This window comes from Streptomyces sp. NPDC051677 (genome assembly GCF_044453465.1).
Classification (GTDB): domain Bacteria; phylum Actinomycetota; class Actinomycetes; order Streptomycetales; family Streptomycetaceae; genus Streptomyces.
In genome coordinates, this window is sequence record NZ_JBITCT010000035.1 from 57,672 (window position 1) to 115,342 (window position 57,671).

Here is a 57,671-nt window from a genome sequence, read left to right on the forward strand (position 1 = left end):
GACGAGCTGATCGTCGTCTCCGATCTTCCCCGCACTCCGGTGGGCAAAATCGACAAGAAGGCCCTGAAGGGTTTCTCCGACTGACCCCGGGACGGATGCGAGCAGCTGGGGGCGGGGCGTGACGGCGCTCCGCCCCCAGCTGTGTGACGGCGCCCGGCCGGGTGCTCGGGGGTGCACGAGGATTCATTTTTTCGGGCCGCATATGCAAAACGCATGGGCGTCAATGCGGAATGAACCTGTCCCGGCGTGATCTCCGACTGTTAATGTCTGAATTGCTTCTTGAGCGTCCGGATGCAGGGGTGATGTTGGACTGTTCGCGGTTATGAGAATTCTGTCGAATTAATTCCCGAGGGGGGTTTGTGAGGAATGGGTAATCCATTCGAGGACGACGGTCGGGAGTATCTGGCCCTGTGCAACGACGAGGAGCAGTACTCGCTCTGGCCGCAGGACATCGCCGTTCCCGACGGCTGGCGGGCGGTATACGGGCCGGCCGCCCGTGGAAAGGTCATCGACCACATCGACCGGGCCTGGACGGACATGCGGCCGAAGAGCCTGCGGGACGCGATGGCGGCGAACGACGGCGCGTGACGGAGAAACGGACAAAGGTACTTGGGGGACACCTGTGACGACACATGTGAAGAATCGGGTCAAGTTCGTCCGCTGGCCTGCGGAAAGCGATATGCGTGAACAATGCAAGGTGCGGGGGCATCTCTGTCTTTTGGTGGTCGAGCACGGCGCGGCTCCGCCGGAGCAGTTGAGCCTCTACGAGGACTGGGTGCGTCCCCCCATCGTCCAGGAAGATCTCCAGGCCCGGGTCCGCCAGTTGGCGGATCGGGCTGTTCTCAAGTCGAAGCCCGTGCTGGACCCGGCAGGCCTCCTCTACTTCAAGGACTCCTCCGTCACGCTCTCGCTGACGCAGTGCGAGATGCTGGCGCCGCTGGTGGCCCGGTACGGCCAGATCATCTACCGAACCGAACTGCGGGAAATCCTCGAACACTCCGGTTCCAGCTCGTCCAGTAACGCGCTCGACCTGCACGTGATGCGGTTGCGTCGCCGCCTGCAACTCGTGGGGCTCGCGGTACGCAACGTATGGGGACGCGGTTTCGTCCTCGAGCCCGTCTAGGCCCATGAGGCATCGGGCGGCGGGCCGCGTGTGGCCGCCTGCGGACGGCGGCCACCGCGACGGTCAGGACGTCGCGACGCTGAGACCGAGGTGCGCCTGACTGCGCAGCGCGCGCAGCTCGGCGAAGGGGAGGCTACATCGGCCGATCAGATAGTCGGCCCCCGATGTGCCGCCGGTTCCGGACTGGTTGCCCAGGACCTTCGTGATCAGGCCGATGTGACCCACCTGCCAGCGCCAGTATCCGTTGCCCAGGTGCAGCAGGGCTTCGATGATCCGGTAGTGGATGCCGGCCTCGATACCGCGCCGGGCGACGTCGGAAACGGTGTTCCCCGACCTCGCGACCCAGGCGGCGAACGATTCGTACAGCGGGCCGTCGTGCTCGGCGTTGCCGACCAGGTGGGCCAACCGCTGGAACTGTTCCGACTGCGCGCCACTCGCTGTTCCGAGCGCCTTGCGGAACATCGCGAAATCGCACAGAGGTAACCGGTCCAGGGCGGTCAGTTGGGCGTTGAGCACGTTGACAAGCTCCGCGGCACGCTGCAGGAGATCGACGATCCATTCCGCGTTGGACGTGTCATCGGTCGTCGTGAACGCATCGACGGCGGCTTCCACGTCGTCGATGATCTGCCTGAGCCACAGTTCGCTCGACTGGTGCGCGATGATGAAGAACTGCTCCGACAGCACAGTGGACTTGACGGCCGTGGATCCGGCAGCCCGGGGATTCTGCAGGGACAGCAGCGTATCCAGCTCGAGGTAGCTCTGATAGGTCAGTTCATCGGTCACTTTGATTTCCCTCTCTCCGTGACGAACTCGAGCGTTCGATGTGCGTATTCGGTCAGCACGGAAGATTCAACGCAGAAGTCGACGGTCGACTCGCGGAGTCGGACTGGACCGCTCGTTGCCCGGGACGTCCATACGACGGCTGCGCCGAACCGGTCGGACAGTTGGGCAGCGTTGCCAGGCCCTGCCTCATTATGGGGTGGCCGGTGACCTGGTGAGCTTTCGAGAAAGAGTTCTTTCACGGCTTCGTCGGCCGGCCCGGCTGCGTGCCATCGTCGACGAAGGTCAGCCGGCACGATGGCGGTCCCGGTGGGATTCCCACCCCGACAGTCGCCATGCTTGCCCACCAAGTTTCGTATTCATCACGTCGGACTCTGGGTCGGAGGCGGAGCGGAGTTGAAAACTGTTTCGGAGCTGTTCGAGTCCACGGTTGCCAAATCGGGTGATACTCCCTCGGTCATTTTCGGCGAAACCGTCGTCGACTATGCGGAGTTGAACGCGCGGGCGAACCGACTCGCCAGGCGGCTGATCGCGTCCGGCGTGGGGCCGGACTCCCTGGTCGCCGTCGCGGTGCCACGATCGACCCGGCTGATCGTCGCGGTGCTCGCCGTGCTGAAGGCCGGCGGCGCATACCTGCCGCTGGACCCGAGCTACCCGGCCGAACGGCTGGCGCACATGGTCGTGGACGCACAACCCGTTCTCCTGCTGCGGACGGAGAACGTCACCTCGCTCCATCTGGACGTGCCGGAGACGGTGCTCGACGACCCGGCCGTCGAAGCCGCGTGCGAGCAGGAGCGCGACGACAACGTCGCCCCGGACGAGCGGCTGGCGCCGCTGACCCCCGCCCACCTCATGTACGTCATCTACACCTCCGGTTCCACCGGCGTCCCCAAGGGCGTCGCGGTCAGCCACGCCGGCGTCGCCGACATGGTCTCGACCCAGGCGAGGCTGTACGGAGTCGGTTCAGGCGACCGCGTACTGCAGTGGGCGTCGTTCAGCTTCGACGCCTGGTTCTGGGACTTCGGGCTGGCGCTGCTGCACGGCGCGACCCTGGTGGTGGCCGAGCAGCACGCGTTGATGCCGGGGGAGTCGCTGCGCGACACCCTGCTGACGTACGACGTCGATCACGCCGTCCTGCCGCCGGTGGCACTGGGCATCACCGACAGCGAGGACCTGCTGGTCGGCGGCACGATCACCTCCACCGGCGACGTCTGCACCAGGTCCCTGGCCGAGGAGTGGTCCAAGGGCAGGCGCCTCTTCAACGCCTATGGCCCGACCGAGGTGACCGTCGGCGCGTCGATCGGCGGACCGGTCGACGGCGTCCAGGACGAGGTGACGATCGGGACGCCCTGGGACGGCGGCGCGGTGTACGTGCTCGACGATCGGCTCGAAGACCTCCGCGACGGCCGGGAAGGCGAACTGTTCCTCGCCGGCAGCGGAGTCGCCCGCGGCTACCTGAACCGGCCGGGCCTGACCGCCAGCCGCTTCGTCGCCGACCCGTACGGTCCGCCCGGCAGCAGAATGTACCGATCGGGCGACCGCGGAAGGCACGAGACCGACGGCGAGCTCTATTTCACCGGCCGGATCGACCATCAGGTGAAGGTCCGTGGATTCCGCATCGAACTCGGCGAGATAGAAGCCTGCCTGGAAAGCCACCCGGCGGTGGAGATCGTCGTCGCGGCCGTGGGCGGCGACGACGTCGCCACCGAGCACATCGTCGCCTACGTCAAGACCTCCGCACGACATGTCGTCTCCGAGGCGGAACTGCGCGCATACGCTCGCCGCGCACTTCCCGAGCACATGGTCCCCTCGACCATCGTCATGCTCGAGAAGTTCCCGACGCTGTTGAACGGCAAGCTCGACCGCAAGGCGCTCGCCGAGCGGGCAGCGCGCACCGCAGCCGACACCTCCGCTGTGACGCCCGCTGCCGCGTTCGACGCGGGCGACGCGGGCGATGCGGGCGATGCAGGTGACGCGAAGTCCTTCGAAAAGATTCTCTGCGACATGGTGATGCAGACGCTGAACATCAGAGAAGTGAATCCACAGGACAACTTCTTCGACGTGGGCGGCCACTCGGTGCTCGCCGCGAAACTGGTCAGCCGCATGCGCAAGGAACTCGGCGTGTCCGTGCCGATGCGCTCGATGTTCGAGGCCAAGACCCTGGCCGAGCTCGCGCAGGTCGTGGAGCAGGCCAAGCAGACCCAGCAGGCCTAGAAATGCAATGCACACAAGTCGATGCCTGGCCATTGGCTCGGACGAAGACGCTGCGGAGCCGATCGCGTGCAAGGGAGCTTGGAAATGTCATCGGAGAATGTTGACCGCGGCGCGGGCGCTGCCGTCGCCACCCTGGCCGGGATGGACCGGGACGCCCTGCGCCGCGTGGTGTCCGAGCTGCTGGGCATCGAACTCACCACGGAGGACGACGACAGCAACCTCTTCGAGCTGGGCCTGCAGTCACTCGAGATGATGCGACTGGCGAATCGACTCAGCCGGGCCGGGATTGAGATCAAGTTCGCGCAGCTCTCCGACGACCCCCGGCTGTCGGCCTGGTTCGACCTGCTCGACACCGACACCGACACCGAAACCGACACCGGCGCCGCCGCCCCCGCACTGCCGACGCCGCTTCCCGAGCCGGAGCACGACGACCGAGCGGATCGGCCCTTCGCGCTCACCGCGGTCCAACAGGCGTATCTCATAGGCCGCAGCGACGACCAGCCGCTCGGCGGCGTCAGCTGTCATGCCTACCTGGAGTTCGACGGGGCGCGGGTGGAGACGGCGCGTCTCGAGAGCGCCGTCCGAGCCCTGATCACCCGGCATCCCATGCTGCGCGTGTCGTTCGCCGACGACGCGACCCAGCACATCGTGCCCGAATCCCCCTGGCCGGGCGTCACCGTCCACGACCTCCGCGCTCTCGCGGGCGATGAGGCGACGCAGGCCGCACTGGCCCTTCGCGACCGGCTCTCGCACCGCCGCCTGGACGTCGACCGGGGCGAGGTCATCGACGTCCAGCTGACCCGGCTCCCCGACGGCACGGATCGGCTCCACTTCAACGTCGATCTCCTGGCCGCCGACCTCGCCAGCATTCGCGTGCTGCTCGCCGACCTGGCCGTCCTCTACGACAACCCCGACGGCCTCGACGACCTCGCCTACACCTTCGGCCGCTACCTCGCCGATCAGGAGCGGATGCGCGCTCCGGAACGCGAACAGGCCCGCGCGTACTGGCAGCAGCGGCTGCCGTCGCTGCCGGGAGGACCGAAGCTGCCGTTGGCCGTCGACCCCGAAGCGGTAGCCGTACCGAGGTTCGTCCGCCGCTCCTGTGGCCTCACGGCAGACGAGTGGCGCCTCATGGAGCGGCGGGCCGGCGAGGCGGGTCTGACGCCCTCGGCGGTGCTCGGCACGGCGTTCGCCATGATCCTGGCGCGGTGGAGCGGGGACGAGCATTTCCTGCTCAACCTGCCGCTGTTCGATCGCGACCTCGACGCACACCCGGACATCAACCGGATCGTGGCCGACTTCACGGGGCTGGTCCTGGTCGAGGTCGACCTGTCCGGCGACAGCTTCGCCGACTGCGCTCGCGCCCTGCAACGGCAGATGCACGAAGACATCGGCAACTCCGCCTACTCCGGCGTCGACGTGCTGCGCGACTTCATCCGCACCGACCTGGACGCGCCCCGCACGGCGCCGGTCGTCTTCGCCTGCGACCTGTCCGCACCGCTGGTCCCGGACCCGTTCGCGGACCGCTTCGGCGAGGCGACCTGGATGATCTCCCAGACTCCGCAGATCTGGCTGGACCACCAGGTCTATCGCACCCGCGACGGCGGTGTGCTGCTGGTGTGGGACGCCGTCGAGGAGCTCTTCCCGGCCGGTGTGCTGGACACGATGATGTCGGCCTACGAGGCGTTGGTCCGTGGCTTGCTTGCCGGCGAGTGGTACTCCACGCTGCCGCAGCTCCCGCTGCCCGCCGAGCAGCAGCAGCGGCGGGAGACGGTCAATGCGCAGACCCGCACGGTGACCGAGAACCTCCTGCACACAGCCTTCTTCGAGCGGGCCGGCGAACGCGCCGGGCAGCCCGCCCTGCTGTGGGGCGAGCAGGAGACCATGGCTCACGACGAGCTGGCGCGGGGCGCCCTGGCCGTCGCCGGCGCACTGACACAGCGCGGCGTCGGCCGCGGGTCGTACGTCGCCGTGATCGCCCCGAAGAGCGCGCAGCAGATCACAGCCGTGCTCGGAGTCCTCGCCGCCGGCGCCGCGTACGTCCCGATCGGCGTCGACCAGCCGGCCGAGCGACGGACCCGCATCCTCGAACTCAGCGGCGCCCACGTCGTTCTCGACGGCAGCGGGCTCCTGGAACCGTCCGATGTCGGTGACGCCGTGGACGTCCTGTCGATCGACACGGCGATGCTCGCGCCCCCCTTGAACGCACCGGCGCCCGCCGACCCCGACGACACCGCCTACGTGATCTTCACCTCGGGCTCGACCGGCCTGCCCAAGGGGGTCGAGGTCAGCCACCGGGCCGCGGTCAACACCGTCGAGGACGTCAACGAACGGTTCGGCATCGGGGCCGGCGACCGGGTGCTGGCGGTGTCCGCGCTGGACTTCGACCTCTCGGTGTGGGACGTCTTCGGATTCCTCGCGGTGGGCGGCTCGGCCGTCCTGGTGCCGGAGTCCGGCCGACGCGATGCCAACGAGTGGCTGGCGCTGTGCCGACGCCATGCGGTGACCGTCTGGAACACCGTCCCGGCCCTGCTCGACATGCTGCTGACCGCGGCCGACGCCGCAGCGCTCCCCGCCACGATGCGCCTGGCCCTGCTGTCCGGCGACTGGATCGGGCTCGACCTGCCGGGCCGACTGGCCCGCTCCTCCAGCGGCCGATGTCGGCTGATCGCACTCGGCGGCGCCACCGAGGCCGCCATCTGGTCGAACGCCTACGAGGTCGACGAGGTACCGGACGGCTGGCGCTCGATTCCCTACGGAAAACCGTTGCGCAACCAGAAGTTCCGCGTGGTGGACGGCCGTGGCCGGGACTGTCCCGACTGGGTGCCCGGCGAGCTCTGGATCGGCGGTGCGGGCGTCGCGCTCGGCTATCGCGGCGATCCCGAGCTGACCGCGACCCGCTTCCCCCGGCAGGACGGCGAGCGCTGGTACCGCACCGGCGACCTCGGAAGGTACTGGCCCGACGGCAACCTGGAGTTCCTCGGCCGCCTCGACCACCAGGTGAAGATCAACGGCTTCCGGGTCGAGCTGGGGGAGATCGAAGCCTGTCTGCAGGCGCACCCCACGGTGGCGCAGGCCGTGGCCGTGCCGTTCACCGAAGGGCGTCGGGAACTGGTCGCCGCCGTCGTCGAGCGCTCCTCGGCCCCGGACCGCGTCCAGGCGCACACGGATCGCACAGCCGGGCGCGGGCAGCACGAGAACGCCTTCCTGCCGCCCCCGACGCCCACCACCGACGGGCAGCCGCAGTCCGATCCCCAGCTGCTCGAGCACCGGCTGGTGGAGGTGCTCCTGGCCGACGTCGTCGCACCGCTGATCGGGCCCGACGCCGCCGAGGCGGGAAACACGTCGGTCTGCGCCGTGCAGCGCCCGGTCGTGGACGTCTGGCTGGAGTACCTCGCACGGCGCTCGGTGCTGACGGGCCGCGCCGGCGCGGGGTACGAGCACGGCCCCCGCTGGGGCGAGGCCACGGACGCGACATGGATCAAACAGGTGCGCGAAACCGCCCACGGGACGCGCCTGGAGACCGTCGCGACCGCACTGGAATGGGCCGGACCGCTCTACGCGGCCATCATGTCCGGCGACGCCGACGCCACCGCCCTCCTCGACGACCCGGTACTGGCGCCGGAGGCCCTCAACGACCTGATGCCCGGAACCGCCGATTGCCTCGGGGCCGTCGCGCACGACCTGCGGGCGCGAACCGGCGGCAGCGAACCGTCGGCCGTCGCGGAGTGGGACGTGGCCGGCGGCCGCGGCACCGCGAGGCTGCTCACGGAACTCGCCTCGGACACGGTCGAGTACACCCTGCTCGGTTCCTCGAAGCCGACGCTGGCCAAGGCCGAGACGCTGCTGCGCGAGCACGGGCACCAGACGCACACCGCGGTGCAGGGCGCCGCCGCGATCGCCGCACAACACGTCCACGTGTTCGACGCCGTCGTCGCGAACAACGTCCTGCACCGGATGCCGGACCCGGAGACGGCCGTCGCCACCATGGCACTGCTGCTCGCGCCGGGTGGCCGCCTCTACCTGCTCGAACGCGAACACCCGACGCCGCTCGCGCTGGTGACCGCACTGCCGTTGGAGGCACGCGCGGGCAGATTCGACGAGGGCAGGCCGGACTCCGCCTGGCTGTACGGCCGCGAGCGCTGGGCGGAAGCCTGCGCCGCAGCCGGACTGTGCGACGTGCGGGTACTGCGCACCGAGACCACCGGCGAAGTCCTGCTGGCCGCCGACCGGCGCGCGACGGCCCGCGGCGTCGACGCGGAGCAGTTGCGCCGATGGACGGCGGACCGGCTGCCCGAACACATGGTCCCCGCCCACCTCGCGGTGCTGCCCGCGCTGCCGCTCAGCGCCAACGGAAAGGTCGACCGGCGACAGATACGGACCGTGCTCGAAGAGTCCGTCGACCGGCCCCGCGACGCGGGCGATCCACCGCAGGGCGCCACCGAGACCTTCGTCGCCGAACGGTGGACGAAGCTGCTCGGGCTGGACGCGGTGGGCCGGGAGGAGAACTTCTTCCGGCTCGGCGGCGACAGCCTCCTCGCGACGCGCTTCGTCGCCGAGGTGCGTGAGGCGTGGGGCGTGGAACTGCCCATGCGCGAGGTCATGCGCACACCGACCGTCGCAGGCCTGAGCGTGCTGATCGACCGGCTCGGCTCCGCCGGCGGCGAGCGGCCGATCGAGAGCTGGGGCAACAGCGACGAGTGCGAAGAGGGTGCGGTGTGAACGCCAACGACCTGCTCGACGAGTTCCGACGCGCCGGCATCCGCCTGTGGCGTGAAGGACCACAGCTGCGCTTCCGCGCTCCCCGCGGGGCCATGACCGACGAACGCCTGGCGGAGTTGCGCCGCCGCAAGGCGGAGCTGCTGGCCGTCATGACCGACACGGCCGCGCACCCGCAGGCGTCGCCGCCCGGCGACGACCCGGTGTGGCAGGCCCGGCCCGAGGCGCGCGAGGAGCCCTTCCCGCTGACCGACATCCAGTCGGCCTACCTGTTCGGCCGCAACGCGGCCTTCGACTACGGCGGCGTCTCCTGCCACATCTACCTGGAGTTCGAGTACCCGGCAGATCTGGACCCCGGGCGGCTGCAACAGGCCTGGGACGGCCTGGTGCGACGCCACGACACCCTGCGGACGGTCATCTCCGAGGACGGCGCCCAGCGCGTCCTGCCCGTACTGCACGACACCGGCATCACGGTCGCCGACGTACGCGGAGCCTCCTGCGACACGGTCGAAAAGGCCATCGCCGTGGTGCGCGACGAGCTGTCCCACAAGGTGCACCCCGCCGGTGAGCGCCCCATGCACGAACTGCGCCTGACCCTGACCGCCGAGCGCAGCGTGCTGCACGTGTCGGTGGACTTCATGGCTCTGGACTGGCTCAGCATGCAGCAGGTGCTGTCCGAGCTGGACCGTCGCTACCAGCAGCCGGACTGTGAACTGCCCGCCGTGGACGCCACCTTCCGGGACTACGTCCTCGCCGAGCGCCGACTGCGGGACACCGAACGCCACGAGCGCGACCGCGCGTACTGGTGGAACCGCATCGACGAGCTGCCCGGGGCGCCGGCGTTGCCGCTGCGCGAGGACCACGATCCGGCGACGACCCCGCCGCGTTTCCGTCGTCTGACGGCGACGCTGGACCACCGCCTGTGGCAGTCGTTGAAGGCGCGCGCCGCCGAGCACGGCATCACACCGGCCAACGCGGTGCTGGCGGCCTACGCGGAGACGATCGGCCGGTGGAGCAGCACCGAACGATTCTGTCTCGGGCTGCCCGTGCTCAACCGGATGCCGTTGCATCCGCACGTGGACCGGCTGCTCGGCGACTTCACCTCGCTGAGCCTGCTCGCCGTCGACGCCGAAGGCAGGACGAGTCTCACCGAACGGGCCCGCGCACTGGGCGAGCGGATCTTCGACGACCTCGATCACCGGCTGTACAGCGGCGTGGAGGTGCTGCGCGAGCTCACCCGCCGCCGTGGACGGGAGGCGGCGGTGCTGCCGGTGGTGTTCACCGGCAGCATCGGCGTCGGCGGCGCCACGCAGTCGCCGGCGGGCCGCAACCCGCGGCCGGTGTACGGCATCAGCCAGACACCGCAGGTGTGGATCGACTGCCAGGTGGGCGACCAGTTCGGCGGCCTGGACATGAACTGGGACGTGCGGGAAGGAGTCTTCCCCGACGGCATGGTGGACGACATGTTCGCCGCGTTCGAGGGACTCCTGCGCCGGCTGGCCGGGCACGACGAGCCATGGGCGGCGGTGGACCCGCAGCCGCTGCCGGACCGGCAGCGCACCCTGCGGACCGCGGTGAACGCGACGGCGGCCCCCGCCCCCGACTGTCTGCTCCACGAGCCGCTCGTGGCCTACGCCCGCGCCTTCCCCGACCGGGTCGCGGTGATCGACCCCGCCGGGACGCTGACCTACGGGCAGTGGCTGGGCCGCGCCGCCGGGGTGGCCGGGCGACTGCGGGCCGCCGGATGCCGCCCCGGCGATTTCGTCGGCGTCCTGATCGACAAGTGCCGGGACCAGGCCGTAGGCGTGCTCGGTGTGCTCCTCGCGGGCGGCGTCTACGTTCCGGTCGACCTCGGCCAGCCCGTCAGCCGCCGGGACCGCATCCTCACCGACAGCGGCACCGCTTTCGCGGTCGTCGCCGACACCGTCGGCGCGCTGCCGCCCGGTGTCCGGGCGGTGGACGTGACCGGCGTGCAGCCGATCCCGGTGGCCGACGTTCCCGACGGCCCCCAGGTGACACCGGACCAGCTCGCCTATGTCATGCATACCTCGGGTTCGACGGGCGTGCCGAAGGGAGTGATGATCAGTCACCTCGCGGCGGCCAACACGGTCCACGACATCAACCAGCGCTTCGCCGTCGACGACTCCGACCGGGTCCTGGGCCTGGCGGCGCTGAGCTTCGACCTGTCCGTCTACGACCTGTTCGGCCCGCCCGCCGTCGGCGCCCCCCTGGTGCTGCCGGACCCCGCTCGCCGCGGCGACCCCTCGCACTGGGCCGCGATGGTGGCCGCCCACGGTGTGACCCTCTGGAACTCGGTCCCCGCCCAGCTCCAGATGCTGATGCACTACCTGGACGTCGAACCCGCCGAACTCGCCGACCTGCGGCTGGCGCTGCTGTCGGGGGACTGGATCCCGCTGTCGCTGCCCGGCCACGCCGGACGGCATCTGCCCGACACCGAACTGGTCAGTCTGGGCGGGGCGACCGAGGCGGCGATCTGGTCGATCCACCATCGCATCGAGACCGTCGAACCGCACTGGCGCAGCATCCCGTACGGAACTCCGCTGGCGAACCAGCGTTTTCACGTGCTCGACACCGCGCTGCGCGATCGGCCCGACCTGGTCGTCGGCGAGCTGTACATCGCGGGCATCGGCCTCGCGACGGGCTATCTCAACGACCCCGAGCGGACCGCGGAGCGTTTCCTCCAGCACCCGGAGACGGCCGAGCCGCTCTACCGCACCGGCGATCTCGGCCGCTACCTGCCCGACGGCGAGATCGAGTTCTTCGGCCGCGCCGATCAACAGGTCAAGATCCGCGGACACCGGATCGAGCTCGGCGAGATCGAGGCGGCGCTCGGCGAACACCCCATGGTGGGCACCTGCGTGGTGCTGGCCGCGGGCAGCGACGCGTTCGAGCGGGCGTTGATCGCCTTCGTGATACCGGGCCGACAGTCCGGATCCGTCGATCCCGCCGAGCTCATCGGATGGGTGGCCGAACGACTGCCGTCGCACATGGTTCCGGCACGGGTGCGGATCGTCGAGACGCTGCCGCTGACACCGAACGGAAAGGTCGACCGCAAGCGGCTGCTCGAGTCGGCGCCGACGGCCGGCGCCGCGCCGGGCGAGCCCACCGAGCCGCCGCGGCCGGGTGTCGAACGACAGCTCGCACAGCTGTGGGCCGAAGTCCTCGGCAGCGAGCCGCCCAGCCGCGACCTGGGATTCTTCGACGCCGGCGGCAACTCGCTGCTGGCGGCACAGTTCGTCGGGCAGGTACGCGAACGAATCCCCGAGGCCGCACAGGTCACCTTCGATGTGCTGCTGCGCGTGCTGCTGGACACGCCGACGGTCGCCGGCCTGGCGCAGTCGCTGCGGTCCGGCGCCGCGCCGGAGCAGGCCCCCGAAGCGATGACGACGACGGCCCGGCAGTCGCCCCTGATCCCCTTGACCCCCGTGGCAGGATCGGGGCGGGAACCGGTACGCCTGCTCGTGCACGACGGAACGGGAACCCTGGCGCCGCTCCAGGCGCTGATCGCCGGACTCGGCGCGGACGTACCGCTGTTGGGCCTTGCGGTACCCGACGGCGATCGCTGCCCCGCCCTTGCCGCGCCGGACCCCGTCGAGGAACTGGCCGCCGACTACGCGCGCGAAGTGCAGGCCGCCGGCCACGACGACGTCGAGATCATCGGCTACTGCCTCGGCGGCCCGATCGCCCTGGAACTCGCCCGAGCCCTGAGCGAGGCCGACGTGACGGTGCGGCGGCTGACCCTCGTGTCGAGCCCCTGCATTCCGTACGCCCTGCACGACGACCTCATGGTCGACTACGCCTTCGCCCGGGCGATGGGCGCCGACCCGGCCGCTCTCGGCTGGCCCGCCGACGAGACGGCGCTCGCCCGGGCCCTCACCACCGTCCTGGCCGACTCGCCGACCGCCTTGGCGGAAGGCGCCGTCGGACGCCTGGCGGGCGACGAACAGCTGGAATCGGTCGCCGAACGGTTCCGTGCCCTCGCGCAGCGGGACACCGACGAGCGGCGCGCGGAACTGCATCACGCCCTCGCCGACTCGGAGCCGGCGCGAGGCGACCGCGCACAGGTCGCCGCCGCACACGCCGTGTTCACGCGGACCGTCGAGGCCGTGACCCGCTACGAGCCACAACCGTACGCGGGCGACATCACCTTCCTCCGCCCGGTCGAGTCCGGGCACCTCCTCCCCGGCATGCAGGACGACACGACCCGTTTCTGGCGCGACGTGTGCCTGGGCGACCTGACGGTGGTCGACATTCCGGGCGATCACTTCAGCTGCCTTCGACCCCCGCACCTGACACGGACGACGGACGCCGTCACGACGCCGCAGGCCGGCCGCCGATGACGCGCGCGACGTCGGGCCCGATGCGCATCGTCGTCTGCGGCACGCGCTTCGGCCAGGTGTACCTCTCGGCCCTCGCGCATGCCGACCCCGAGCGCTTCCAGCTCGCCGGCATCGTGGCCCGGGGCAGCGCCCGGTCGGTGGCGCTCGCCAAGGAGTACGACGTCCCGCTGTACGACACGGTCGAGCAACTGCCCGCCGACATCGACGCGGCCTGTGTCGTGGTGTCGACCGCGGTCGGCGGCGGACGGGGCGTCGAACTGGCCCAGGCCCTGCTCGAGCGCGGAGTGCATGTGCTGCAGGAACATCCGGTGCACCCCACCGAGTTGGCCGACTGCCTGCGGCTGGCGCGCCGAGTCGGGGTTCAGTACCAGGTGAACACCTTCTACCCGCATCTCGAGCCGGTCCGACGGTTCACCGCGGCCGCCCGCCGACTGGTCCAGCTGCGCAGGCCGGTGTTCATCGACGCCCTGTGCGCGGTACAGGTCTCCTTCGACCTGCTCGACATCCTGGCCGAGATCTTCGACGGACTGCGGCCCTGGTCGATCTCTCCGATCACCGGCCACACCGGTCGCCCCTTCGTCAGCGTCGAGGGACAGATCGCGGGTGTTCCGCTGACGCTGCGCGTGGAGAACCGCATGCAGGAGGGGGACGACAGCAGCAGCCTGCTGCTGCACCGGATCACCGTCGGCACCGACGCAGGCAACCTGATGCTGGCCAACACCCACGGCCCGGTGATCTGGAGCCCGGTGCTGCGCATGCCGTCCGACGCGGCGGGACAGTTCCTCCCGAGCCGGTCGGACCCGGAGGAGTGGTGGCCGGCGGGTCTCGGCATCACCGGCGGCTATGTGGGTGCGGCCGAGACGCCCACCTGGGCGACCGCCATGCACGACGTGTGGGGCCACGGGGTGCTGACCGCCCTGGACGAGCTGCGTCGGCGCATCGACACGGGCGCCGACCCGTTGCGCGGCAGCCAACGCCATCTGACCGTCGCCCGTGCCTGGAAGGAACTGACCGAGGCACTGGGCTATCCCGAGGTGGCCCGCCCCGAACCCGGAGACCCGTTGACGGTCGCCGATCTGTAGGCCGTGCCGCTCTGCCGGCAGCCCATCGATCCCCTTCGAGGCAGAGTAATATCGGAACGCGTTTCGAAATCTATGGGAGAGCGATGAACGCAATCGACCCAGATGCGGCGAGGGAGCGTTCCAAGCCGTCATCGGACGCCGATGCAGCGGTGGAGCAGAGCATGGGAGGGCTGTTACGCCCCCATGTGGGGAGTTTCGCGGCCGTTGTGGTCCTGCAGGTCATCGGTGCCGTCGCGGGGTTGGCGCCGTTGCTGGCGGTGGTGGAGTTGGGGCGCACTCTGCTGGCGTCCGGCCCGGTCGATCACGACCACGTGTGGGACGTGGTGGTCCTGGGCGCGGTGGGTCTGTTCGTGCGGCTGGTGTTCACGGCTGCGTCGTCGGGCGTCGGGCACATCCTGTACGGGCGGGTGCAGTTGACGTTTCGTCGGCGGTTGGCGGCGCGGCTGGGGCGGGTGCCGATCGGCCGGCTCTCCCGGCGGCGGACGGGCGAGCCGGCCAAGGTGGTGGGGGAGGACGTGAGCGCGGTGCATCCGTTCATCGCCCACACGCCGGGTGAGTTGGTGTCGGCGTTCGGGTGCGGATCCGCTGCTGTCGTTGACGGACATCGGCGGGAGACTCCGCGGCGCGCAGTCCGTGCTGGCGCGGCTGGACGCGGTGCTGCGCACCGAGCCGCTGCCCGAGCCCGCGAAGCCGCTGCGGCCGGCGGGCCACGGCCTGGAGTTCGAACAGGTCGCGTTCCGGCATGGTGAGCGCATGGTGATCGACGGCCTGTCGTTGTCGGTGCCGCAGGGCCGGCGTCTCGCCGCGGTGGGCCCCTCCGGCGCCGGGAAGAGCACCCTGCTGCAGCTGCTGGCGCGGTTCTACGACGTGGACGCGGGCGTGGTGCGGGTGGGAGGCGTGGACGTGCGGGACGTCGATGCGGAGGTGTTGATGGCGCAGTTCGCGATCGTCTTCCAGAGCGTGTATCTGTTCGACGGCGCGATCGAGGAGAACGTGCGTCTGGGCCGTCCCGACGCCACTGACGCCGAGGTGCGGGCGGCGGCGACGGCGGCCCGGCTGGACGAGGCCGTCGAGCGGCTGCCCGACGGGTGGGCGGCGAACGTCGGCGAGGGCGGCGCGATGCTCTCCGGCGGCGAGCGCCGGCGCGTCTCGATCGCCCGTGCGCTGTTGAAGGACGCGCCGATCGTGCTGCTGGACGAGGTGACCTCCGCGCTCGACCCGGTCAACGAGGCGGCCGTCCACGAGAGCATCGAGCGGCTGACGGCGGGCCGCACCGTCGTGATGGTCGCCACGACGAACTGCTCGACCGCGGCGGGCGTTACGCCGACTTCTGGAACATCTCCATGGCACCAGCAGCGAGGGAATGAGTCGAAATGTTCGATCCTTTGTCGGGGGACCGTCACCTCGGTGCGTTTCGCCGCCTCACGCCACGACCGTACGCCCGGGCACGAGTGCTGTTGTTTCCGCACGGCGGCGGCAGCGCGAGCTACTACCGGTCGTGGACTGAGGCGGCCCCCTGGGACGTCGAATTCCTTGCCGCCCAGTATCCGGGCCGGGAGGACCGGTTCTCCGATCCGGTGCCGGCGGACATCCAGGGCATCGCGGCCGCACTGGCGGCCGACCTGCCGGCCGACGGCCCGCCCGTTCCGACCCTGGTGTTCGGGCACAGCATGGGCGCCGTCGTCGCCTACGAGTTCGCCCGTCACCAGTCGGCGGTGGGCGCACCGCCGAAGGGACTGATCGTGTCAGGGCATCCCGCCCCGAAGCTGACCCGGCCGGGCCGGGTGCATCTCGGCAGCGACGAAGAGCTGGTCGAGGAATTGCGCCGGACCGAGGCAACGCACCGGGACATCCTCGACAACGCCTCGCTCATCCAGGCGTTCCTGCCCATCATCAGGGGCGACTACCGACTGAGCGAAACCTATCGGCCTCGCCCCGGTGGACAGCTGCAGATCCCGGTCACCGTGCTGTACGGCGACCGGGATCCGGAAATCCACCAGTGGGAAGCCGAGGGATGGCGCGAGGTCACCGACGGCACGTGCGAGGTGCGTGCCTTCGACGGCGGTCATTTCTACCTGGAGGAGCACCGCGCCCCGGTCGTCGAACTCCTCACACAGCACGCGCGCGCGGCGTCCGACACCTCGGCGATCTCATGGCCGTCCGCCCCCTGAGCACACCTTCCCACCACTGTCTCAAGATGAGGACCATGACACCGTGACCGTCGAAATGGTCGATCACCGCATTGATGTGAGGATGAGCCCGAGGGATCTCATCAACATCGGAATCTTCGGCGCCCTCTACATCGTGACGATAGGGATATTCAACCTGCTGGAATTCATCAGCCCCGTGATGACGCTGGTGACGAGCCTTGCCAGCATCGTGGCGGCGGGCGTGCCGTTCATGCTGTTCCTCACCCGGGTGCGGCACGCCGGCATGGTCACCGTGTTCGCCGTCATCGTGAGCGGTTTCATGCTGCTCATCGGGAGTCCGCCCATCGGTTTCGTCATCGGGGTGGCGGCGGCTCTGGTCGCCGAGGTGCTGCTGTGGCTGGGCCGTTACCGTTCACGGCAGTTGAGCGTGCTCGCCTATGCCGTGTTCAGCACCTGGTTCGTGGGGCTGTTCCTGCCGATGTTCTATGCCCGTGACGAATTCCTGTCCAGCCCGTACATGGAGGGGATGGGCGCGGACTACATCGAGGACCTGGACACCCTGTTGTCCCCCGCCGTGCTGATCGCGTTCGACCTGTCCACGCTGGTGTTCGGCGTGATCGGCGGCGCGCTGGGACTTCGATTGCTGGACAAGCACTTCCGGAAGGCCGGACTGGTGTGACCGGCGCCGGTCAGCGGCTCGGCCCGCCGGTACTGAAGGAGGCCGCTCCCGCCACCTCGGAGGGGGCCGTCGGACGATGGGCGCTCGACCCGCGCACCGCGGTGACGATCCTGCTGGCCGCGAGCATCACCGTCATGGCGCCCGGCGGACTGTGGTTCGTGCCGGCGGCACTGGTCGCCGGGGTGCTGCTGGCCCTGTCCGAGCGGGCCTGGCGGCGCGCGATCGGATTGCCGGCGGCCGCGGCGGCGTCCGCCGCGGTGGCCTATCTGCTGCCGCTGGCCGCGCCCTGGCCGGTGCTCGGCCTCGTCGGGGTCATGGGCGGTTTCACGCTGCGCATCGTGGCCGTGGGAGGCATTGCCGCCCACCTGATCCGTACCGTCTCGCCGACCCGGTTCACCGCCGCGCTGCGGTCGGCGCGGGTACCGGCGGCGTTCACCGTCTCCGGCGCCGTGCTGCTGCGGTTCGTGCCCACCATCGTCGCCGAGGCGGTCGCGGTGCGCGATGCCATGCGCCTGCGCGGACTCGGCGGCCGGCTGTCGATGCTGCGGCATCCCGTCCGCAGCATCGAGTACTTCACGGTGCCGCTCATGGCGTCGAGCCTGCGTTCGGCCGAGGACCTTTCGGCGTCGGCGCTGCTGCGCGGGCTGGGCTCGCAACCGCGGCCGACGTCCATGCGTCCGCCGCGGTTCGGCCCCGCCGACGCCGTGGCCGGGGTCGTGGTGCTGCTGCTGGTGGCGGCGACGCTGCTGTGGAGGTCCGGACGATGATCCGGTTGAAGGACGTCCGATGGGCGTACCAGGGCGGTGACACCGCCGTAATCGACGGGTTGGACCTGCACATCCGGCGCGGCGAGACGGTGGTGGTGTGCGGGCCGAGCGGGTCCGGCAAGAGCTCTGCGCTGCGGCTGATGAACGGCCTCATCCCGCACTTCCACGACGGGACCCTTGAGGGAGAGGTCCGGGTCGACGGGGCGCCGATCACCGATCTCGCACAGGTCGGGCGGATGACGGGGACGGTGCTGCAGCATCCGCGCCGCCAGTTCTTCACCGACGCCATCGACACCGAACTGGCATTCGCGCTGGAGAACTTCGGCACACCGCCGCCGCGCATCCGCGACCGAGTCGCCGAGGTCGTCGCCGACTTCGGGCTGACCGATCTCGACGGCCGGTTGCGGGAGCTGTCGGGCGGTCAGCAACAGCGGGTGGCGTGCGCGGCGGCCGTCACCCACGGCCCGCCGCTGCTGCTGCTCGACGAACCCACCTCCAACCTGTCTCCGCGCGGCATCGCGGATCTCACCGCGATCCTGCGGCACGTCCGCGAACTGGGCACGACCGTCGTCATCGCCGAGCATCGCCTGCACTATCTGCGCGAACTCGCCGACCGCATCGTGGTACTGCACGCCGGCCGCGTCGCACGGGAATGGACACGAGCCGAATTCGCCGGGCTGACCGACGAGATGCTGCGCGGGGAGGGACTGCGCAGCCTCGACGCACCCGAAAGAACCGCAGTGGCACCGGCTTTCGCCCGCGGCCCCAGCGTCGGACCGGCACAGACCTCGCCGAACGAAACCGAGCAGGCCGCCCGCACGACGTCACCCGGGCCGGACGCGGACGGCGCCGGCGTCGTACTGCGGGGCATCCGTTGCGCATTCCGCGGACGCCCCGCCCTCGACATCGCCGAAGCGCATCTGCCCGTCGGCGCCATCACCGCCGTCACCGGCCCCAACGGCGCGGGCAAGACCACCCTGGCCCGCATCCTCGCCGGGCTCCAACGCCACACCGGCCAGGTGCTGCTCGACGGCCGCCCGCTCTCCCGTTCCCGGCGGCAGCGCGAGTCCGCGATCGTCATGCAGGACGTGCAGCGGCAGCTGTTCACCGACAGCGTCACCGCCGAACTGCGCCTCGGCGCGACGTCGGACCACGCGGACCACGCCACCACCGTGCTCGCCGCTCTCGACCTGGACGGCTTCGGCGACCGTCACCCGCTGTCGCTCTCCGGCGGTCAGCAGCAGCGCCTGGTCGTCGCCACGGCCCGCCTGAGCGGTCGGCGCATCGTCATCTTCGACGAGCCCAGCTCCGGCGTCGACCGCCGTCACCTGCAGTCGATGACACGCACCATGCGCGACGTCGCCGAAGGCGGCGCGGTGGTGGTCCTCATCAGCCATGACGCCGACCTGCTCACCCTCGCCGCCGACCAGGAACTGCACCTGCGCCCGATCCGCTGACCGCGGACCCCTGTGAGAAATTCACGTGAAAGCGGGTGCAATGAACATTGCCGCGCCAAGGCCACGATTACTAGTCTGCGGGTATTCGTGCACGCACTTTCTCGCTCCACGAGTTCTGTTGAATTGCTTGATGAGAAACGTACGGAATCCTGATGGAAATGGAGTTGTGAAATGTGCGGGATTGCAGGATGGGTGTCCTTCGACGCCGATCTGACCCGTCGGGGTGACGCGCTCGACGCGATGACCGAGACGATGGCCTGTCGTGGGCCGGACGGCCGTGGCACCTATCTGCGCACGCACGTCGGCCTGGGGCATCGGCGCCTCGCCGTCATCGACCTGCCCGGCGGAGTACAGCCGATGAGCGTGAGCACGCCGGCCGGCGACATCGCCCTGGTGTACTCCGGGGAGGCCTACAACTTCCAGGAACTGCGGGATCGTCTCACCTCGCTCGGGCATGCGTTCAGGACGGACAGCGACACCGAAGTGGTGCTCCGCAGCTACCTGGAGTGGGGCGAGAGCGTCGTCGACCACCTCGACGGCATGTATGCGTTCGCGATCTGGGACGAGCGCGACGAGAAGCTGCTTCTCGTGCGGGACCGCATGGGGATCAAGCCGCTCTACTACTACCCGACGCGGGACGGTGTGCTGTTCGGCTCCGAGCCGAAGGCGATCCTGGCGAACCCGCTGGTGCGCAAGGCCGTCGACACGGACGGGCTGCGGGAACTGTTCGCGCAGACCAAGACGCCGGGCTGGGCGCTGTGGAAGGGCATGCGGGAGATGCTGCCCGGCACGCTGATCGCCGTGGACCGCAACGGGCTTCGGGAGCGCACCTACTGGCGGCTGAACGCGGTCGAGCACACCGACAGCCTCGACGACACCGTGTCGCGGGTGCGGGAGATGCTCACGGGCATCGTCGACCGGCAGCTGATCTCGGACGTGCCGCAGTGCGTCCTGCTCTCCGGCGGGCTGGACTCCAGCGCGATCACCGGCCTGGCGGCACAGCGGCTGGCGCTGCGGGGCGAGCAGGTGCGCACGTTCTCGGTGGACTTTGTCGGCCAGGAGGAGAACTTTGTCCCCGACGAGATGCGCGACACCCCCGATTCGCCGTTCGTGCGGGATGTCGCGGCGCATGTGCGGTCCGCGCACCACGACGTGGTGCTCGATCCGGGCGCCCTCTCGGATCCCGCGGTGCGGCGCGCGACCGTGACCGCCCGGGACATCCCCAATGGCTTCGGCGATCTCGACAGTTCGCTGTATCTGCTGTTCAAGGCGATCCGAGAGCAGTCGACGGTGGCTTTGTCGGGGGAGTCGGCCGACGAGGTGTTCGGCGGATACCCCTGGTTCCACATCGAAGCGGCGCTCCACGCGGAGACGTTTCCGTGGATGATGTTCATTCCCCCGATGAGCCTCGCGGCACGGACCGACCACATCGAGCCCGGGCTGCGCAAGACGCTCGACGTGGGGACCTACACCGCGGACCAGTACAAGACGGCGCTCGCCGAGGTCGAGTACCTGGACGGGGAGTCGGAGCAGGAACGGCGCATGCGCGCCATGTGCCACCTGCACCTGACGCGTTTCGTGCGCACCCTGCTGGACCGCAAGGACCGGCTGTCGATGGCGGTCGGGCTCGAGGTCCGGGTGCCCTTCTGCAACCACCGGCTCGTCGAGTACGTGTACAACACCCCGTGGTCGATGAAGACGTTCGACGGCCGGGAGAAGAGCCTGCTGCGACAGGCCGCGGCGCCCGCCCTGCCCCGGTCCGTGGTGGAGCGGGTCAAGAGCCCGTACCCGTCGCCCCAGAACCCCGGCTACGCGGCGATGCTTCAGCAGCAGGTGAAGGAACTCGTCGCGGAGCCGGATGCGCAGGTGTTCGCGCTGGTCGACCGGGCCTGGGCACAGCAGGTCATGGTGCAGGACCCCGCGGGCATGTCGACCGCCGTACGGGCCGGCCTGGAGCGCGTCCTCGATCTGCACACCTGGCTGGAACTGCACGCGCCCGAACTGCAACTGGACTGAGTCACTGGACTGAGCCTCCGCGGGGCTCCGGACCGAAGCCGCCGTGCCGGTCGCGGGCTGTGACATGTATGTGACAGGCCTGTGACCGGCAATGTGGCGTGCGCCACAGCCTGTCGATTGCGCCGCCACCAAGATCATCGGATGCGGAGAAACCTTTTACCGGCCGGGGCGGCCGGGCGCCCCGCCGTTGCCGTCCTGGCCGCTGTCGGCGTCACGGCGGGCATCCTCGTCGGTTGGCCGGCGCTCGACACCGTGAACGGGTGCGGGCTCGCGACCGATCGGTATCCGTCCGGGACCGCCCAGGACTGGGTGCGGTACGCCGATGTCGTGGTCGTCGGCCGGGCCGTACGGGAGCGCGAGAGCGGGCGGGAGAAACTGGCGGCCGGAGCGTACGGTTTCCAGCTGCAGCGAACCGTTGAACTGACCGTGCAGGCCCGGCCGTTCAGCTCCCGCACCCGTCCCCACCCCACCGTCGGAGCCACCCTCGACTATGTGGCCGCCGGCTGGAAGGTGCTCCGCGGCGACGGCACGACCCGTGTCCCGGACCTGACCGGCGACGCCCCGCGCGTCGTACCCGGCCACACCTACGTCCTCGCCCTGCGCTGGGAGCAGGAGCGGTGGGTCGCGCTCGGGGAAGGGGCGGTGGTGCCGTTCGACGAGCAGGTCGTCGGGCGTGGCGAGTGGTGCGGGCAGGTTCTCGACACGGACTCCTTCGCCCACGGCGAGCGGACCGGCCGCTCGGACGACCACAGCCTGGAGAAGACCCTCCTCGGCCAGGGCCGCCCGGCCCTCGAACGGGCCCTCCAGCAGGCGGCGCGCCAGGGGTCCTAGTCGAGGCGCCGCCCGGCGCGGCGGGTGAAGTGCGACCAGGATGGATGACGAGCGGGGATGAGGTACTCGCCGGACGCAGGGATGGTTGCCGCCGCACGACTGGAGGGGGCATGGGCATGCCGAACATGAGTGCGTTCACCGACCGGCTGGACCCCGACATGTGCGTGGTGACGGCCCGGGCGGGCGGCGACCGCGCGGGTTGCCTCGTGGGGTTCGCCTCGCAGTGCTCCATGCAGCCGGTTCGGTTCGTGGTGTGGCTGTCGAAGGCGAACCGGACGTACCAGGTGGCCTGCGCCGCAGGTTTCCTCGCCGTGCATCTGCTGACGCCGGACCGGTACGAGCTGGCTGCCCTGTTCGGCGGCGAGACCGGCGACCGGGTGGACAAGTTCGCGCACACGCAGTGGACGGAGCGGCACGGCGGGGCCGTCGTCCTCCGGGACGCTTGCGCGTGGTTCGTCGGCAGGATCGAGCAGCGGATCGACGGGGGCGACCACGTCGGCTTCGTCCTGGACCCGGTGCAGGCCGGCGGCCAGGAGAAGTACGACGACGGGCCGTTGTTGCGGCTCTCGGACGCGCTCACGATCGAGCCGGGGCATCCGGTCGAGTAGGCGCGTCGAACCCCGGGATCAAGCGAGATATGCGCGGGCGAGCCAGTGGTGGTCGTGGGGCGGGCAAAGACGCGCGGGCGGAGACGGCAACCACGCGCATGCACCTTCGGAAAGCTGCCTCAAGGTATACGCCTCTGCCCGCCAGCCATACCGGCCGAGGAAGTCCGCGAAATCATCCAGACCGAGTTGGAACGCGGATCCCCGGGATTTCATGAACGCCAGGAACTGTTCATTGTCCGGGTCTCGGTAGAACTCCGCGTGCGGCGCGTCGATCAGCAGAACCGAACCGGGGGCCGATATTTCCTTGACGTCCGTGATCAGCCGAGTGAACTGTTCGACCTGCAAGTACGGAAGCAGCCCTTCCACGATCCAGACGGTGGGCCTGTTCACGGCGTAGCCTGCGGCTATGAGTCGGTGTGGCCAGATCTCGCTGCGAAGGTCTTCACTGAGAGAGACGCGACGGCAGGCAAGCTGGTCCTTGACCGGCGCGAGAAGCATCTCCTTTGCTTCCAGCTGGCCCGGCAGATCGATTTCGAAGAACCGGGTGTCGGAAGGAAGGCCAAGACGCCAGGCGCGAGTGTCACTGCCCGCGGCCAGGCAGACCGCCTGTGTGATCCCTTCGGCGACTGCCTGCCGGAGTGCGATGTCACCGAAACGACCTCGCACGATGACTGATCCGACGGTGCCGCCGGCGGCCAGTGCTTCCGCTGCCAGCATTTTCGACCGCGGCGTGCTCAGCAGCTCTGCATGACGATCCACCAGATACGGGTCAGGGTGAGCGTTTTCCATGGCTCTGATGACGGCGGTGATGAAGCTGGTCTCCTTGACGGCCTCGGACCTGTCATCCCGCCGGGCGGTGTCTGTCACTGTGCACTCCAGGTGTTGCGCCGTGTGGCCGGTCCATGACGTTGACGGACAGCGAGGGCCTGGAATTGACCCAGTCCTGATCGAATTTCCCGGTCACGGCATAGCTGCGGGAGATCTCTGCGAGTTCCTCTTCGCTGAAGATGTTCTTTATGTCGTCGAATCCATGAGGAGCCCTTTCGTGGGCCAGGGTGAGTACTCTTTCCGGCCCCATGGAGCGATTGCTCTTCTGGAGCTCCGTCATCTGCGGCCGGCGTTCGTCCTCATATGCCTGCAGAGCGTCGCCCACGTCGGAGTGTGCGGCAAGGTGCCACGCAAGCACGCGCGCATCGATGATGGCCTGTGTGGCTCCGTTGGAACCGGCAGGGTACATCGCGTGGGCAGCGTCTCCCAGGAGTGTCACGTTGTTGAACGTCCACTGCGGGACAGGGTCCCGGTCGATCATCGGATACCGTTGTATGGGCGACGTGTTCTCAAGGAGACGTGCCAGATCCATCTGCGGCGGTGACCATGTACCGAATTGACGCAGTACAGCCTTCCGCTTTTCCGCGGTGCCGCTTGAGCGCGCGTTGCGTGCATCGGCTTCCGCGTTCGGAAATGCGGCAACCCAGTTGATCAGATTTTTATTCGTTGTCTCGTCCTTGTCTATCGGGTACAGGACGAGTCGCCTTCTGTCATCACCCAGGACCACCATCGAGTTCCCCGTCAGGAACGTGTCTGCCCAAGCAGTTCCCCGGTAAAGGGTCATGCCGTTGGACGGGGGAGAGCCCTCAGCGGGGTAGTGCGTCGCTCGCACGGCCGAGTGAATGCCGTCCGCGCCGATGAGTACGTCTGTCTCGACGGTCCGTCTGGAACCGTCCTGGTCTGTGAAGATTCCGCAGGTCCTACCGGGCTCGTCGGTGAGGCCGACAAGTCGAGCGCCGGTGATGACGGCGTCGTCGCCCAAGCGGCGCCGGGCCTCCGCGGCAAGGGTCAAAATGAGTTGAGAGCGAGATATCGAGAGCTGGGGCCATGTGTAGCCGGCCGGAAGTCCGCGATCCTCCCGCCACACAAGATCGCCATGCGGGTTGTACATCACCAATTCCTGTGTCCGGATGGCCCGCTGTTGCAACTGCTCCAGTAGTCCGAGCTCGGCAAGCTCACGAACAGCGTTGGGTAATATGTTCAGTCCAAGCCCCAGTGAACGCAGGTCGCGGTCGGCCTCGAAGACGGTGATGTCTTTGAATCCTGCCGCGTGAAGACTGACTGCGGTGGTCAGTCCGGCTATCCCGGACCCGACAATCGTGATTTTCATCGCCGGCACTTCACTCCTTCAGGTCGCGGCGGCATGTGAATTCACTGCGCGCGGGACGCCGCGGCGGAGCCGATCATGGCCCCGTTCTGCCGGGTGAGGGTGAGGATCTCCTCCAGGAGCTCTACGCTTCCGCCGCCACTGCCAAGTTCATAGAGTCGAATCTCTGCATGGTAGGCGCGCCGAGCCATCACCAGATGTTTTCCGCGAAACGAAGTGAGCGATCTGAGAGCTTTTCTCAGGGCTTGTGCGCTGGACTGCACATGATCGGCCTCGGGCGATGACCCGGAATCACCGAGTGCCGCCGTGAGACGCGAGGTGATGGACGGCATCTCCGTCCACTCCGAATACCGCTCCCGCCAGCTTGGCAGAGTATGCAGGGCCACCTCGTTGCAAAAACCCAGGTACTCCTTGCTGCCGCGATCGGATGCCCATAACAGTATGTCGATGAGGAAGAGCGGGACGTGCGCCGCGGCCGGCCCCATGTACTTCTCACCCGATATGTGGACGTCTTCGAAGAACGGTCTGAGCACATGGGCGAAGAATTCAGGGGTGACTTGTGCGGTGACCGTGCCCATTGCCTTGTCGGCTGCCGTGATGGATGAGGCAAGGGATGCCATCCTGTCGGCGTGCGCAGGACTGCCCGGCTCTTCGTCCTGGAGGGAGCGTCCCACTTCGACGGCATGCGCCAGATCCGGTATGCACCTGCGTACCGCATCGATCAGATTGCGCTCCATCTGATACCCGCTGTAAAGCCGCTCACGTTCACCCGTGGGATTCCAGCACGTGTAGTGGTACACCGTGTCCCGCGGAATCATGTGCGTACGCCGCCCAAGTATTTCGAATGATCTGGTCGCGTCAGGGATTATGTCAAAGGCCGACACTCCATGTCTTTTGAGGCTGCCCAGGTACATGCCCAAGTCGCGCATGGCGGCGAGGCACTCCGGCACCGTGAAAGCGGCGATGCTCTCCGCGGAGGGCAGCGCTCCACCGAGGACGCGCGCCAACGCGGCAATGTCCGCGCATTGGTTCATTTTCGGCAAGGTGCGAAGATCGTCGTCCAGCTTCAGCGGGTCAAGCTGCCTGACCTTCTCGTTGCGCTCCTCGGAAGTCACGTCTATATCTGCCGTGCGATGCATATGAACCAACTCTTCCGGTGCGGCTCTATCGCTCATGTCCGCGGTAGGTGTTTATCGGGTTCCGGAAAGCGGTTTCGACGCTAGCAGCAAGAGGTCGGATCAGACAGATTTACTCCACATTCGCCCCCATGTGTTCTGCATATTGACAGGGAAGTCGATCAGGCAATTTGCTTCGGAGAGTGCGAAACGTCGGCATGTGATCTCCACAGGCGCACTTACGGAGGAAGCCTTTTCCCCCTAGAAATGAGGCTTCTGTACGACGGTCAGGGGAAGGCGTAGCGCTCCCGGCGCCGCCTCGGGTACGGCCGGACGGCGTGGCGGGACCGGGGGCAGACGCGTGTACGGGGTGCCCGGCGCGGGGCGGGTGTCCTGCTCGCCCTTGTTGGGCCAGAACGCCATGGCGCGCTCCGCCAGCGCGGTGATCGTCAGCGACGGGTTCACACCGAGGTTGGCGCTGATCGTGGAGCCGTCGACGACGTGCAGCCCCGGGTGGCCGTAGAGCCGGTGGAAGGGGTCGACGACGCCGGAGTCCGCGCTGTCGCCGATGGCGCAGCCGCCGATGAAGTGGCCGGTGAACGGGATGTCGAAGAAGTCGCCGATGCCGCCGAGGGGGACTCCGTCGATCTTCTCGGCGGTCCGGCGGGCGACGTCGTGTCCCACCGGTATCCATGAGGGGCTCGGTTCCCCCTCGCCCTGGCGGGTGATCATCCTGCGCCGGCCGAACAGCCCCCGACGGGTGTACGTGGTCACGGAGTTGTCGAGGGTCTGCATGACGAGCAGGAAGATCGACTGTTCGGACCAGCGGCGCGGGTCGTGGACGGTCCGCAGATCGCCGCGCCTTCGCACCATCTCCCGCAGCGCCGCCCTCCAGCGGGGCCGGTCCCCGTCGCCGTCGACGAGCAAGCCGAGCATGAGGGAGAGCAGGTTGCTGTTCCTCCCGTAGCGCGCCGCCTCGATGTGCGTGACCGGGTCGGGGTGGATGGAGGAAGTGATCGCGACGCCCTTGGTGAAGTCGGCGTCCCTGCTGGGAGTGCGAGCGGCGAGCACCGCCTCGGAGTTGGTGCGAGCCAGCAGGCCCAGCCGCGGTGACACATGGGGGAGGATCCCCCGGTCGCGCAGCGAGTGCAGGAGCCGCTGGGTGCCGAGGGCCGCGGCGGAGAAGACGACCTGCTCCGCCGTGAACACCTCCTTGCGGCGCAGCACGGCCCCGGTGCGCACACACTCGACGTCGTAGCCGCCACCGGGACGCGGACGGACGGCGGTCACCGTGGTGAGGGGACGGACGACGGCCCCGGCCCGCTCGGCGAGGTACAGGTAGTTCTTGACGAGGGTGTTCTTCGCGTTGTGGCGGCAGCCCGTCATGCATTCGCCGCAGTGGAGGCAACTGCGGCGGGCGGGGCCCGCGCCGCCGAAGTACGGGTCGGGAACGTCGGCGCCGGGGGTGCTGCCGGGCTTGCCGAAGAACACACCCACGGGTGTGGGCGTGTAGGTGTCCGCCACCCCGAGATCCTCGGCCACGGCCCGAACGACCCGGTCGGCCGCGGTGGTCGCCGGGTTGCGGGTGACGCCCAGCATTCGTGAGGCCTGGTCGTAGTACGGTGCGAGCTCGCTCTTCCAGTCGGTGATGTGCGCCCAGTTGTGGTCGGCGTAGAAACTGTCGGGAGGCGTGTAGAGGGTGTTGGCGTAGACGAGCGACCCACCGCCCACACCCGCGCCGCTCAGCACCAGCAGATCCTTGAGCAGGCTCATCCGCAGGATGCCGGTGAAGCCCGCGAGCGGGTTGAAGAGGTAGTCGCGCACATGCCAGGAGTTCTTCGCCAGCTCATGGTCGGCGAACCGGCGCCCCGCCTCGAACACACCGACCCGGTAGCCCTTCTCCGTCAGGCGCAGCGCGCTGACGCTTCCGCCGAAACCCGAGCCGATGACGATCACGTCGTAGTGGAAGCGCTGTCCCGTCGGCCCCTGAGAGGGGGCGGGGGAGGCCTGCGCGCCGGCCGTGCTCGATGGTTCGGCGGACGGATCCGGCTGCGGCTTGGCCGTGACCATGAGGACTCCCGGGCATGAGGGGGCGGGCCGGCTGGACTTGCCACCTTCACGACCTGTCTGCGACCGGTCAAGAAATGAATCGCATTCCTTTCAAGGCTTGTTGACGACTCATCAGCAGAAGGCCGATCTTCTGCTCAGAGGTTCGCCGCGTGATCGGGGACGTAGGTCTGCAGATCGCGTGGCGGGCGCTGGTAGCCGGTCGAGCGCGGCCGTTGCGGCAGCTCCAGGACGGCGGGAGGGACGTCGCGATACGGCAGGGAGTCCAGAAGATGGGCGATCATGTTCAGCCGTGCCCGGCGCTTGTCGTCGCTCTCGACCACGTACCAGGGCGCCTCACGAATGTCGGTGTGCACCAGCATCTCGTCCTTCGCCCGGGAGTACGCCTCCCAGTGGGTGATCGACTCCAGGTCCATCGGGGACAGCTTCCAGCGCCGCAGCGGGTCGTCGAGGCGGCGCCGGAAGCGCTCCTGCTGCTCGACGTCGCTCACCGAGAACCAGTACTTGCGCAGCAGGAGCCCGTCCTCGACCAGCATCCGCTCGAAGATCGGGCACTGTCGCAGGAAGAGCTGGTACTCCTCCTTCGTGCAGAAGCCCATCACATGCTCGACCCCGGCCCGGTTGTACCAGGACCGGTCGAACAGCACGATCTCCCCGGCCGCCGGCAGCTGCTCGACGTACCGCTGGAAGTACCACTGGGTGCGCTCGCGCTCGGTCGGCTTCGGGAGCGCCGCGATCCTGGCCACCCGCGGGTTGAGGTGCTCGGCGACCCGTTTGATCGTGCCGCCCTTGCCCGCCGCGTCCCGCCCCTCGAAGATCACCACCAGCCGGGCGCCCTCAGCCCGGACCCACTCCTGCAGCTTCACCAACTCCGTCTGCAGGCGCAGCAGTTCCGTCTCATACACCTTGCGCGGCAGTGTCGCCGCCTTCTTGCCGGCCATGCCGCCTCCACCGCCCGATGACCTACGCCGATGACCTCCGCAGTCACCCGTGCCCGCGGTCGAACACCTGGACGCCACCGTACTGACCGACGACGAACCGCGCACCCTGTGCGGCGCTCGGCCGGTCTTTCAGTGCCGACGGTGTGCGCCTGCCTGCCCGGGTCACTTCACGAAGCGGTACTTCAGGTGAGTGGCGAGCGGAGTGTCGACCACCCTGACGGGCTTGAGGCTCCGCCGCCCGGCGCCGAGCCCCTCGAAGAGCCGCAGGCCCTCGCCGAGGAGCGCGGGCACCACGTGCAGCTGCAACTCGTCGATGAGTCCCTCCTTGAGGTACTGCCGCACGGTCCTCGCCCCGCCCGCGATGTCGACGTTCCTGTCCCCGGCGACGGCTTTCGCCTGGTCGAGGGCGCTGTGGACGCCGTCGGCGACGAAGGTGAACGTGGTGCCGCCCGCCTTGACCAGGGTCGGGCGGGGGCGGTGGGTGAGCACGAAGACCGGGGTCCGGAAAGGCGGGTTGTCGCCCCAGAACTCCTCGCCGGTGTCGTACATCATCCGCCCCATGACCACCGCTCCGGTGGCATCGAACCACTCGCGCATCAGCTCGGAGTCGCGGTTCTCCTGCCCGCCGGTCAAGCCCTGGCGCTCCCGCCAGCTCGCCAGGTTGTGGATCCACTCGAAGAGCGGCTCGGCGCCGTCGCCTCCCGGGTTCTCCAGGGTGACGTCGGCGCCGGCGATGCAGCCGTCGAGGGAGATCGCCAGATCCGCGGTCACGGTCATGGTGGGGTGCTCCTCAAGGTCACAGGTCTGGGATGTGCTGCCTGTGCCTTTACGTCGATCGAGAACCGCCGTTTTCGACAGGCCGCCGCCGGCGTCGACGACAAGCGCCTGGGGCAGCTCGGGAGCCGGCCTCCGAGGAAGAGCGAGGGCGCGCACACTGGAGGAGCACCCCGGCGCCCGGGTGTGCCGGTGACGGCCCTGGTGCGGCCACGCCGACCAGGAGGACCCATGCCCGCATCCAGCAGCTCCGCTGCCCGGCCCCTGGCACGGACCGGCGCCGCCCTGCGCCGCCGTGCCGCCCACCTCCTCGCCCGCCTGCACCACGACCCCGCCTCCCGCGGGCTGCCGCGCCGGGCCCAGGTGCGGGCACTGCTCGCCGTGCTGGACGAGGCGGTGGCCGCTCAGCAGCCCGCCGACGCGGCGGTGGCCGCGTGCGGGGAGCCCGGCCCCGTCTCCGGGCGGACCGCTCAGGACTGCGGGCACGCGGGCTCGGTCATCGTCCGTCTCCGGGCCCGGCTGCTGGCACTGCCGCTCACCCAACCCGATCTGGTGGCGGCGCAGGCGTATGCGGGGCGGCTGCTGGCCTACGACCAGTGGATGCTGCGCCAGTCGCTGGACCTGGCCTTCAGCACGCATCCGGACGCCCGTACGCAGGAGGCCCGGCAGCGACTGAACGGCCTGGGCCGCCCCGCGGACGACCTGCGGCGGCTGCGCGATGCCCTGCGGGCGGTCTAGGGAGTTTCGTTTTCAGGCTGGTACCCGGTGGGGTCATTGGCCGGAGACGTATGGCAACCGGCGAGGGGTCTACGATCGGCTGCGGACGAGGACCTGAGCTGGGCCGTTTCGGTGGATTCCACGATCGCGCGGGCTCACCGGCGCGGCCGGGGCCCGTGAAAGGGGGCCCCGGCCGGCGAGCCGGACGACCATGCCGGCGGCCGGTCCCGCGGCGGACTGACCACGAAGATCCACCGCCTAGTAGCTGTCGTAGCTGGGCTTGCCGTTCGGCCGGTAGACGCCGACGACGGTGCCGCCCTTCGTCGCCCGGACGCTGACCGGCTCCAGCGCGGTGGGGATCGCTCCGTCGGCGAACAGCCGCTTGCCGGTGCCGATGATCACCGGATGGATGGTCAGCCGGTACTCGTCGACGAGGCCGTGCTGCATGAGGGTCTGGGCGAGGTCGCCGCTGCCGACGACGTTGACGTCGCCGCCGTCGGACGCCTTCAGCTTGCGTACGGCATCGACGACGTCGCCCTCCAGCAGCGTGGAGTTCTGCCACTCGACGGACGTCAGGGTCCGAGACGCCACGTACTTGTGCATGCTGTTCATCCGATCGGTGAACGGGTTGTCGGGATCGGCGGTCGGCCAGTACGACGCGAAGATCTCATACGTCTTGCGGCCGAGCAGCATCGCGTCGGAGTGCTCGTACCAACCGGCGATGGCCGTGCCGACCTCGTCGTCGTCCACCGGCTTCTGCCAGCCTCCGTGCTCGAAGCCGCTCTCAGCGTCCTCGTCCGGACCTCCCGGCGCCTGCATGACGCCGTCCAGTGTCAGGAACGTGCAAACGATGATCTTGCGCATGGTGCGCTCCTTTCGTCGACGGGTAGACCGCACGACCGTCGGAAACTCATCGGAGGAACGTCCGCGGTGCGGGGATGATGGCAGGCATGCGCATCCGTATCGACGCCGTCGACCTGCCCGGACTCGTCTGCCGGTCTCCCGCTGACGGGGACGCTCCCGCCTACGCCAACGTCCATGTCGCCGTGCAGCGCCGCGACCGTCCGGCCGAGCTCCTGGAGCCGCAGCCTGGCGACGCCGCGTCCGCGACGTGGACCCTGGAGTGCACCGCCGCCCCCTCGCCGACCGGCACCGAGGTGAAGGGCCCGTATGTGCAGGACCGGCTGGGCCGCCGGTTCGTCTACCTGTCCTGGGGCACGGTCGACGAGGCGGGTGTCTTCACGATGTTCCGCCGCGCCAAGCTCATGCTCGACGCCGTGCCCGCCGAGGTGCTCGCCGCCGCCGCACGCGACGGCCTGCTCGTCGGACGCCTCGGTCTGACCGACTCGCACGGCGGCCCCCTGTGCGCACGAGTCGAGCCCCCGCACATCACCTGGACCGCAAGCTCGATGTGACACCTATCACGCCAGAGGCCCTCTAGCGTCCCTCCTGTCGTTGCTTGAACCATTGCGGGTGGAAAGCAATCCCGGAATTCCCAACGGAGTTGCCCGTGGCTGTGACGGCAAGTCAGGAATGCGACCGTAGCGAGAAGTCAAGCGCGTCCGTATATGAATGGTTTGCCGAGCAGGCGGAACGACAACCAGACTCAACGGCTCTGGTCCAGGGCGACGTCCGTATGACGTATGGGGAGTTGCAGTCCAGAGTCGTCGGGCTGTCGGAGGAGTTGCTGGAGAGCGGCGTCGGCCCCGAGCAGGCGGTGGGGCTCCTGGCCGGCCGATCGCCGGACCAGGTCGTCGGGCTGCTTGCGATTCTGCGGGCGGGAGGCGCGTATGTGCCGTTGGGCACCGATCTCCCCGCGGAGCGGCTGGAGTTCATGGTCCGCGACACGTCCATGGTCGTAGCACTCACCGATGACGAGCACCGGCACCGGCTGGCCGGCCAGGGCGTGCGGGCCCGGCTCCTCACCGTGACCGCGGTGGCCGCAGCGACGCGCACTCCGTTACCGCCGCAGCCCCAGCAGCCCCAGCCCCGGCAACCCCTGCCCCGGCCACCGCAGCCGCCGGCGGCGGATCCCTCGCGTCTGGCCTACGTGCTGTACACCTCCGGCTCCACCGGTCACCCCAAGGGCGTGGCGGTGGAACACCGCGGCCTGTCGAACTACGTCCGCTGGGCGGTGTCCGAGTTCTCCGCCGGCCGGCCGGTCGACGCGTTGCTGCACACCCCGCTCAGTTTCGACTTCTCCCTGACCAGCCTCTTCCTGCCGCTCGTCACCGGCGGCACACTGCACCTCGCTCCGCAGGACCACGAGCCCGAGGATCTCGCGACCGCCGTCCAGAGCCCCGCCCTCGACCTGGTACGGCTGACCCCGTCCCACGTCGAGATGCTCGTGGCCCGGCTCGGCGACCAGCGGGGACTGCCCGGCCCTCGACAGTTCGTCGTCGGCGGCGAGATCCTGCGCGCCCGCCATGTCACGGCACTGCGCCGGCTCTTCCCGGACTCCGTCGTCTACAACCACTACGGGCCGACGGAGACCGTGGTGGGCCGCTGCTTCCTCCGTCTGGACGCCTCGGCCGGATTCCGCGTCGAGGACTACGCGCCCGACGACCCGCTGCCGATCGGCGACCCCATCCCGCACACGCGCCTCACCGTGGACCATGCGGACCAGGAGCAGGCCGCGCAGGCGGTGGGGGAGTTGGTCATCAGCGGGGCGGGCATCGCCCGCGGCTATCTCCACCTCCCACAGGCCACGGCCGCCTCGTTCGTCACACTGCCCGACGGCCGGGGACGCGCCTACCGCACAGGGGATCTCGTTCGGCTGGATCCGCAGGGCCGTCCGGTCGTCGTGGGCCGTGCGGACGGGCAGGTGAAGATCCGCGGGCATCGAGTCGAAACCGCCGAGATCGAGGCGCGGTTGTGCGCGACGGAAGGCGTGCGCGCCGCGGCGGTGGTGAAGGCCCGCGAGCCGCGGAACATCCTGGCCGCCTTCGTCGTCACGGACGCCGGCGCCTCCTCTGGGCCGGACGCGGGACGGCTGCGCGCCGCACTCGCGGCCTCCCTGCCGCCGTACATGATCCCCCAGCACTTCTCGGCCCTCGACGCGCTGCCGCTCACCCGCCACGGCAAGCTCGACCGCTCATTCCTGCAGGACCTCCTGGAGAGGGAGGCCCCGCAGGAGTCCGGACGGACACCTGCCGCCCCGGGCGGCGACGAGTCGGGCGGCGACGAGCCGGACCATGTGATGCGCACGGTGTGCGCCCTGTGCGAGCGGATCCTCGGGGTGCGCGACGTCCGCCCGGGCGACAACTTCCTCGACCTGGGCGGCGATTCGATCACCGCGATGAAGCTCGCCGCCGCCTGCCGACGCGAGGGGATCACCGTCCGCAGCGTCCGCTTCCTCACGGCGGACAGCCTGGCGGACATGTTCAGCCTGACGCCCGTGGACGACGGGCGCTGAGCAGGAACATCTGCCCCGGGGCCGCGGGATCGTGCTCCGCGCGGTCCCGGTCCAGCTCCGCCAGCCAGGCCAGACGGTCGGCGCTGTCGGTCCCGGCGGCGTCGGCCCCGGTCACCAGCCAGTCCGGGAAGGTGCAGAACGGCGTGGTGCGCACCTCGGCGAAGCCCGCCGCCGTGCACTCCGAGCGCAGCGCCGTCCGCTCGGTCAACTGCCCCCGCAGCTGGGCCATCTCCCCGGGAGAGTAGAAGGACAGGAACGTCTGGAAGCGGCACGCGGGATCCCAGGCGCTCACCACCAGCAGCCCGCCGGGGCGCAGCGTACGCAACGACTCGGCGAAAAAGCGCTCGCGCTGGGCCGCGGACAGGTGGTTGACCGTGCCCATCATGCAGGTGACGAGGTCGAAGGAGGCGTCCCGGAAGGGCATCGCGGTACCGTCGGCGACGGCGAACCGCCCCGCCCACCGGTCGTCCACACAGGCGCGGATGCCCGCGTCGCTGAGGTCGATCCCGTACGACCGCACTCCGAACCGGTCCAGCACCTGCGGGTAGCGCAGCGTGCCGCTGCCGACGTCGAGCGAGGTGGCCACGGCCCGCACATCCCCGACGGCAGTGAGCAACTGCACCATTTCCAGCCGCTTCTTGGCGCTGTCGTGCACCCCGGTGTGATCGAACTGGACGTAGAAGGTGGCGTCGTAGGCGTCGATCCGGGAGTCGGTCCGGCCGAGGAGTCCGCGCGCCTGAAGGTCCCGGACGAGGGCGGCGGCGGGGGAGTCGGGCGTGGAGCGGGGCTTCGGGCCGGAAGCCGGCGCGGTCGAGCCGAGCCGGTTCCGGCTGTGCTCGTGGCGCTGCCAGGCGTCCTCGTACGTGGCGTCCCAGGCGAGCAGCAGCTCGAAGCGGTCGACCGCCTCGGCATGCCTGTCCCGCTCCTGCAGGGCCCTGGCGAGGTCGTAGAGCAGCCGTTTCTCGTCCTCGCCCGGACCGCTCAGCGCCGCCTGCTCATAGGCGATGGCCGCGGCTGAGCCGGCTCCCAGGCTGCGGAAGCACTCACCGGCCGTGTACAGCGCACGGGCGCGCAACTGCGGGGTGGCACAGGCCAGTTGCAGCAGGCCGATCGCCGCCCGGTGCTCGCCCGTCGCGGCCAACGCCCGTCCCGCCTCGAACGCGGCCCGCGGGTCAGCCCGGAGCGCCCGGCTGTCCTGGAGCGCGATCCGGGCGACGGCCGGGTCGACGCTGTCGGGGGGCAGCACGCCCCGCTGTTCGAGGTGCCGCAGGCGTCGTACGGCGAAACGGACGGAGCCCAGGTCCAGGTACAGGTGGGCCGCGCGCCCCGCCGTGGCCGCGTCCGGGGACCGCACCAGGTCCTGTTCCTTGTCGAGGAGCGTCATGGCCCCGGCCTCGGTGAGCAGCGGCCGCAGCCCGTACACCGTGCCCTCCTGCGTACCGGCCACGACGACCGCGCAGTCCGCGGCGGTGGCGACCGCGGTGACCCGGCCGTCCAGCTCGGCCTCGTCCAGCACGGTGCCGTCCAGCCGGAGGATCAGCCGGTCGTCGTCGGCGGTGATGCCGTACGGCCCCCGCCTGCCGGCCGGCCGGGACGGGTCGGCGACCGCGGGGCGGAGCGGGTCGGCGACCGGTGTGCCGGTGAGGTCGAGGAGGAGGCTGCCGCTGGGGTCGTCCAGGACGACGAGGTCGCCGTCCGCGTCCACGCGCAGCGCGCGGACGGGGGCCGAATGGGGGTAGGTCCACAAGGTCTTCACCGTGGGGCCGCTCGCAATCCTCGGGTCTGTGGGGCGGGCTGCCGCCGGATCCAGGCGGCGAGGGCGGCCGGGGTCGGCTGCTGGATGAAGGTGTCGAGGTCGGCCTGCACGCCGAGTTCCTCGCCGAGCCGGGTGGTGAGGACCGCCGCGAGGAGGGAGGTGCCGCCGAGTTGGAAGAAGTTGTCGTCCGGGCCGACGTCCTCGGCCCCGAGCACCGACTCCCACAGACCGGTCAGCGCCTGTTCGACCGCGTCGTGCACACCGCCGGCGCCCGTGCCGCTGATCCGTACGGGGCGGGCGGCCAGCGCGGCACGGTCGGTCTTGCCGCTGGGCGTGGTCGGGAACGCGTCCACGGCGATCACGGCCACGGGCACCATGTACTCGGGCAGCGTCTCGGCCAGCCGGGCCCGCGCATCGCCCGGCGGACCGCCGGATCCGCCGGATCCGCCGGTGAGGACGTAGGCCACCAGTCTGCGCCCCACGCCCGGCTCCTCGTTGACGACGACCACGGCGTCGGCCGGCCCCGGCAACGCCTTCACCGCGGCCTCCACCTCGCCGACCTCCACCCGGTGCCCGCGGATCTTGACCTGGCCGTCCCCGCGGCCGAGGAAGTGGACCAGCCCGTCCGGCTCCATCCGGCCGTGGTCGCCGGTGAGGTAGCGCCGGGACCCCGGCGGGCCGAGCGGGTCGGGTACGAAGCGGTCGCCGGTCGGCCCGGGGCGGCCGAGATAGCCGTGGGCGAGCACGGGCCCCGCGATGGCGATCTCACCGCGCTCCCCGACGGGCAGCGCGCTGCCACGCTCGTCCACGACGTCGATCCGGGCCCCGTCGACGGCCCGGCCGATGGCGGGCAGGTCGGGCCACTGCTCCGGGTCGGGGCCCAGGCGCAGCGCGGTCACGATATGGGTCTCGGACGGGCCGTACTGGTTCTCCAGCCGCGCCCCGGGCAGGGCGCCGAAGAAGCGGCGCAGCGCGGGAGTGACGTACAACTGCTCGCCCGCCGTGATCACCTCCCGCAGCGCGCGGGGGTAACGCCCTTGGCCGACGGCGGAGTTGGCCAGCGCCTGCAGGGCGACGAACGGCATGAAGAGGCGCTCCACACCGTGGTCGTCGAGATGACCCAGCAGGCGGTGCGGATCGCGCCGCACATCCTCGTCGACCAGGACCAGGCAGCCGCCCGCGGCCCAGGTGCTGAACATCTCCTGGAAGGACGCGTCGAAGCTGAACGCCGAGAACTGCAAGGTGCGGGCTCCCGCGCCGCAGTCGGAGGCGGCGCACTGCCAGTCGATCAGGTTGACGAGGGGGCCGTGCCCCATGGCGACCCCCTTCGGCCTCCCCGTCGAGCCCGACGTGTACATCACATAGGCGAGGTCGTCGGTCCCAGGGGCGGTGGCGGGCGGCGAGCCGGTCTCGTCGGCCGGCTCCTCGTCGAGCAGCAGCACCCGGGCGCCCTCCGGGACCTTGAGCCGGCCGGCGAGCGACCGCTGGGTGAGCAGGACTCCGGCGCCGCTGTCCCGCAGCATGAAGTCGAGCCGGGCCGGCGGATAGCCGGGATCCAGGGGCAGGTACGCGGCCCCCGCGCGCAGGATGCCCAGCACTCCGAGGGGCAGGTGGAAGGACCGGTCGACGCACAGCGCGACGACCGACCCGGCGACACCGTGAGCCGTCAGCCGGCGGGTGACGCGGTCCGCCGCCGCGCCGAGCTCCGCATACGTCAGCTGCCGCCCCGCGTACTCGACGGCCGGACGACCGGGGGCGGTGCGGCACTGCTCGGCGAACCGGTCGAGGACGGTCGCGCAAGCCGGCGAAGCGGCCGCCGCGCCCGTCATGACGGCTCCGGCACGGCGGGCAGCAGGGTGCTCAACAGCGCGGCCAGCTCGCGCACATGGGGCTCGGTGAGCATCGAGTAGTGGTCTCCCTTCACGTCGTGCCGTTCGACCGTGCGCTCGCTCAGCCGCTGCCAGGACGCGGCCGCCCGCTCCTGGGCCGCCGGATCGCCCTCCGAGGCGAACAGCAGGACCAGGCGGTCGACGGGCCGGCGCGGCCGGTGGCGGCGCAGCGCCATGACATGCGCGCGGAACAGCCGCAGCTGCTCCAACAGAGCGGAGATCTCCGTGTCCGGCGGCACGGCCCGGGCCGCACGCGCCTCGTCGAGCACCCGGGCCAGGCCCTCGTCGTACGAGAGCGTCGCGAGCTCCTCGCCCCGCACGACGAAGGGCGTGCCCGAGAGACTGCCCAGCTGCCAGGCGAAGGCGGCGAGGATCCCGGCGTCCGGCGAGCCGCTGAACTCCTCGCCGGGATAGCTGTCGAGCAGGCCCAGGAACTCCACCTCCTCGCCCTCCTCGCGCAGCCCGGCCGCGATCTCGAAGGCGAGCACACCCCCCATCGACCAGCCGAGCAGCGCGTACGGGCCGTGCGGACGCAGTTCCCGCAGCCGATCGCGGTGGTAGGCCGCCATCGCCTCCAGGCCGGGTTCGGGGGAGTCCGGGTCGAGGGGCGGCGCCTGGAGTCCGTACACCGGCCGCGTGGGCGGCAGCAGGGCGGCGAGCCTGCGGAAGGCGACCACGTCACCGCCCGCCGGGTGGACGCAGAACAGGGGCGAGCCGTCACCGCCGCGACGCAACGCGAGGGGCCGGGCGACCGGGTCCGCGGGCGCGCTGGGGACGCCGTCGCGGACCAGCCGGCTCAGGAACTCCACGCTGACGGACGCCGGTCGACCGTCGTCGGTGGTGTCCTCGAAGAGCACGGACACCGGAATCGCCGTCCCGAACGCCTTCTTGACGCGGGCGACGAGCCGGACGGCGAGCAGGGAGTGGCCGCCCAGGGCGAAGAAGTCCTCGTCGACGCCGACGCCCTCCACGCCGAGCAGGTCCTCGAAGATGTGGGTGAGCTCCAGCTCCGTGCCGTCGCGCGGGGGGCTGCCGGGATGGGTCATGGTCCTCACTCTCCGCCGGGGGAGCCGGGGACGGCAGCCGCCGGCATCAGGGTGACCTCGAGCCGGTCGAGGCCGTGCAGGAACGTGGACGGCGTGCGGACGAGCGTGCCGTCGAACTCGATGCGGGCCACGTGGGTCAGCAGCGCCTCCAACAGGGTGCGCAGCTCCAGCCGGGCCAGGGACGCGCCGATGCAGTAGTGGGGTCCGCCGCCGAGACTGAGGTGGGGGTTGGGCCGCCGGTCGATGCGGAAGGCGTCCGGTTCGGCGAAGACCGACTCGTCGCGGTTGCACGACGGGATCCACAGCACCACCCGCTCGCCAGCCCGGATCAGCGCGTCGCCGAGGCGGACGTCCTCGGTGGCCGTGCGCATCATGTGCAGCGGCGGCGAGGCCCAGCGCAGGATCTCCTCGACCGCGGTGGGCACGGACCGGGGATCCGCCCGCAGCCGCCGCCACTCCCGCGGATGCGCGGCGAAAGCGAGGACGGCGCCGGAGACGGCGTGCCGGGTGGTGCCCAGCCCGCCGTTGACCAGGCCGTCGCAGTTCAGCAGGATCTCCTCGTCCGTCAGCCGGTCCGCTCCCGACTGCTGCAGCAGAGCGCTGACCAGGTCGTCTCCGGGATCGGGGCGGCGGCGGTCCAGCAGCTCCGCGAAGTAGGCGAAGACGCCCGCGCTGGCCGCCCGGCGCGCCGCCGCCGTGCTGGTCTCCGTCTCGTCGAACGCGGCGGCGGCCAGCGCGGCGAGCTCCTCCCAGTCCTCTTCGGGCACCCCGAGCATGCCGCACACCAGCCACGTCGGCAGCGACCGGGACAGCCGGGCCACGACGTCGACAGGAGTGCCGTCGGCCAGCTCGGCCAGCTTCGCGTCGAGCCGGCTGCGCAGCGTGTCCTTGAGCCGGGCCACGGCCCGCCCGGCGAACCAGGGTGCGTGAGCGGAGCGCAGCCGCGCGTGCGCGGGGCCGTCCGAGACGACGAGCATCCCGCCGGACGCGGCCGACACCGCGCCGGCCTCCCCGCCCAGCCGCATCCCGCGCGTCGAGGTGAACGACTCCGGCCGTTCGAGCACTTCGCGCGCCGCCGCGTGGGCCGTGACGGACCAGAACGCCCCGAAGCGGGGCGAGTCCAGACGGACCACGGGATGCTCGCGCCGGGCCCGCCGCCACTGGGCGAAGTAGTCGGCGTCCCGGTAGGTGGCGGGATCCGTGAGGTCTGGGTCCCCCGCGGCGAGGGCCGGGCAGCGGGAGGCCTCGCCGTTCACCGCACGCTCCGTCCCGCCGGGCTCAGCCGTTCGCCCGCCATCCGGTCCAGGGCGGCCCGGTCCAGCTTCCCGTTGGGCAGGGCCGGCAGCCGCTCAACGGTGTGCACCGACCGTGGGACGGCAGCCCGGGGCAGGTGACGCAGCAGCGCGGTGTGCAGCTCGGCGGGCTGGAAGCCGGCGGCCGGCCGGACCAGGAACGCCATCAGCCGGGGCGGGCCGGACCTGCCGCGGGCGACGCCCAGCGCGGCGGCCGCCGCGCCGGTGTGCTCGCGCACGAGGTACTCGATCTCGCTCAGCTCGACGCGCATCCCGGCGAGCTTGAGCTGGCCGTCGGCCCGCCCGGCGAAGTGGGCGTCGCCCTGCTCGTCGAAGCGCACCAGGTCGCCCGTGCGATAGGTGCGCTGCGCGCCGTCGCCGGTGAAGGCGGTCTCGGCGCCGGTGTCGCCGACGTAGCCGAGGGCCACAGCGGGGCCGCGCACCCACAGCTCGCCGGTGTCCTCGCCGCCCGTCCCGCCGGGTACGAGGCCGATCTCCGCACCGGGGATGGGACGGCCGATCGGCACGCTGTCTCGCTGCCCGTCGGCGGGCGCACAGCGGTGCGCCAGGGCCCAGACGGTGCATTCGGTCGGGCCGTACTCGTTGAACAGCGCGGTATCCGGGAGTTCGGCGAAGTGCCGGCGCACCAGACCCGGCGGGCACGTCTCGCCCGCCACGATCACCGTGCGCAGGGACCGCAGCGCGTCGGCCTCGGCGGTGTCCAGCAGCGCCTCGTAGAGGGAGGGCAGCGTCAGCAGGTGGGAGGCGCGGTGGGCGTGGGACGCGGCGGCGACGGCCTCGGTGTCCAGCGGGTCGGCCGAGGGAATGACCAGGTGACCGCCGGTGGCCAGCGTCCAGTAGAGGCCCGCGACGGAACTGTCGAACGAGATCGAACTGCACAGCAGGTACACCGGCGGCACCGGGCCGTAGTGGGCGATGCGGGCCGCCGTGGAGTGACCCAGCCCCGTGTGCGAGATGAGCACGCCCTTCGGGGGGCCGCTGGAGCCGCTGGTGTAGAGGCAGTACGCGGGCGCCTCGGGGCCGGGAGCCTGCGGGAGCACGTCGGCCGCCGGTCTGCGGCCGGAGCCGACCCGGATCACCGTCCGCAGGGTGCTCCAGTCCGGAGGACCGCTCGTGCCGTCGGGTTCCGCCACGGCGAAGCGGGCGCCGCTGGCCTTGATCACGGATGCCTGGCGGCCCGCAGGGAACGCGGCGTCCACGGGCACGTAGTACGCCCCCGCGTACAGCACGCCGAGCATCGCCGGGACCGCCCACCGCGACAACCGGCTGCGGACCACGACGGGTTCGCCGGGCCGCACCCCCAGCGCCCGCAGCGAGCCGGCCACGTCGAGCGTGAGCCGGCGCAGCTCGGCGTAGCTGAGGCCGCCGTCCGGGTCGCTCACGGCGGTGCGGGGTCCCGCCTGTTCGAGGTGCGGTGTGATCAGGTCCAGGACGGGTGGGGCCGACGGGAGGCGGGGGCCGCGCACGGCGCTCCGCCACGTTGCGCGCACCGGGTCGTGCGCTGCTCTTTCCTGCACTGCCTCTCCCCGTTCGATGCGGTGGCTACGCGCCCGACAACCCGCTGACGCGTCGCCCGGGGTCGCCGGTCAGGGCCTTGAGGGCACGGGCGAAGTCGTCGAGCAGTTCGGCGACGGTCGATTCCTCGAAAAGGTCGGCGCTGTACTCCAGGAACCCGGCGATCTCCCCGTCGGCGTCGGCGGTGCCGCGCCCCTCCCGTGCCTCCCGGCTCTCCTGCAGGACGAGCGCCAGGTCGAACCGGGTGGTGTCCAGCCCGGCCGAGACCGGCGTGACCCGAAGACCCGGGAGGGTCAGACCGGGCGCGCCCGGCGTGTTGTTCAGGACGAGCTTGGTCTGGAACAGGGGGCTGTGCCGGCGGCTGCGGGACGGATTGAGCGCCTGGACGACCCGTTCGAACGGCACGTCCTGGTGGCTGAGCGCCTCCAGTACGGTGGTGTGGGCGCGGTTCAGCAGGTCCCGCCAGGTCGGGTCGCCGGCCAGGCCGACCCGCAGGACCAGTTGGTTGACGAAGAAGCCGAGCAGCGTCTCCGTCTCGGCGGTGGTCCGCCCGGCGACGTCGGTGCCGACGGTCGTCTCCTGCTCGCCCGTGTGGAGCCGCAGGGCCGCGCTGAACGCGGTGAGCAGCACCGCGAACGCGGTGGCCCCGGAGTCCCGGCACAGACGGCGGATCCCGCGCACGGTCTCGGCGGGTATCGACACGGGAAGCAGTCGGCCCCGGGTGCTGGGCCGGGCGGGCCGCGGATGGTCCGTGCGCAGCGCGGGCAGCTCCGTGACACCGGCCAACCGGCGCTTCCAGTAATCCAGTTGGGCGTCGAAGTGCCCCTCGTCGAGCAGCCGCCGCTGCCATACGGCGTAGTCGGCGTACTGCACGGGCGGCCGGGCCGGGTCGGGCCGGCGTCCCTCGGTGAAGGCCTGGTAGAGAGCGGCCAGTTCGGCGTTGAACAGTCCGAAGGACCAGCCGTCGTGCACGATGTGGTGCAGCGACAGCAGCAGGACGTGGTCCTCGGGCGCGAGACGCACCAGGTGGGCGCGGAGCACGGGCCCCTCGGCCAGGTCGAAGGGGCGGCGGTACTCCTGCCCCACCAGCCGCGTCAGTTCCGTCTCCCGTGCGGGCTCGGGCAGACCGGTGAGGTCGATCAGCGGGAAGGGGACCGGCGCGGGCGGCCGGATCTCCTGCTGGGGGATGCCCTCGGGCGCCGTGAGCACGGTGCGCAGCACCTCGTGCCGGGCGACGAGCGCGTCCAGCGCCCGGGACAGTGCCGGTGCGTCGAGCGGGCCGTGGATCCGGTCGAAGGCGGGGACGTTGTAGAGCGGGTCGCCGGGGTTCAACTGGTCCATGAACCACAGGCGTTCCTGCGCGCAGGACGCCGGCAGCGGCCCGGTGCGGGCGACGGCGGTCAGCGGCGGCGGAACCGGCACGGCGGCCGCGTCGGGCTCCCGCAGCGCGTCGACGCACGCGGCGAGCGCGGCGAGGGTCCGGTGGTCGAACGGGGCCCGCACGGGAAGCTCGACGGCGAGGCGTTTGCGTAGCCGGAAGACCACCTGGAGGGTGAGCAGTGAGTGGCCGCCGAGCCCGAAGAAGTCGTCGTCGGGCGTGAGGTCGTCGCAGTCGAGCAGCTCCCGCCACACCTCGGCCACCACCTGCTCGGTCCCGGTGAGCGGACGGGCGGCGACCGTCCACGCGGCCCGCTCCACCCCGCCGGGATCCGCGGCCAGCAGACGCAGTTGGGCGCGGTCGGTCTTCCCGTTCGGGGTGAGCGGGATCTCGGGCAGCGGAATGTAGTGGGCGGGCGCCAACGGCGCGGGCAGCCGGCGTCGTACGTGCGCGTCGATCTCCGGCACAGCCGCCACGCAGGCCCGCCGCCAGTGCGGATCGTTGGTGTGATGCCGCGCCTCGAAGGGCTCGGCGGGCGGCACGGGGGTGCGGTCCGTGGCGGTGACCGACGGGGCGGCCGCGCCGGCGTCCGCCTCGGAGCGCCGCAGTACGACGTCGTACGCGCCGTCGGATCGCCCCTCCAGCCAGCTCAGCTCCACCTCGTACGCGCACCGCTCCGCCTGCTCCCACCAGTCCTCCGGTGCGCAGCCGTGCGCCGGCAGGGCGCTGGCCCGGGCCAGGAGTTCGCCCACGGACGACGAAGGCGCGCGTTCCTCGAGGAGGTTCCGCAGGCCCAGCGCCGCGGACAGCCGGGAGTTGGGCACCCCGGTGAGGGTGAGCCGCTCGGGGCGTTCCCGCTCCAGGAGACCTGCGAGTCCCTCCGGGGTGAGGGGCGAGGCGGCCCAGTCGAGGACCGTGCCGGGGTTCTCCGGGGCGGGCTCGCGGGGGCCTACGGCGATGACGACGTCGTACCGGTAGTGGCTGAGTTCGTTGTCGTAGCGGCCGCGCTTGGGCAGAACGCGGACCCCCGCGACCTTGGGCCAGCGGGCGGCGATGTCCTTGAACAGCCGTGGATCGACGCAGAGTTCGGGGTCCAGAGCGCTCTGACGGCTGATCCGGGACCGCAGTTCGGCGAGCCGCATGTTGACGGGGGCCCTGCGGGCCTGGACGCAGGTGTGGAACAGGTCGAGCAGCGGCAGGCTGCGCAGATCGCCGAGGAAGACGTGGCCCCCGTCGGGCAGGGCGTCGACCGCCTGCCGGAGCACGTCCAGGAGGTAGTCGGCCGAGGGGAAGTACTGGACCACGGAGTTGAGCACGACCGTGTCCGGCGCCGTGTTCCCGGCCGGAGGAAGGATGCTCTCGTGCGCGGGCGCCGTGCGGACCTCCACCCGCTCGGCCGGCAGACCCGCCGTGCCTGCCACCGTCCGCCGCACGTACTCGACGGCCGCCGCGGAGACGTCCGTCGCCCAATAACTGGCGCACGCCGGCGCCACGTTCAGCAGGATCATGCCGGTGCCGCAGCCGATCTCCAGGACATGGCGCGGCCGCAGCCCGAGGACGCGGTCGACGGTGTCCTCCAGCCAGCTGCGCATCTCAGCCGCCTCCAGCGGGCGGCCGGTGTAACTGCTCAGCCAGCCCGCGAGGTTGAACGAGGAGTCACGCGCGCCGTGCAGGTCGCCGTAGGTGGTCTCGTACAGCCGGCGCCACTCCTCGACGCGGTCGCCGTCCCAGTCCGGTGCGCTCGCGGAGCCGTCCCGCAGACAGACGAAGGCGACGATCCGCTCGTCGCCCGGAGCGCCCCGCACGACCTCGACGGCACACTGCCGCACGGCCGGATGGCCGCCCACCGCACGTTCGACCTCGGCGGGTTCGAGCCGGTGACCGCGCACCTTGACCTGGTCGTCGCGGCGCCCCAGGTATTCGAGTTCGCCGCTCGGCAGCAGCCGGACCAGGTCACCGGTGCGGTACAGCCGGGCGCCCGGCTCGGCGGCGAAGGGGTCGGGCACGAAGCGCTCCGCGGTCAGCGCCGCCCGCCGCCAGTAGCCCTGCCCCACCCCGGCGCCGCCCACGCAGGCCTCGCCCGGCACCCCGACCGGCACCGGGCGCAGCGCGTCGTCCAGCACATGGACGCGGACGCCCGCGATCGGCCGTCCGATCGGCACCCGGCCCTCGCCGCCGGCCGGCGAGTCGCCGTCGGCCTCGAAGGCGGTGCAGGCCACCGCGGTCTCCGTCGGCCCGTACTCGTTGACGACCCGGATCGCCGGCGTTCCCGCGCGCAGCGCCGACAGGGCGTCCTCGTGCAGGGCCTCGCCGCCGAGGACCACGGTCCGGGCGGGCAGGGCGAGCCGGCCGTCTGCGGCGTACTGCTCCAGAAGCCTGAGGTGGGAGGGGGTCAGCTTGACGAAGCCAAGGTCGTCGGAGGTCTCCAGCAGGGCCCGCAGGGCGGCGCCGGGCGTGTCGTCGGCCGCGGGCGCCAGGAGCACCCGCTGACCGGCGAGCAGGGGCGCGAAGACGCTCGTCACGGTCAGGTCGAAGGCGAGCGGCGAGTGCACGGGCACGCCCGTTCCGGTGTCCGCGGCATAGTGGTCCTTGGCCCACAGCAGGTAGTTGACGACGTTGCGGTGGGTGAGCAGGGCCGCCTTGGGACGGCCGGTGGAGCCAGAGGTGAACATGAGGTAGATCAGGTCGTCCGCGGACACCCGCACCTCGGGGGCGGTCGCGGGACGGCCCGCGACCACGTCGGCTTCGGCGGCCAGCCGCACCACCCGGGCCTCGGCCGGGTCCACCTCGGACGGCAGCACGTCGGGCACCACCAGGACGGCGGGCTCGCTGTCGGCCAGCATCTCGCTCGTACGCAGCGGAGGATGCGTGGGATCGAGCGGCACATAGGCGGCGCCGGTCTTCAGGATCGCCAGCAGCGTGGTCACCGTGTCCGGTCCGTGGTCCATCAGGACCGCGACCCTGGCGCCGGGCCGTGCCCCGACGTCCCGCAGACGGTGGGCGAGCCGGTTCGCGGCCCGGTCGAGTTCCCCGTACGTCAGCTCGTGGCCCGGCCGGCTCACCGCGACCGCGTCCGGGGTGCGGGCCGCCTGGGCGGCCACCAGTTCGTGCAGGGGCGTCGAGCAGGTCTCGGTGCCGGTGTCGTTCCAGTCGTACACGATCCGCCGCAGCTCGCGCGCCGAGAGCACCGGCAGCGCGGACAGCCGCCTGACGGGGTCGGCGGCGACGGCGGCGAGCAGTTCGGTGAGCGAGTCGGCGAGGCGGGCGACGGTGGCGGCGTCGAAGAGGTCGGTGGCGTAGTCGACCAGGCAGTCCAGGCCGTCGTCGGTCTCGAGGATGTTGAAGTCGAGGTCGAAGCGGGAGGATTCGGTCTCGGTGTCGAGCAAGGTCACCGTCAGGCCGGACGGGCGGCCGGTCAGGGCGGGGGTGTTGTGCAGGGTGAAGTTCACCTGGTACAGCGGGTTGCGCGCGAGGTCGCGCTCGGGGTACAGCCGCTGGGCGATCAGGTCCACCGGGACGTCCTGGTGGGCGTGGGCCTCCAGGCAGGTCCGACGCACCCGCGCCAGAAGCTCCGCGAAGCCCGGGTCGCCGTCGAGGCGGACCCGGAAGAGCACCGAGTTGGCGAAGAAGCCCATCAGGTCGTGCAGTTCGCTCTGCCGCCGGTTGGCGACGGCTCCGCCGACGACGATGTCGTCCTGGCCGCTGTAGCGGTACAGCACGGCGCCGAGCGCGGCCAGCAGCGTCATGTGGAGCGTCGCCTGGTGCCGCAGGCCCAGCTCGCGCAGGGCCGAGGTCGTCTCCGCGTCGATCACGAACCGGCGGGTCGCGCCCCGGTGGCTCTGCACGGACGGCCGGGGCCGGTCGGTGGGCAGGTCGAGCCGGTCGGGGGCGCCGCTGAGACAGGTCTCCCAGTGGGCCAGTTGCCCCCGGGCGTCCTCGCCGTCCTCCCAGACGGCCTGCCAGCGGGCGTACCCGGCGTACTGCACCGGCAGCGGCGCCAGCGGGCTGGGCAGGCCGAGCGAGAACGCCTCGTACAGGGCGGTCAGTTCGCGGCCGAGGACGGCGAGGGACCAGCCGTCGACCGCGACGTGATGGAACACGGCCAGCAGCACGGACTCCTCGGCGGACAGCCGCAGCAGCCGGAACCGCACGGGCGGGGCGTCGGCCAGGTCGAAGGGGACACGCCGCTCGGCCGCCGTGAGGCGCTCGGTCTCGGCCGCGCGCCCGGCGGGCGGCAGACCGCGCAGGTCGACGACGGGCAGCGGGACGCCCGCGGCCGGCCGCACGCGCTGCACCGGCACGCCGTCGACGGCGGGGAAGACCGTGCGCAGGATCTCGTGGCGGGCGGTGATCTCGTCCAGGCAGCGGTGCAGCACGGCCGGGTCGAGTCGGCCGGCGAGCCGGAAGGGGTTGACGCTGGTGTAGGAGGAGCTGTCCGGCTGCAGCGTGCCGAGGAAGAGGATGCGGCGCTGCGCCGAGGACACCGGCGCGTCGCCCGCGTCCGGCCCCGTGAAGAGGCTCAGCGGCGGAGTGATGCGGCGCGCGCGCAGCTGGCTGAGCAGCTGCGCGCGCTGCCCGGCGTCGAGGTTGCGGATCCGCTCGGCGAGGTCGGCCTCAGGCATGATCCTCCTGTCGCTCCAGGGCGTCCACGAGCGCCGCCAGTTCGCCGGCTTCCGCATCGGCTCCGGCGGCGCCGGCCGCGGCGGCGATCACCTCGGCGAGGCCCGCGGGGGTGGGGTCGCGGAAGAACTCCTCAAGGGTCACATCGGTTCCGTAGCGCTCCTGGGCCCGGGTGATGAGCACGGTGGCGAGCAGCGAATGCCCGCCGACCAGGAAGAAGTTGTCGTGCCGTCCGACCCCGGCGACGCCCAGCAGTTCCTCCCACAGCGCGGCCAGCTCCCGCTCGACCGGCCCCACGGGCGCGGCATGTGCGCCCTGCCCGGACTCGGACTCGGGAACGGGGGCCTCGTCCGCAGCGGACGCCGCGCGAAGACGCCCGTCGGCGGCGGCCCGCACCATGAGGCCGGTCGGCGCCCAGGGGACGTCCCGCCGGTCGCGGCGCACGAGTTCGCCGACCGCGCCCCGGGGCGCGGGATGTCCGTGGCGATCGCGCACGCTCAGCACGGCGTCCGGCGGCAGGTTCGCCAGCACCGGCGCGCGACGCACCTCGTCCGGCAGCGCGCCCGGGGCGTACGCGTGCTCCTGGGCGAGAGGGACGTCCCGTACGGCGCGGTCGGGCCGCCCGGCCAGCTCCCGCAGCGCCGACTGCCAGGCGTGCCCCAGGGCGGCGACGGTGTCCGGGGCCCACAGGTCGGTCGCGTAGTCGAGGGTCGCGGACAGCCGGCCCGCGGTGTTCGCGACCGTGCACACCAGGTCGAAGGTGGCGACGGTGGCCGTCTGCTCCCGCATCCGGATCCGCAGCCCCGGCACGGACAGGTCGCCGTCCGACTCGTCGAGCATCTGGAACACGACCTGGAAGAGGGGGTGCCGGTCAGCCTGCCGGGCCCCGCCCTGCACGGCCACCAGCCGTTCGAAGGGCAGCTCCTGATGGTCGTAGGCGTCGTGGCAGGTGTCGGCGGTGGCCCGCAGGACCTCGCGCAGGGTGTGCTCGGCGCGCACCGGCGTCCGCAGCACCAGCATGTTCACGAAGAAGCCGATCATGTGCTCGACCTCGGGACGAGCCCGGCCCGACGTGGTGCCGCCGACGACGAGGTCGTCCTGGCCGCTGTAGCGGTGCAGCACCACGTAGAACGCGGCCAGCAGCGCCATGTAGAGGCTGGCGCCCTCCTCCCGGCACAGCACACGCAGTGCGGCCGTGACCTCGTCGTCCAGTCGGACGGGATGGGAACGCCCTTGGTAGGAAGGCTCCTTGGGGCGCGGCTGATCAGTGGGCAGCCTCAACTCGGGCAGCTCGCGGACGCGTTCGCGCCAGTGGGCGAGCAGTCGGTCATGGCCGCCGGCGGCCTCGGTGCGCTGCTGCCAGGCGGCGAAGTCCGCGTACTGAAGGGCCAGTTCGGGCAGTCCGTCCGGCGTGCCGGCGACGCGGGCCCGATACAGGGCGGACACCTCGCGCAGGAACAGATCCAGCGACCAGGCGTCGGCGACGATGTGATGCAGCGTCACCAACAGGACGCAGTGATGGTCGGTGAGCCGGATCAGGGTGGTCCGCAGCAGGGGCACGCGCCGCAGGTCGAAGGGTTCGGCGGCCTCCTGCCGGGCCAGCTCGGCGACCAGGGCCTCCCCGTCCGCCATGGCGTCGCGCGCGAGCAGGGAACGCAGGTCGACGACGCGCAGGGCGGGCTCGTGGCCGGTGACGATCTGCCGCAGCCGCCCGTCGAGCACCCGGAAACAGGTGCGCAGGCTCTCGTGCCGGCGCACACACCCGCGCACCGCCGCGTCCAGGGCGACCGGGTCGAGGTCGCCGGTCAGGTCCAGGGCGCGGGCGACCGTGTACACCCCGGCCCGGCGAGCCAGTTCATCCAGGAAGTACAGCCGTGCCTGGGTGTACGACGCGTCGCTCACCAGCGCCGATGCGTTCTCGCCGGTCATGTCCTCACCCCCGCCTCGCGGCCGTGACCGACTCGGCCATGGCCACCGCGATGGTGCGCGGGCGCACGAAAGGCTCCCGGCCGTGTGCGGTGAGCATGTTGTCGATGACGAGGACGTCGTCGCGGGCGTAGTCGAACCGGGTGGCCGCCGACCGATAGCAGTCGCGCACATGGGCCATGACGTCGTCGGGGATGGGCGCACCGTCGCCGAAGTAGCTCTGGTTGGGCAGGTCCTCCTCGTCGAACATTTCGAGCATGCCCTCGCGGATCTCCGGCGACAGCGTGGAGAGATGGAAGATGGCCGCGTGGTTGAACCACACCTCCTCACCGGTCTCCGGGTGCCGGTGCACGGCGTCGCGCACCGAGGAGGTCCGCAGCCCGCCGCCCGGACGCCAGTCGACGGTGACGTCGCCTGCCGCGCAGAACCGCTCCACCTGGGCCCGGTCGTCGGTGTCGAAGACCTCCTGCCAGCTCAGTCCGAACTCGGAGCCGAAGTTGCGCACCACCTTCCACCGGCGTCGCTCGAACTCCTCGCGCACGGACGGATCGAGGGCGCGCAGCACCTGCCGGGTGTCCGACAGCGGGGTCGCGCCCCCGCTGTGCGGCGGCTCGACGCAGTAGAAGTACAGGCTCATGGGCCATGCGACGCGGTAGGAGTTCTCGTTGTGGAAGAAGATCTCCTCGTGCGGCGGGTAGTCGGTGGAGGTGTAGACCCGGCCCTTGATGGTGCTGCGCGGCGAGGACCGCTCCTCGTACGGCAGCGGGGGCTCACCGGACAGCTCCCGCACCGCGGACTCGAACCCGTCCACGCCGTCGACCGCGAAGCCGCGCAGCAGCACGGCGCCATGGGCACGCAGCCGCTTGCGTATCTCGGCGCGGTCCTTGGCGATCCGGTCGGGGAGTCTCTCGTCGTCGTGCGCCTCGATGACGTGGGGCAGCTCCACGGCCGTCACCTCTGTTCGGCGAGCGGTTCGAACTGCAGTTCGTCCGCGCAGAAGGCCCGCCACCGCGGGGTCGCGGCGTCCCACAGCACCCCCTGATCGGCCTGGACCGGGTGCCGTACGACGGCCAGGTCGTCGCGCAGGTACACCACGGTGTCGTCGGGCAGCTCGCGCTGCTCGGCCGCCGCCGATTCCGCCCAGTCGGCGAAGCCGCGCACATCGCGCAGCAGACAAGCCAGGTAGTACGGCGTCACTGTGCGGCCTCCTGCTCGATCCGGCGGCGCAGGCTCAGCGGCCGCATGTCGGTCCAGACGGTCTCGATGTACGCCAGGCAGTCCTCGCGCGATCCCGCCCGCCCGGTGTCGTCCCAGCCGTTCGGCAGCGGCTGGTCGGTGGGCCAGATCGAGTACTGCTCCTCGTGGTTGACGACGACCCGGTACACGGTCGGGTCGCCGCTGTGCGGTCCAGCCGTCACTTGCCCTCCTCGTACACGATGCGTTCGCGCGCCACCGGCACGATCCGGTCGGGCGCGCCGGGAGCGTCGGGACGTCCGCCGCGATCGGCGGCGGCTTCGGTCAGCAGCCGCTCGACCAGCGGGGCGAGCCGCGCCACCGTCGGGGCGCGGAAGAACGCCCGTACGGTGACGTCCACGCCCCATGTGTCGTACGCGGCCGCGATCACCCGCATCACCAGCAGCGAGTCACCGCCGTGGCTGAAGAAGTCGTCGTGCACCCCGATGTCCGTACGCTGCAGCGCGGTGCGCCACAGCCCGAGCAGGGTGTGCTCGACGGGGGTGCGGGCGGGCTGACCGGCGCCGGGCGGCGTGACCTCGCGCCCGCCCGCGTGCGGCAGCGCGGCGCGGTCGAGCTTCCCGTTGGGGGTGAGGGGCAGCTCGGTCAGCAGCACCAGGCGGTCGGGCAGCATGTACAGCGGCAGACGCTCGCGCAGCACGGCGTACCAGTCGGCGCTCTCCTGACCGGGGCCCGGCACGACGTACGCGTGCAGGCGCCGCGTGTCCTCGTCGCCTTCCGCGAGGACGACGGCGTCCCGGACCCGGGGTGAGCGGCGGAACGCGGCCTCGATCTCGCCGAGCTCGACCCGGTAGCCACGCACCTTGAGCTGGTGATCGCGGCGGCCCAGGAACTCTATGCGCAGCCCGCCCGGTCCGTGCCGGTAGCGGCCGCGGTCGCCGGTGCGGTACATCCGCGCGCCGGGCCGGGCGGCGAACGGGTGGGGCACGAAGGCGTCCGCGGTGCGGCCGGGGGCGCCCAGGTAGCCGCGGGTGAGGGTGGGGCCCGCGATGTACAGGGTGCCGGGCACTCCGGGCGGCACCAGCCGCATGCGGTCGTCGAGGAGGTACGCCTCGGTTCCGGGCAGGGGGACGCCGATGAGCACGGACGGGGTGTCGTGGTCCTGGGCGGCGACGGTGAAGTAGGTGCTGTCGATGGTGCCTTCGGTCAGCCCGTAGCAGTTGACGACGTCCGTGTCCGGCCCGCACAGGCGGCGGATCCGCTCCAACTCGTCGGCGGGGAAGGTGTCGGAGCCGACGATGAGCAGCTTCAGGAACGCCAGGTCCTGTCCGCTCCCCGTGACGTGCCCGGCCAGCGTACGCAGCACGGTGGGCACGAAGTCGGCCACGTCCACGCCCTCGTCGCGCATCAGCCGGAGCAGCCGGGCCGGCAGCAGCAACGTCTCGCGGGGACAGACCACGAGGGTCGCGCCCGAGCCGAGACAGCGGACGAGCTCGCCGAGATAGCCGTCGAAGCTGAAGTTGGCCATCTGCAGATGGGCGCGGATCCGCCCGCGCAGCGCGAAGGCGCGCTCCCACGCGAGCTGGATCCGCAGCAGCGAACCGTGTGTGGCCATGACCCCCTTCGGCTGCCCCGTGGAGCCCGAGGTGTACATGACGTAGCAGAGGCTGTCGGGGCCGGTGTGTCGCGCGGGCCGGGTGTCGGGGAACGCCGAGGGCTCGCCCCCGGCCGGGTCGGCGACCACGATCCGCACCGGATCGCCGGCCAGGTCCGGGACGAGCCACTGCTGGGTGAGGACCACGTCCACCCCGGCGTCGGCCACGATCGCCGCGCGGCGGGGGCCGGGACTGTCGAGGTCCAGCGGCACGTGGGCGGCGCCGGCCTTCCACACGGCGAGGACCGCGACGACGCTCTCCGCGGAGCGCTCCATGTAGATGCCGACCCGGGCCTCGGGCGTGAGGCCCTCGCCGCGCAGCCGGTGCGCCAGCCGGTTCGCGGCCCGGTCCAGCTCGCCGTAGGTGAGCCGGGTGTCGCCGCTGACCAGGGCGGGGGCGTCGGGCGTGCGTTCGGCCCACTGCTCGAACACGTCCAGGACGGAGGCCTCGGCCGGGGGATCGACCGGGGCGCCGGTCGAGGCCTTCGACAGCAGCGTTCGGTCCGCGGCGCCGACCGTGCCGGTGCGGTCGACCGGCTGCACCGGGTCCCGGGTCATGTCGGCCAGCACGGACTGCCACAGGCGCAGCAGCCCGTCGACGGTCTGCGCCCGGTACAGACCGGAGTCGTACTGGGCGAGGACGTCGGTGCGCCCGTCCTCGGTGAGCACGTCGACGGTCAGGTCGAACTTGGCGAGGCCGAGCTCCACCTCCTCGGGGTGTGCCGTCAGGCCGTCGGGTCCGGTGCGCGTGGAGGGCGTGGCGATGTACTGGAAGGTGATGCCGAAGACCGAGTTGCCGGACTCGGAGCGGGCGGCGCCGAGAGCGGAGACGACGTCCTCGAACGCCGCCGCCTGGTGTTCGTACGCACCCAGACAGGTCTCCCGCACCCGGGCCAGAGCCTGTCGCACGGTCGGGTTTCCTGACAGATCGGTGCGCAGGGCCAGGACGTTGAGGAAGGGACCGATCAGGGCGTCGGCGCCGGGATCGTCCCGCAGGGCGCTCGGCGTGCCGACCACGACGTCGCCCCGGTCCAGGTGGCGGGAGAGCGCGATCACGAACGCCGTCAGCAGCACCATGAACGGGGTGACGCGCTCCGCTCGCGCCAACTCCTTGACCCGGGCCGGGAGTTCGGCGTCCAACGTGTGACGGGTCGAGTCGGCGGGCGGGACGGGCCGGTCGACGGGCCGGTGGTCCGGCGGCAGTTGCGTCACCTCGGTGAGCCCGGACAGCCGCTCGCGCCAGTAGGCCAGGTGCGCCTCGTACGCGCTGTCGCTGTCGCTGTCGCGCCGGCGCTCCTCGCGGGCGGTGAGGTCGGCGTACTGGACGGGCAGGGGGTCCAGCCGGTGGGCGCGGTCCTCGGCGTGGGCGGCGACGAGTTCGAGTAACTCGTCGACGAAGATCTGCCGGGACCAGCCGTCGCAGACGATGTGGTGCCAGTTCAGCAGCAGGGTGTGGTCGTCGTCGGCCGCACGCAGCAGCGCGGTGCGTATCAGGGGACCGTGTTCCAGGTCGAAGGGGCGCCGGGCGTGCGCCTCGGCGAGTCGGCGCGCCTCGGCGGCGCGGAGCCGCGCGGGCAGGCCGGTCAGGTCGACGAGTGCGGTGGGCACGGACAGGGCGGGGGCGGTCCGCAGCCGCGGGACGCCGCCCTCGGCGGGGAAGGCGGAGCGCAGGACGTCATGGCGGCGGACGATCTCGTCGACCGCGCGGGCGATCGCGCTGTGGTCGAGCGGTCCGGTCAGCCGGATCGCCGAGCAGGAGTTGTACAGCGCGGTGCCCGGGTGCATCCGGTCCAGGAACCAGAAGCGCTGCTGGGCCGGGGACAGCGGCTCCGGCCGAGACGGCACGTGGCCCGACGGGATGCGGGCGCCAGGCGTCCCGGAGCTCATGCGGCCTCTCCTGCCGGGCGTTCGACGGCGTGGGGCTGCGCGATGCCGGTCAGTGTCCCGGTCAGCGTGATGGCCAGCACGGCGACGCCGATGACGAGACAGACCGAGGTGACGCCCAGACCGGCGGCGGCCGCGGTGGTGGCGGCCGCGCCGAGCGGACCCAGCGCCGAGTGGATGGTCCAGAACGAGGACGTGACCCGGCCCAGCAGATGGCTGGGCGTCACCTCCTGGCGCAGCGACATCGAGCAGATGCCGGCGATGCCCGTGCACATCAGGTTGACCGTCACCAGCACGGCGATCACCGGCACGTTCCGGGTCAGGCCCAGGCCGGCGACGGCGATCCCCGCGAGCGAGAAGGCGCTGATCCAGCTCACGCCGAACCCGAGACGTTTGCGGACCCGGGCGACCACGGAGGAGGCGATGAACGTGCCGACCGTGCCGGCGGCCAGCACATAGCCGACCGTGGTGTCCGAACGGTCCAGATCGTGCTTGAGCAGGTAGACGACGAGGTCCGTCAGCCCGTACGTGAGGAAGGTCAGCAGCGACAGCAGCACGGTCAGCGGGCGCAGCACGGGGTGCTCCCACAGGAACCGGGCGCCGGCCACGAACTCCTGGCGTGCGGTGCCGCGTTCGGCCGAGGCGGCGGTCTTGGGGGGCTTGCCGTCGAACTTGACGAACAGGACGCCGACCGCGGCGACCGCGAAGGTCGCGGAGTCGATGCCGATCGCGGTGGCCGGCCCGGCGGAGGAGGCCACGAAACCCGCGAGCGCGGGACCGGCGACGCTCGCGATCGCGTACGTCGCGTACATGTGACCGTTGGCCCTGGTGATCTGGTCCGGTTCGACGATGGCCGGCACCACGGTCACATAGGTGACCCGGAAGAGCATCGAGAAGACGCCCGCGAGGGGGACGACGGTGTAAATCAGCCAGACCGGAGTCGAGAAGATCCACGCCAGCGGGATCACGAGGAACAGCAGACAGCGCGCTCCGTCGCTGAGCATGAGGAGCCGTCTGCGGTCGTAGCGGTCGGCGACGAGGCCCGCGAACAGACCGGCGACGATGGAGGCGACGCCGGTGAGACCGGTGACGAAGCCCATCTGGAGGACGGAGCCGGTGCTGTGCAGCACCAGCAGCGGCAGGGCCACGTAGGAGAAGGAGTCACCGAGCGAGGACAGGGTCTGGATGGCTAAAAAGATTCGGTAGGGGGAGTTACTCCATAAAGAAGGAGGTTCGCTCCCCGGTTCCGCTGCCCGTGCCTGATTCTCAGACAGTTCCCCTGGTGACACAGTTCCCCCTTCCAGGCCAGATCTCGGTGAGTAGATCACGCCTCGCAATGGGCGTCAAGACGCCCTTGGTCAAGGCTTCTTTACGTCACCCTTGACGTGTGCCCGTCACTCATGTTAAACCTTGAAGTTAGTTTGGATCTCTGTGTGCAGCCCCGGTCTGCTCTTGTCTGGAGAGAAATTGCGGGTCGCTTTCGTGCATACCCCAATGTCCACCGTACCCGTCGCACAGCGCAAAGAGTTCTGGCGGAACTTCGACATTCAATACCACTCGACCCATCCCGGCCTCCGGCATATGAAGAACAATATGTGGGAACTCCCGCACTGGATGCACTGGCTGGGCGGAGTGCTCGTCGCGCACGGCTACACCGATATCCAGGTGGTCGACCTCTACACCGAGCCCGATGCGTTCAGCGCGCCGGGACGCATGGCCGGGGACGTCGTCGAGGCGGCGGTGCGCGAGCATCCCGCGGACGTTTACCTTTTCTCCCCCATGACGGTGAACCTCTGCTACGCGTACGAGATCTCCGACGCCGTCAAGCGGATCCATCCCCGTGCCGTCGTGGTCTACGGCGGGGTCGCCGCCACCCCCCTGGCCCACGAGGTGGCCAGTCACCCCAGCGTCGACTACGTCGTCGTCGACCGCGGCGAACAGGCCCTTCCCGCCCTCCTGGACGCCCTGGCCGACGGGGGCGACGTGAGCGACGTCGGCAACCTGGTGCACCGGCGACCCGACGGCGCCACCGCCCGGACCGCGCGCCGCTATCCGAACCTGGCCCCCGCCGACATCCCCTTTCCGAAGGTGGACCTTTTCCCGCCGGGCACCGGCGAGGACATCCGCTACTTACGCCAGGTCTACGCCCTGGGCTGCCCCTACCAGTGCACGTTCTGCACGATCCAGACCATCGGCAGACGCCCCGACTACTTCCCCATCGACCGGGTCCTCGACGAAATACGAGCCTACCGGCAACGTTATGGAAAGCATCACCACATCTACTGGGGCGACGAAACCTTCACCCTGCACCCGGAGCGCACCCTGGAACTCCTGGAGGCGCTGGAACAGGAAGGCGACATCACCTACGACTGCCAGACCCGACTGAACTGTCTCACCGACGACCGCATATTACGCAAACTGAAGAGCAGCGGCTGCCAATGGGTGGAGATAGGCCTGGAAACAGGATTCCAGGAAAGCCATGAGACGCACAAGCACCACATGAAACTGGGCGCCGTCAGAGATACCCTCAAAAAGGTCCGGGACGCCGGCCTCGCCGCCTGTTCCTTCACGGTCAACGGATTTCCCGACCAGAGCCCCGACGACATGCGGCGCAGCATCGAGTGGGTGTGCCAACTACTGGACGAGGACCTGCTGCAGGCCACCTACCTCTTCGGTCTCGTCCCGTATCCCGGAAGCGCGATGTTCGAGCACCCCGAGCGTTTCGGCATGAAGCTGCTCCACCGCGACTTCCGCCTCTATCACGAGGACCTGCCCCCCGTCTTCGCCACCGAGCGGGCGACCCCCGATCAGGCCTACGAAGTGTTCCTGGAGGGCCTGGACCTGTTCGCGCAGGCCATGGACAAGCCCCCGTACTTCGGCGCCCCGCCGGCCCCCGGCACCGCTGACGAGTACGGCGCCTTCTGGGCCGACCCCCACGTATAGCGTTCCGCGGCCTCACACAGACGGGAGCACGATGAACTTTCCTCAGTGGCGCGTGTTGCGGGACGGCGACGCGGGCCTGATCCTCACGGTCGCCTTCGACGCGGGACGCGGGGACGCCCGGTTCTCCGACCTGGCGCCCCTCCTCAGCGGGTGGCGCGTCCTGGAGGCCGTACCGCAGCGCGGCACGGTCGCCGAGCTCCTGGCCAACGGGGCCGACGGGTACGTGACGCCCTGGCTGGAGGCCGTCAAGGAGCACGGGCAGCCGGTGCAGGCCGTGCTCGGGCACTGCGGGGGCGGCGTCCTGGCCCGTGAACTGGCCGCCAGATCAAGGGCGTCGGGACTCGGCGAGCCCTCCCTGCTGACCTTCGACCCGATCGCGGTCGACGGCCGCACCCTCGGCGAGGAGTACCGCATCGCCGTCCGCACGCTCGCCGCCCAGCTCTCCCCGGAGGACCTCGAGTCCGCCCTCGCAGCGGCGGAGCCCTGCGACGCGACACCCGCGGCGACCGGAGCGGACGTACTGCCGCTCGCCGAGACACTGGAGCAGGCCTACCGGACCGCGGTGACGGCCGCCTGCCGGCA

Annotated in this window: 40 protein-coding genes and 1 pseudogene (2 of these 41 cut by a window edge); 21 read left to right on the forward strand and 20 right to left on the reverse strand. The window is 70.8% G+C overall.

The window, feature by feature from the left end:
- The 3 genes from ACIBAF_RS33195 to ACIBAF_RS33205 form a co-directional block, all read left to right on the forward strand.
- A protein-coding gene (locus ACIBAF_RS33195) for a (2,3-dihydroxybenzoyl)adenylate synthase (RefSeq protein ID WP_399467904.1) crosses the window boundary here: on the forward strand, positions 1 to 84 show its 3' end. The gene continues 1,527 nt to the left of window position 1, outside the view; 84 of the gene's 1,611 nt are visible here — the last part of the coding sequence; its start codon lies beyond the left edge, outside the window; it ends in the stop codon at positions 82 to 84.
- Positions 85 to 366: 282 nt separating this feature from the next.
- Positions 367 to 588, forward strand: a complete 222-nt coding sequence (locus ACIBAF_RS33200) for an MbtH family protein (protein WP_399467905.1) — start codon at positions 367 to 369, stop codon at positions 586 to 588.
- A 34-nt stretch (positions 589 to 622) separates the two neighbouring features.
- Complete coding sequence (locus tag ACIBAF_RS33205) at positions 623 to 1,123, forward strand: winged helix-turn-helix domain-containing protein (RefSeq protein WP_399467906.1); 501 nt, start codon at positions 623 to 625, stop codon at positions 1,121 to 1,123.
- Positions 1,124 to 1,186: 63 nt separating this feature from the next.
- Here ACIBAF_RS33205 and ACIBAF_RS33210 read toward each other — a convergent pair whose 3' ends face one another.
- Positions 1,187 to 1,906, reverse strand: a complete 720-nt coding sequence (locus ACIBAF_RS33210; protein WP_399467908.1) for a tryptophan 2,3-dioxygenase family protein — start codon at positions 1,904 to 1,906, stop codon at positions 1,187 to 1,189.
- A 393-nt stretch (positions 1,907 to 2,299) separates the two neighbouring features.
- Between ACIBAF_RS33210 and ACIBAF_RS33215 the strand changes: the two genes are divergently transcribed.
- The 13 genes and pseudogenes from ACIBAF_RS33215 (at position 2,300) to ACIBAF_RS33275 (ending at position 22,787) form a co-directional block, all read left to right on the forward strand.
- Entirely contained in the window at positions 2,300 to 4,117 is a 1,818-nt protein-coding gene (locus ACIBAF_RS33215) for a non-ribosomal peptide synthetase (protein ID WP_399467909.1), read from the forward strand.
- Between the two features lie 84 nt (positions 4,118 to 4,201).
- Positions 4,202 to 8,839 (forward strand): amino acid adenylation domain-containing protein, encoded by a 4,638-nt coding sequence (locus tag ACIBAF_RS33220; RefSeq protein WP_399467910.1) that lies wholly within the window; start codon positions 4,202 to 4,204, stop codon positions 8,837 to 8,839.
- Positions 8,836 to 13,197, forward strand: a complete 4,362-nt coding sequence (locus ACIBAF_RS33225; RefSeq protein WP_399467911.1) for an amino acid adenylation domain-containing protein — start codon at positions 8,836 to 8,838, stop codon at positions 13,195 to 13,197. Before ACIBAF_RS33220 ends, ACIBAF_RS33225 begins: the two co-directional genes overlap by 4 nt.
- Entirely contained in the window at positions 13,194 to 14,279 is a 1,086-nt protein-coding gene (locus tag ACIBAF_RS33230; protein ID WP_399467912.1) for a Gfo/Idh/MocA family oxidoreductase, read from the forward strand. The genes ACIBAF_RS33225 and ACIBAF_RS33230 overlap by 4 nt, the downstream gene beginning before the upstream one ends.
- An 83-nt stretch (positions 14,280 to 14,362) precedes the next feature.
- Positions 14,363 to 15,028, forward strand: a complete 666-nt coding sequence (locus ACIBAF_RS33235) for a hypothetical protein (protein ID WP_399467913.1) — start codon at positions 14,363 to 14,365, stop codon at positions 15,026 to 15,028.
- Between the two features lie 4 nt (positions 15,029 to 15,032).
- Positions 15,033 to 15,428, forward strand: a pseudogene (locus tag ACIBAF_RS33240) (ATP-binding cassette domain-containing protein); the annotation flags it as partial.
- Between the two features lie 302 nt (positions 15,429 to 15,730).
- Positions 15,731 to 16,450: a thioesterase II family protein gene (locus tag ACIBAF_RS33245; protein WP_399467914.1), complete on the forward strand. Its 720-nt coding sequence runs from the start codon at positions 15,731 to 15,733 to the stop codon at positions 16,448 to 16,450.
- Between the two features lie 43 nt (positions 16,451 to 16,493).
- Complete coding sequence (locus ACIBAF_RS33250) at positions 16,494 to 17,108, forward strand: MptD family putative ECF transporter S component (protein ID WP_399467915.1); 615 nt, start codon at positions 16,494 to 16,496, stop codon at positions 17,106 to 17,108.
- On the forward strand, positions 17,105 to 17,875 hold the full coding sequence (locus ACIBAF_RS33255; RefSeq protein WP_399467916.1) for an energy-coupling factor transporter transmembrane component T: 771 nt from the start codon (positions 17,105 to 17,107) through the stop codon (positions 17,873 to 17,875). Before ACIBAF_RS33250 ends, ACIBAF_RS33255 begins: the two co-directional genes overlap by 4 nt.
- Positions 17,872 to 19,332, forward strand: coding sequence for an ABC transporter ATP-binding protein (locus tag ACIBAF_RS33260; protein ID WP_399467917.1), 1,461 nt, complete (start codon positions 17,872 to 17,874; stop codon positions 19,330 to 19,332). The genes ACIBAF_RS33255 and ACIBAF_RS33260 overlap by 4 nt, the downstream gene beginning before the upstream one ends.
- Positions 19,333 to 19,503: 171 nt before the next feature.
- Positions 19,504 to 21,348, forward strand: a complete 1,845-nt coding sequence (asnB, locus tag ACIBAF_RS33265) for an asparagine synthase (glutamine-hydrolyzing) (protein WP_399467918.1) — start codon at positions 19,504 to 19,506, stop codon at positions 21,346 to 21,348.
- 141 nt (positions 21,349 to 21,489) lie between these two features.
- Positions 21,490 to 22,179 carry a hypothetical protein gene (locus ACIBAF_RS33270; protein WP_399467919.1) on the forward strand — a complete coding sequence of 230 codons (690 nt, stop codon included), beginning with the start codon at positions 21,490 to 21,492 and terminating at the stop codon, positions 22,177 to 22,179.
- A gap of 116 nt (positions 22,180 to 22,295) precedes the next feature.
- On the forward strand, positions 22,296 to 22,787 hold the full coding sequence (locus ACIBAF_RS33275) for a flavin reductase family protein (protein WP_399467920.1): 492 nt from the start codon (positions 22,296 to 22,298) through the stop codon (positions 22,785 to 22,787).
- Between the two features lie 18 nt (positions 22,788 to 22,805).
- On the opposite strand, the gene ACIBAF_RS33280 is transcribed toward ACIBAF_RS33275, so the two are convergent.
- From ACIBAF_RS33280 to ACIBAF_RS33305, 6 genes are all read right to left on the reverse strand, one after another.
- The gene (locus tag ACIBAF_RS33280) at positions 22,806 to 23,654 is read right to left on the reverse strand and encodes a class I SAM-dependent methyltransferase (protein WP_399467921.1); all 849 of its coding nucleotides are present in this window, start codon (positions 23,652 to 23,654) and stop codon (positions 22,806 to 22,808) included.
- The gene (locus ACIBAF_RS33285; protein WP_399467922.1) at positions 23,629 to 24,945 is read right to left on the reverse strand and encodes an FAD-dependent monooxygenase; all 1,317 of its coding nucleotides are present in this window, start codon (positions 24,943 to 24,945) and stop codon (positions 23,629 to 23,631) included. Before ACIBAF_RS33285 ends, ACIBAF_RS33280 begins: the two co-directional genes overlap by 26 nt.
- Before the next feature lie 41 nt (positions 24,946 to 24,986).
- Entirely contained in the window at positions 24,987 to 26,117 is a 1,131-nt protein-coding gene (locus ACIBAF_RS33290; protein WP_399467923.1) for a monodechloroaminopyrrolnitrin synthase PrnB family protein, read from the reverse strand.
- A 201-nt stretch (positions 26,118 to 26,318) separates the two neighbouring features.
- Positions 26,319 to 28,127 (reverse strand): GMC oxidoreductase, encoded by a 1,809-nt coding sequence (locus tag ACIBAF_RS33295; protein WP_399467924.1) that lies wholly within the window; start codon positions 28,125 to 28,127, stop codon positions 26,319 to 26,321.
- A gap of 134 nt (positions 28,128 to 28,261) precedes the next feature.
- Positions 28,262 to 29,065: a polyphosphate kinase 2 gene (gene ppk2 / locus ACIBAF_RS33300; protein WP_399467925.1), complete on the reverse strand. Its 804-nt coding sequence runs from the start codon at positions 29,063 to 29,065 to the stop codon at positions 28,262 to 28,264.
- A gap of 162 nt (positions 29,066 to 29,227) precedes the next feature.
- Complete coding sequence (locus tag ACIBAF_RS33305) at positions 29,228 to 29,842, reverse strand: dihydrofolate reductase family protein (protein WP_399467926.1); 615 nt, start codon at positions 29,840 to 29,842, stop codon at positions 29,228 to 29,230.
- 228 nt (positions 29,843 to 30,070) lie between these two features.
- Here ACIBAF_RS33305 and ACIBAF_RS33310 point away from each other — a divergent pair, with 228 nt between their 5' ends.
- Positions 30,071 to 30,577 (forward strand): hypothetical protein, encoded by a 507-nt coding sequence (locus ACIBAF_RS33310; RefSeq protein WP_399467927.1) that lies wholly within the window; start codon positions 30,071 to 30,073, stop codon positions 30,575 to 30,577.
- 237 nt (positions 30,578 to 30,814) lie between these two features.
- Here the strand turns inward: ACIBAF_RS33310 and ACIBAF_RS33315 are convergent, their stop codons facing one another.
- Positions 30,815 to 31,420: a dihydrofolate reductase family protein gene (locus tag ACIBAF_RS33315; protein WP_399467928.1), complete on the reverse strand. Its 606-nt coding sequence runs from the start codon at positions 31,418 to 31,420 to the stop codon at positions 30,815 to 30,817.
- 86 nt (positions 31,421 to 31,506) lie between these two features.
- Here ACIBAF_RS33315 and ACIBAF_RS33320 point away from each other — a divergent pair, with 86 nt between their 5' ends.
- Together ACIBAF_RS33320 and ACIBAF_RS33325 are read left to right on the forward strand one after the other, a co-directional pair.
- Complete coding sequence (locus ACIBAF_RS33320; RefSeq protein WP_399467929.1) at positions 31,507 to 31,971, forward strand: DUF5990 family protein; 465 nt, start codon at positions 31,507 to 31,509, stop codon at positions 31,969 to 31,971.
- Between the two features lie 101 nt (positions 31,972 to 32,072).
- On the forward strand, positions 32,073 to 33,971 hold the full coding sequence (locus tag ACIBAF_RS33325; protein WP_399467948.1) for a non-ribosomal peptide synthetase: 1,899 nt from the start codon (positions 32,073 to 32,075) through the stop codon (positions 33,969 to 33,971).
- Here ACIBAF_RS33325 and ACIBAF_RS33330 read toward each other — a convergent pair.
- The 12 genes from ACIBAF_RS33330 to ACIBAF_RS33385 all read right to left on the reverse strand — a co-directional run bounded on the left by ACIBAF_RS33330 (position 33,940) and on the right by ACIBAF_RS33385 (position 55,474).
- Positions 33,940 to 35,727 (reverse strand): methyltransferase domain-containing protein, encoded by a 1,788-nt coding sequence (locus tag ACIBAF_RS33330; RefSeq protein ID WP_399467930.1) that lies wholly within the window; start codon positions 35,725 to 35,727, stop codon positions 33,940 to 33,942. The genes ACIBAF_RS33325 and ACIBAF_RS33330 overlap by 32 nt on opposite strands.
- Positions 35,724 to 37,556: a non-ribosomal peptide synthetase gene (locus tag ACIBAF_RS33335; protein WP_399467931.1), complete on the reverse strand. Its 1,833-nt coding sequence runs from the start codon at positions 37,554 to 37,556 to the stop codon at positions 35,724 to 35,726. The genes ACIBAF_RS33330 and ACIBAF_RS33335 overlap by 4 nt, the downstream gene beginning before the upstream one ends.
- Entirely contained in the window at positions 37,553 to 38,662 is a 1,110-nt protein-coding gene (locus ACIBAF_RS33340) for an alpha/beta fold hydrolase (RefSeq protein ID WP_399467932.1), read from the reverse strand. The genes ACIBAF_RS33335 and ACIBAF_RS33340 overlap by 4 nt, the downstream gene beginning before the upstream one ends.
- A gap of 5 nt (positions 38,663 to 38,667) precedes the next feature.
- Positions 38,668 to 39,918, reverse strand: a complete 1,251-nt coding sequence (locus ACIBAF_RS33345) for a cytochrome P450 (protein ID WP_399467933.1) — start codon at positions 39,916 to 39,918, stop codon at positions 38,668 to 38,670.
- On the reverse strand, positions 39,915 to 41,441 hold the full coding sequence (locus tag ACIBAF_RS33350; RefSeq protein ID WP_399467934.1) for an AMP-binding protein: 1,527 nt from the start codon (positions 41,439 to 41,441) through the stop codon (positions 39,915 to 39,917). The genes ACIBAF_RS33345 and ACIBAF_RS33350 overlap by 4 nt, the downstream gene beginning before the upstream one ends.
- A gap of 76 nt (positions 41,442 to 41,517) precedes the next feature.
- Positions 41,518 to 47,490 carry an amino acid adenylation domain-containing protein gene (locus ACIBAF_RS33355; protein ID WP_399467935.1) on the reverse strand — a complete coding sequence of 1,991 codons (5,973 nt, stop codon included), beginning with the start codon at positions 47,488 to 47,490 and terminating at the stop codon, positions 41,518 to 41,520.
- Entirely contained in the window at positions 47,483 to 49,417 is a 1,935-nt protein-coding gene (locus ACIBAF_RS33360; RefSeq protein WP_399467936.1) for a condensation domain-containing protein, read from the reverse strand. Before ACIBAF_RS33360 ends, ACIBAF_RS33355 begins: the two co-directional genes overlap by 8 nt.
- A 4-nt stretch (positions 49,418 to 49,421) precedes the next feature.
- Positions 49,422 to 50,360, reverse strand: a complete 939-nt coding sequence (locus tag ACIBAF_RS33365) for a TauD/TfdA family dioxygenase (RefSeq protein ID WP_399467937.1) — start codon at positions 50,358 to 50,360, stop codon at positions 49,422 to 49,424.
- Positions 50,361 to 50,365: 5 nt separating this feature from the next.
- Positions 50,366 to 50,611 carry a hypothetical protein gene (locus tag ACIBAF_RS33370; RefSeq protein WP_399467938.1) on the reverse strand — a complete coding sequence of 82 codons (246 nt, stop codon included), beginning with the start codon at positions 50,609 to 50,611 and terminating at the stop codon, positions 50,366 to 50,368.
- A complete protein-coding gene (locus ACIBAF_RS33375) occupies positions 50,608 to 50,832 on the reverse strand; it encodes an MbtH family protein (RefSeq protein WP_399467939.1) in 225 nt (74 codons plus the stop codon). The genes ACIBAF_RS33370 and ACIBAF_RS33375 overlap by 4 nt, the downstream gene beginning before the upstream one ends.
- Positions 50,829 to 54,149 carry an amino acid adenylation domain-containing protein gene (locus tag ACIBAF_RS33380; RefSeq protein WP_399467940.1) on the reverse strand — a complete coding sequence of 1,107 codons (3,321 nt, stop codon included), beginning with the start codon at positions 54,147 to 54,149 and terminating at the stop codon, positions 50,829 to 50,831. Before ACIBAF_RS33380 ends, ACIBAF_RS33375 begins: the two co-directional genes overlap by 4 nt.
- Positions 54,146 to 55,474 (reverse strand): MFS transporter, encoded by a 1,329-nt coding sequence (locus tag ACIBAF_RS33385; protein WP_399467941.1) that lies wholly within the window; start codon positions 55,472 to 55,474, stop codon positions 54,146 to 54,148. The genes ACIBAF_RS33380 and ACIBAF_RS33385 overlap by 4 nt, the downstream gene beginning before the upstream one ends.
- A 253-nt stretch (positions 55,475 to 55,727) precedes the next feature.
- Here ACIBAF_RS33385 and ACIBAF_RS33390 point away from each other — a divergent pair, with 253 nt between their 5' ends.
- The gene (locus ACIBAF_RS33390) at positions 55,728 to 57,089 is read left to right on the forward strand and encodes a B12-binding domain-containing radical SAM protein (protein WP_399467942.1); all 1,362 of its coding nucleotides are present in this window, start codon (positions 55,728 to 55,730) and stop codon (positions 57,087 to 57,089) included.
- Positions 57,090 to 57,120: 31 nt separating this feature from the next.
- Positions 57,121 to 57,671, forward strand: partial view of a hypothetical protein gene (locus ACIBAF_RS33395; RefSeq protein WP_399467943.1) — the 5' portion only. The gene runs 265 nt beyond the window's last position; the window shows 551 of its 816 coding nt (coding positions 1-551); its start codon is at positions 57,121 to 57,123; its stop codon lies off the right edge, out of view.

What these genes read in the sequence shown, in the direction of transcription:
- ACIBAF_RS33360 (WP_399467936.1), bottom strand. Translation starts at nt 49,417, where the DNA reads ATGACCGGCGAGAACGCATCGGCGCTGGTGAGCGACGCGTCGTACACC.
- ACIBAF_RS33285 (WP_399467922.1), bottom strand. Translation starts at nt 24,945, where the DNA reads ATGAAAATCACGATTGTCGGGTCCGGGATAGCCGGACTGACCACCGCA.
- ACIBAF_RS33230 (WP_399467912.1), top strand. Translation starts at nt 13,194, where the DNA reads ATGACGCGCGCGACGTCGGGCCCGATGCGCATCGTCGTCTGCGGCACG.
- ACIBAF_RS33335 (WP_399467931.1), bottom strand. Translation starts at nt 37,556, where the DNA reads ATGACGGGCGCGGCGGCCGCTTCGCCGGCTTGCGCGACCGTCCTCGAC.
- ACIBAF_RS33310 (WP_399467927.1), top strand. Translation starts at nt 30,071, where the DNA reads ATGCCCGCATCCAGCAGCTCCGCTGCCCGGCCCCTGGCACGGACCGGC.
- asnB (WP_399467918.1), top strand. Translation starts at nt 19,504, where the DNA reads ATGTGCGGGATTGCAGGATGGGTGTCCTTCGACGCCGATCTGACCCGT.
- ACIBAF_RS33235 (WP_399467913.1), top strand. Translation starts at nt 14,363, where the DNA reads ATGAACGCAATCGACCCAGATGCGGCGAGGGAGCGTTCCAAGCCGTCA.
- ACIBAF_RS33295 (WP_399467924.1), bottom strand. Translation starts at nt 28,127, where the DNA reads ATGGTCACGGCCAAGCCGCAGCCGGATCCGTCCGCCGAACCATCGAGC.
- ACIBAF_RS33260 (WP_399467917.1), top strand. Translation starts at nt 17,872, where the DNA reads ATGATCCGGTTGAAGGACGTCCGATGGGCGTACCAGGGCGGTGACACC.
- ACIBAF_RS33355 (WP_399467935.1), bottom strand. Translation starts at nt 47,490, where the DNA reads ATGCCTGAGGCCGACCTCGCCGAGCGGATCCGCAACCTCGACGCCGGG.
- ACIBAF_RS33220 (WP_399467910.1), top strand. Translation starts at nt 4,202, where the DNA reads ATGTCATCGGAGAATGTTGACCGCGGCGCGGGCGCTGCCGTCGCCACC.
- ACIBAF_RS33320 (WP_399467929.1), top strand. Translation starts at nt 31,507, where the DNA reads ATGCGCATCCGTATCGACGCCGTCGACCTGCCCGGACTCGTCTGCCGG.
- ppk2 (WP_399467925.1), bottom strand. Translation starts at nt 29,065, where the DNA reads ATGGCCGGCAAGAAGGCGGCGACACTGCCGCGCAAGGTGTATGAGACG.
- ACIBAF_RS33290 (WP_399467923.1), bottom strand. Translation starts at nt 26,117, where the DNA reads ATGAGCGATAGAGCCGCACCGGAAGAGTTGGTTCATATGCATCGCACG.
- ACIBAF_RS33315 (WP_399467928.1), bottom strand. Translation starts at nt 31,420, where the DNA reads ATGCGCAAGATCATCGTTTGCACGTTCCTGACACTGGACGGCGTCATG.
- ACIBAF_RS33270 (WP_399467919.1), top strand. Translation starts at nt 21,490, where the DNA reads ATGCGGAGAAACCTTTTACCGGCCGGGGCGGCCGGGCGCCCCGCCGTT.
- ACIBAF_RS33200 (WP_399467905.1), top strand. Translation starts at nt 367, where the DNA reads ATGGGTAATCCATTCGAGGACGACGGTCGGGAGTATCTGGCCCTGTGC.
- ACIBAF_RS33340 (WP_399467932.1), bottom strand. Translation starts at nt 38,662, where the DNA reads ATGACCCATCCCGGCAGCCCCCCGCGCGACGGCACGGAGCTGGAGCTC.
- ACIBAF_RS33380 (WP_399467940.1), bottom strand. Translation starts at nt 54,149, where the DNA reads ATGAGCTCCGGGACGCCTGGCGCCCGCATCCCGTCGGGCCACGTGCCG.
- ACIBAF_RS33305 (WP_399467926.1), bottom strand. Translation starts at nt 29,842, where the DNA reads ATGACCGTGACCGCGGATCTGGCGATCTCCCTCGACGGCTGCATCGCC.
- ACIBAF_RS33275 (WP_399467920.1), top strand. Translation starts at nt 22,296, where the DNA reads ATGCCGAACATGAGTGCGTTCACCGACCGGCTGGACCCCGACATGTGC.
- ACIBAF_RS33390 (WP_399467942.1), top strand. Translation starts at nt 55,728, where the DNA reads ATGAAGAACAATATGTGGGAACTCCCGCACTGGATGCACTGGCTGGGC.